This is a genomic window from Nocardioides endophyticus (assembly GCF_039543845.1).
GTDB classification, from domain to species: domain Bacteria; phylum Actinomycetota; class Actinomycetes; order Propionibacteriales; family Nocardioidaceae; genus Nocardioides; species Nocardioides endophyticus.
Map to the genome: position 1 here is coordinate 1 of NZ_BAABKN010000006.1, position 56,625 is coordinate 56,625.

The 56,625-nt window shown below is 65.0% G+C and carries 51 protein-coding genes and 5 pseudogenes (1 of these 56 only partly in view); 32 read left to right on the top strand and 24 right to left on the bottom strand.

Features of this window, described 5'->3' with window-relative positions:
• The 4 genes and pseudogenes from ABEA33_RS04655 to ABEA33_RS04670 form a co-directional block, all read left to right on the top strand.
• A pseudogene (locus ABEA33_RS04655) lies at nt 1-146 on the top strand (IS5-like element ISMt1 family transposase); the annotation flags it as partial.
• Nucleotides 147-335: 189 nt separating this feature from the next.
• A complete protein-coding gene (locus ABEA33_RS04660; protein WP_345525444.1) occupies nt 336-1,706 on the top strand; it encodes an SIR2 family protein in 1,371 nt (456 codons plus the stop codon).
• A 692-nt stretch (nt 1,707-2,398) separates the two neighbouring features.
• Entirely contained in the window at nt 2,399-3,094 is a 696-nt protein-coding gene (locus tag ABEA33_RS04665; RefSeq protein ID WP_345525446.1) for a hypothetical protein, read from the top strand.
• Nucleotides 3,095-3,355: 261 nt separating this feature from the next.
• The gene (locus ABEA33_RS04670; RefSeq protein ID WP_345525447.1) at nt 3,356-4,426 is read left to right on the top strand and encodes a TIGR02391 family protein; all 1,071 of its coding nucleotides are present in this window, start codon (nt 3,356-3,358) and stop codon (nt 4,424-4,426) included.
• Between the two features lie 92 nt (nt 4,427-4,518).
• Here the strand turns inward: ABEA33_RS04670 and ABEA33_RS04675 are convergent, their stop codons facing one another.
• The gene (locus tag ABEA33_RS04675) at nt 4,519-4,770 is read right to left on the bottom strand and encodes a hypothetical protein (protein ID WP_345525448.1); all 252 of its coding nucleotides are present in this window, start codon (nt 4,768-4,770) and stop codon (nt 4,519-4,521) included.
• 157 nt (nt 4,771-4,927) lie between these two features.
• On the bottom strand, nt 4,928-5,710 hold the full coding sequence (locus tag ABEA33_RS04680; RefSeq protein WP_345525449.1) for a DUF6308 family protein: 783 nt from the start codon (nt 5,708-5,710) through the stop codon (nt 4,928-4,930).
• 235 nt (nt 5,711-5,945) lie between these two features.
• On the opposite strand from ABEA33_RS04680, the gene ABEA33_RS04685 reads away from it, so the two are divergent.
• Complete coding sequence (locus ABEA33_RS04685) at nt 5,946-6,692, top strand: hypothetical protein (RefSeq protein WP_345525450.1); 747 nt, start codon at nt 5,946-5,948, stop codon at nt 6,690-6,692.
• A gap of 49 nt (nt 6,693-6,741) precedes the next feature.
• On the opposite strand, the gene ABEA33_RS04690 is transcribed toward ABEA33_RS04685, so the two are convergent.
• Nucleotides 6,742-10,329 carry a DUF4020 domain-containing protein gene (locus ABEA33_RS04690; RefSeq protein ID WP_345525451.1) on the bottom strand — a complete coding sequence of 1,196 codons (3,588 nt, stop codon included), beginning with the start codon at nt 10,327-10,329 and terminating at the stop codon, nt 6,742-6,744.
• A gap of 145 nt (nt 10,330-10,474) precedes the next feature.
• Here ABEA33_RS04690 and ABEA33_RS04695 point away from each other — a divergent pair, with 145 nt between their 5' ends.
• Together ABEA33_RS04695 and ABEA33_RS04700 are read left to right on the top strand one after the other, a co-directional pair.
• Nucleotides 10,475-10,996 carry a helix-turn-helix domain-containing protein gene (locus ABEA33_RS04695; RefSeq protein WP_345525452.1) on the top strand — a complete coding sequence of 174 codons (522 nt, stop codon included), beginning with the start codon at nt 10,475-10,477 and terminating at the stop codon, nt 10,994-10,996.
• A complete protein-coding gene (locus tag ABEA33_RS04700) occupies nt 10,996-11,643 on the top strand; it encodes a nucleotidyl transferase AbiEii/AbiGii toxin family protein (RefSeq protein WP_345525453.1) in 648 nt (215 codons plus the stop codon). Before ABEA33_RS04695 ends, ABEA33_RS04700 begins: the two co-directional genes overlap by 1 nt.
• Before the next feature lie 324 nt (nt 11,644-11,967).
• Here the strand turns inward: ABEA33_RS04700 and ABEA33_RS27375 are convergent, their stop codons facing one another.
• The 3 genes and pseudogenes from ABEA33_RS27375 to istA (ABEA33_RS04710) form a co-directional block, all read right to left on the bottom strand.
• A complete protein-coding gene (locus tag ABEA33_RS27375) occupies nt 11,968-12,246 on the bottom strand; it encodes an ATP-binding protein (protein WP_425577321.1) in 279 nt (92 codons plus the stop codon).
• Between the two features lie 88 nt (nt 12,247-12,334).
• A pseudogene (locus tag ABEA33_RS27380) lies at nt 12,335-12,745 on the bottom strand (ATP-binding protein); the annotation flags it as partial.
• 24 nt (nt 12,746-12,769) lie between these two features.
• A complete protein-coding gene (istA, locus tag ABEA33_RS04710) occupies nt 12,770-14,059 on the bottom strand; it encodes an IS21 family transposase (RefSeq protein WP_345525454.1) in 1,290 nt (429 codons plus the stop codon).
• Between the two features lie 519 nt (nt 14,060-14,578).
• Here istA (ABEA33_RS04710) and ABEA33_RS04715 point away from each other — a divergent pair.
• The 5 genes from ABEA33_RS04715 (at nt 14,579) to istB (ending at nt 19,002) form a co-directional block, all read left to right on the top strand.
• Complete coding sequence (locus tag ABEA33_RS04715; protein ID WP_345525456.1) at nt 14,579-15,655, top strand: amidohydrolase family protein; 1,077 nt, start codon at nt 14,579-14,581, stop codon at nt 15,653-15,655.
• Nucleotides 15,633-15,995, top strand: a complete 363-nt coding sequence (locus tag ABEA33_RS04720) for a metal-sulfur cluster assembly factor (RefSeq protein ID WP_345525457.1) — start codon at nt 15,633-15,635, stop codon at nt 15,993-15,995. Before ABEA33_RS04715 ends, ABEA33_RS04720 begins: the two co-directional genes overlap by 23 nt.
• A gap of 209 nt (nt 15,996-16,204) precedes the next feature.
• Nucleotides 16,205-16,942 (top strand): SDR family NAD(P)-dependent oxidoreductase, encoded by a 738-nt coding sequence (locus ABEA33_RS04725; protein WP_345525458.1) that lies wholly within the window; start codon nt 16,205-16,207, stop codon nt 16,940-16,942.
• Nucleotides 16,943-17,244: 302 nt separating this feature from the next.
• Nucleotides 17,245-18,162 carry an IS21 family transposase gene (gene istA, locus ABEA33_RS04730; RefSeq protein WP_345525459.1) on the top strand — a complete coding sequence of 306 codons (918 nt, stop codon included), beginning with the start codon at nt 17,245-17,247 and terminating at the stop codon, nt 18,160-18,162.
• A 15-nt stretch (nt 18,163-18,177) separates the two neighbouring features.
• On the top strand, nt 18,178-19,002 hold the full coding sequence (gene istB / locus ABEA33_RS04735) for an IS21-like element helper ATPase IstB (protein WP_345525460.1): 825 nt from the start codon (nt 18,178-18,180) through the stop codon (nt 19,000-19,002).
• A 113-nt stretch (nt 19,003-19,115) separates the two neighbouring features.
• Here istB and ABEA33_RS04740 read toward each other — a convergent pair whose 3' ends face one another.
• From ABEA33_RS04740 to ABEA33_RS04750, 3 genes are read right to left on the bottom strand one after another with little or no spacing between them, the layout of a single operon-like run.
• Nucleotides 19,116-20,090 (bottom strand): dioxygenase family protein, encoded by a 975-nt coding sequence (locus ABEA33_RS04740; RefSeq protein WP_345525461.1) that lies wholly within the window; start codon nt 20,088-20,090, stop codon nt 19,116-19,118.
• Entirely contained in the window at nt 20,087-21,124 is a 1,038-nt protein-coding gene (locus ABEA33_RS04745) for a maleylacetate reductase (RefSeq protein WP_345525462.1), read from the bottom strand. The genes ABEA33_RS04740 and ABEA33_RS04745 overlap by 4 nt, the downstream gene beginning before the upstream one ends.
• 11 nt (nt 21,125-21,135) lie before the next feature.
• A complete protein-coding gene (locus ABEA33_RS04750; protein WP_345525464.1) occupies nt 21,136-22,347 on the bottom strand; it encodes an FAD-dependent monooxygenase in 1,212 nt (403 codons plus the stop codon).
• Nucleotides 22,348-22,588: 241 nt separating this feature from the next.
• Between ABEA33_RS04750 and ABEA33_RS04755 the strand changes: the two genes are divergently transcribed.
• The 8 genes and pseudogenes from ABEA33_RS04755 (at nt 22,589) to ABEA33_RS04790 (ending at nt 31,567) form a co-directional block, all read left to right on the top strand.
• Nucleotides 22,589-23,332, top strand: coding sequence for an IclR family transcriptional regulator (locus tag ABEA33_RS04755; protein ID WP_345525465.1), 744 nt, complete (start codon nt 22,589-22,591; stop codon nt 23,330-23,332).
• Between the two features lie 531 nt (nt 23,333-23,863).
• Nucleotides 23,864-25,189 (top strand): NtaA/DmoA family FMN-dependent monooxygenase, encoded by a 1,326-nt coding sequence (locus tag ABEA33_RS04760; protein WP_345525466.1) that lies wholly within the window; start codon nt 23,864-23,866, stop codon nt 25,187-25,189.
• An 86-nt stretch (nt 25,190-25,275) separates the two neighbouring features.
• Nucleotides 25,276-25,746 carry a flavin reductase family protein gene (locus ABEA33_RS04765; RefSeq protein WP_345525625.1) on the top strand — a complete coding sequence of 157 codons (471 nt, stop codon included), beginning with the start codon at nt 25,276-25,278 and terminating at the stop codon, nt 25,744-25,746.
• Between the two features lie 188 nt (nt 25,747-25,934).
• The gene (locus ABEA33_RS04770; protein WP_345525467.1) at nt 25,935-26,828 is read left to right on the top strand and encodes an alpha/beta fold hydrolase; all 894 of its coding nucleotides are present in this window, start codon (nt 25,935-25,937) and stop codon (nt 26,826-26,828) included.
• The gene (locus tag ABEA33_RS04775) at nt 26,825-28,345 is read left to right on the top strand and encodes a sugar ABC transporter ATP-binding protein (RefSeq protein WP_345525468.1); all 1,521 of its coding nucleotides are present in this window, start codon (nt 26,825-26,827) and stop codon (nt 28,343-28,345) included. The genes ABEA33_RS04770 and ABEA33_RS04775 overlap by 4 nt, the downstream gene beginning before the upstream one ends.
• Complete coding sequence (locus ABEA33_RS04780; protein WP_345525470.1) at nt 28,342-29,433, top strand: ABC transporter permease; 1,092 nt, start codon at nt 28,342-28,344, stop codon at nt 29,431-29,433. Before ABEA33_RS04775 ends, ABEA33_RS04780 begins: the two co-directional genes overlap by 4 nt.
• Before the next feature lie 104 nt (nt 29,434-29,537).
• Nucleotides 29,538-30,671 (top strand): sugar ABC transporter substrate-binding protein, encoded by a 1,134-nt coding sequence (locus tag ABEA33_RS04785; RefSeq protein ID WP_345525471.1) that lies wholly within the window; start codon nt 29,538-29,540, stop codon nt 30,669-30,671.
• A 498-nt stretch (nt 30,672-31,169) separates the two neighbouring features.
• Nucleotides 31,170-31,567 (top strand): annotated as a pseudogene (locus ABEA33_RS04790) (acyl-CoA dehydrogenase family protein).
• Nucleotides 31,568-31,985: 418 nt separating this feature from the next.
• On the opposite strand, the gene ABEA33_RS04795 reads toward ABEA33_RS04790, so the two are convergent.
• The 3 genes from ABEA33_RS04795 to ABEA33_RS04805 all read right to left on the bottom strand — a co-directional run bounded on the left by ABEA33_RS04795 (nt 31,986) and on the right by ABEA33_RS04805 (nt 34,697).
• On the bottom strand, nt 31,986-32,390 hold the full coding sequence (locus ABEA33_RS04795; RefSeq protein ID WP_425577324.1) for a 3-hydroxyacyl-CoA dehydrogenase family protein: 405 nt from the start codon (nt 32,388-32,390) through the stop codon (nt 31,986-31,988).
• A gap of 83 nt (nt 32,391-32,473) precedes the next feature.
• A complete protein-coding gene (locus ABEA33_RS04800) occupies nt 32,474-33,850 on the bottom strand; it encodes an FAD-binding oxidoreductase (protein ID WP_345525627.1) in 1,377 nt (458 codons plus the stop codon).
• 64 nt (nt 33,851-33,914) lie between these two features.
• Complete coding sequence (locus ABEA33_RS04805; RefSeq protein ID WP_345525472.1) at nt 33,915-34,697, bottom strand: IclR family transcriptional regulator; 783 nt, start codon at nt 34,695-34,697, stop codon at nt 33,915-33,917.
• Nucleotides 34,698-34,763: 66 nt separating this feature from the next.
• Between ABEA33_RS04805 and ABEA33_RS04810 the strand changes: the two genes are divergently transcribed.
• From ABEA33_RS04810 to ABEA33_RS04830, 5 genes and pseudogenes are all read left to right on the top strand, one after another.
• On the top strand, nt 34,764-36,929 hold the full coding sequence (locus ABEA33_RS04810) for a malate synthase G (protein WP_345525474.1): 2,166 nt from the start codon (nt 34,764-34,766) through the stop codon (nt 36,927-36,929).
• Nucleotides 36,926-37,354, top strand: coding sequence for a GlcG/HbpS family heme-binding protein (locus ABEA33_RS04815; RefSeq protein ID WP_345525475.1), 429 nt, complete (start codon nt 36,926-36,928; stop codon nt 37,352-37,354). Before ABEA33_RS04810 ends, ABEA33_RS04815 begins: the two co-directional genes overlap by 4 nt.
• Before the next feature lie 781 nt (nt 37,355-38,135).
• A complete protein-coding gene (locus tag ABEA33_RS04820; RefSeq protein WP_345525476.1) occupies nt 38,136-39,284 on the top strand; it encodes a flavin reductase in 1,149 nt (382 codons plus the stop codon).
• A gap of 154 nt (nt 39,285-39,438) precedes the next feature.
• Nucleotides 39,439-39,750, top strand: coding sequence for a fumarylacetoacetate hydrolase family protein (locus ABEA33_RS04825; protein ID WP_345525477.1), 312 nt, complete (start codon nt 39,439-39,441; stop codon nt 39,748-39,750).
• Between the two features lie 154 nt (nt 39,751-39,904).
• Nucleotides 39,905-40,919: pseudogene (locus ABEA33_RS04830) on the top strand (IS256 family transposase); the annotation flags it as partial.
• Between the two features lie 143 nt (nt 40,920-41,062).
• Here the strand turns inward: ABEA33_RS04830 and ABEA33_RS04835 are convergent.
• Complete coding sequence (locus tag ABEA33_RS04835; RefSeq protein WP_345525478.1) at nt 41,063-41,215, bottom strand: hypothetical protein; 153 nt, start codon at nt 41,213-41,215, stop codon at nt 41,063-41,065.
• On the opposite strand from ABEA33_RS04835, the pseudogene ABEA33_RS04840 reads away from it, so the two are divergent.
• Nucleotides 41,178-41,432, top strand: a pseudogene (locus tag ABEA33_RS04840) (transposase); the annotation flags it as partial. The gene ABEA33_RS04835 and the pseudogene ABEA33_RS04840 overlap by 38 nt on opposite strands.
• Before the next feature lie 329 nt (nt 41,433-41,761).
• Here the strand turns inward: ABEA33_RS04840 and ABEA33_RS04845 are convergent.
• From ABEA33_RS04845 to ABEA33_RS27385, 5 genes are all read right to left on the bottom strand, one after another.
• Entirely contained in the window at nt 41,762-42,358 is a 597-nt protein-coding gene (locus tag ABEA33_RS04845; protein WP_345525479.1) for a maleylpyruvate isomerase family mycothiol-dependent enzyme, read from the bottom strand.
• Between the two features lie 32 nt (nt 42,359-42,390).
• Entirely contained in the window at nt 42,391-43,212 is an 822-nt protein-coding gene (locus ABEA33_RS04850; protein ID WP_345525480.1) for a fumarylacetoacetate hydrolase family protein, read from the bottom strand.
• A gap of 1 nt (nt 43,213) precedes the next feature.
• Nucleotides 43,214-44,350, bottom strand: a complete 1,137-nt coding sequence (locus ABEA33_RS04855; RefSeq protein WP_345525481.1) for a cupin domain-containing protein — start codon at nt 44,348-44,350, stop codon at nt 43,214-43,216.
• Nucleotides 44,351-44,434: 84 nt separating this feature from the next.
• The gene (locus ABEA33_RS04860; RefSeq protein WP_345525482.1) at nt 44,435-45,265 is read right to left on the bottom strand and encodes an alpha/beta fold hydrolase; all 831 of its coding nucleotides are present in this window, start codon (nt 45,263-45,265) and stop codon (nt 44,435-44,437) included.
• 15 nt (nt 45,266-45,280) lie between these two features.
• Nucleotides 45,281-45,604, bottom strand: a complete 324-nt coding sequence (locus ABEA33_RS27385) for a zinc-binding dehydrogenase (protein ID WP_425577326.1) — start codon at nt 45,602-45,604, stop codon at nt 45,281-45,283.
• 560 nt (nt 45,605-46,164) lie between these two features.
• Between ABEA33_RS27385 and ABEA33_RS04865 the strand changes: the two genes are divergently transcribed.
• The 3 genes from ABEA33_RS04865 to ABEA33_RS04875 all read left to right on the top strand — a co-directional run bounded on the left by ABEA33_RS04865 (nt 46,165) and on the right by ABEA33_RS04875 (nt 48,344).
• Complete coding sequence (locus ABEA33_RS04865) at nt 46,165-46,938, top strand: enoyl-CoA hydratase/isomerase family protein (RefSeq protein ID WP_345525483.1); 774 nt, start codon at nt 46,165-46,167, stop codon at nt 46,936-46,938.
• 99 nt (nt 46,939-47,037) lie between these two features.
• Nucleotides 47,038-47,964: a sugar phosphate isomerase/epimerase family protein gene (locus ABEA33_RS04870; RefSeq protein ID WP_345525484.1), complete on the top strand. Its 927-nt coding sequence runs from the start codon at nt 47,038-47,040 to the stop codon at nt 47,962-47,964.
• Between the two features lie 2 nt (nt 47,965-47,966).
• Nucleotides 47,967-48,344, top strand: a complete 378-nt coding sequence (locus ABEA33_RS04875) for an iron-sulfur cluster assembly protein (RefSeq protein WP_345525485.1) — start codon at nt 47,967-47,969, stop codon at nt 48,342-48,344.
• Nucleotides 48,345-48,426: 82 nt separating this feature from the next.
• Here the strand turns inward: ABEA33_RS04875 and ABEA33_RS04880 are convergent, their stop codons facing one another.
• The 6 genes from ABEA33_RS04880 to ABEA33_RS04905 form a co-directional block, all read right to left on the bottom strand.
• A complete protein-coding gene (locus ABEA33_RS04880) occupies nt 48,427-49,638 on the bottom strand; it encodes a cytochrome P450 (RefSeq protein WP_345525486.1) in 1,212 nt (403 codons plus the stop codon).
• Nucleotides 49,639-49,792: 154 nt separating this feature from the next.
• Nucleotides 49,793-50,668 carry an alpha/beta fold hydrolase gene (locus ABEA33_RS04885; RefSeq protein WP_345525487.1) on the bottom strand — a complete coding sequence of 292 codons (876 nt, stop codon included), beginning with the start codon at nt 50,666-50,668 and terminating at the stop codon, nt 49,793-49,795.
• Nucleotides 50,669-50,759: 91 nt separating this feature from the next.
• Nucleotides 50,760-51,842: an amidohydrolase family protein gene (locus ABEA33_RS04890; RefSeq protein WP_345525489.1), complete on the bottom strand. Its 1,083-nt coding sequence runs from the start codon at nt 51,840-51,842 to the stop codon at nt 50,760-50,762.
• An 82-nt stretch (nt 51,843-51,924) separates the two neighbouring features.
• On the bottom strand, nt 51,925-52,686 hold the full coding sequence (locus ABEA33_RS04895; RefSeq protein WP_345525490.1) for an SDR family NAD(P)-dependent oxidoreductase: 762 nt from the start codon (nt 52,684-52,686) through the stop codon (nt 51,925-51,927).
• A 111-nt stretch (nt 52,687-52,797) separates the two neighbouring features.
• Nucleotides 52,798-53,544 carry an SDR family NAD(P)-dependent oxidoreductase gene (locus ABEA33_RS04900; protein ID WP_345525491.1) on the bottom strand — a complete coding sequence of 249 codons (747 nt, stop codon included), beginning with the start codon at nt 53,542-53,544 and terminating at the stop codon, nt 52,798-52,800.
• A 185-nt stretch (nt 53,545-53,729) separates the two neighbouring features.
• The gene (locus tag ABEA33_RS04905; RefSeq protein ID WP_345525492.1) at nt 53,730-54,533 is read right to left on the bottom strand and encodes an IclR family transcriptional regulator; all 804 of its coding nucleotides are present in this window, start codon (nt 54,531-54,533) and stop codon (nt 53,730-53,732) included.
• Between the two features lie 225 nt (nt 54,534-54,758).
• On the opposite strand from ABEA33_RS04905, the gene ABEA33_RS04910 reads away from it, so the two are divergent.
• From ABEA33_RS04910 to ABEA33_RS04920, 3 genes are all read left to right on the top strand, one after another.
• The gene (locus ABEA33_RS04910) at nt 54,759-56,015 is read left to right on the top strand and encodes a flavin-dependent oxidoreductase (protein WP_345525493.1); all 1,257 of its coding nucleotides are present in this window, start codon (nt 54,759-54,761) and stop codon (nt 56,013-56,015) included.
• 10 nt (nt 56,016-56,025) lie between these two features.
• Nucleotides 56,026-56,172 (top strand): DUF1059 domain-containing protein, encoded by a 147-nt coding sequence (locus ABEA33_RS04915; protein ID WP_345525495.1) that lies wholly within the window; start codon nt 56,026-56,028, stop codon nt 56,170-56,172.
• A 165-nt stretch (nt 56,173-56,337) separates the two neighbouring features.
• Nucleotides 56,338-56,625: the 5' portion of a 3-hydroxyacyl-CoA dehydrogenase NAD-binding domain-containing protein gene (locus tag ABEA33_RS04920; protein WP_345525497.1), read on the top strand. The gene runs 78 nt beyond the window's last position; 288 of the gene's 366 nt are visible here — the first part of the coding sequence; the start codon lies at nt 56,338-56,340; the stop codon falls past the right edge of the window.

The following is a 56,625-nucleotide window of genomic DNA, read 5'->3' on the forward strand; positions in this document are numbered from 1 at the left end:
CAAGCGGCGCGGCAGTGCCGGCGGCCGGCCACCGGCCTTCGACGCGGAGACCTACAAGGGACCGCAACGTCGTCGAACGGTCCTTCAACAAGGCCAAGCAGTGGCGCGGCCTAGCCACCCGCTACGACAAGCTCGCCATCACCTATCGGGCCGCAGCCACGATATTCGCGATCATCACCTGGCTACGCACATAAGGGAGACACGGCCTAGCCGTACGGGTGTCGGTGTTCCATCGTCCGCGACCTCCAAGTCCCCGACTCGGCCATGGCGAGCAAATGACGACCCGGCACGAGTGTTGGCGGGGTTATCGTGCTCCCTGAAGGTATGAATCTCGTATGCGCATACCCAACCACCACGGCATCACATTCCTGCTCGGTGCAGGGGCGTCAGCTGAGGCAGGGCTTCCAATGTCTCGTGGCATCACCCAGTTGATGATTGACCGGTTGAGTGACGAACGTTGGGACCGCCAAGCCGGCTACGCCTTGAACTTCGTCGTTTCCGCAATTATCGCTGACGATGGTCGAAGTGGGCACAGGCCAGATGAGTTGCCAGACATTGAACGGGTTGCGAGTGCTATCGAACTGCTCGCCGGTCGTAGCGACCTTGAGATTTCGCCGTTCGTGGCATCGTGGGAGCCGGCCTTGACTGCTCTGGAGGCTGCGCCGCCTCGAGAGCCAATGACTCTCGAACGCAACCTCGTGAGAACGCTTACGGGCCAACGACCCGGTTCGCACGCACCTGCGGCGACCGAGATCAGTGGGCTGCTCCGACAGTGGAGTGATGCGCAGACCCGGCGACGGAGTCTTCCGAGTTCGTGGTCCGCGAACTTCAGGAAGGCGGTTGCACCGCAACCGGACGGGCGTGAATTGGTGAAGTTGCTGAAGCAGCTGATCGCCTCTCAACTTCCGGGACAGCGCTCGCCGGTGTTCTTCAGGCTTCTTGAGCTGCTGATCACGCACCTGGGCGACATCCTTGATATCGACGACGACAGCAAGTTTGACTACCTCACACCGCTGGTTCAACTGGACCTGCCGCCGGGAGTTCCGCTCACGATCGCAACGTTGAACTATGACCTCGGCGTAGAGCTTGTTGCGCGACGCGCGGGGGTCGAGGTGAGTCGTGGGATCGAAGGTTGGGCCTCCTCGGGTCTGTTGAACTTCACTGACGCGCCGGTGAGGCTCTTGAAGCTTCATGGTTCGCTGGATTGGGAACGTGAACGTAGACGGTCTGCGCTGGCACCTCGACAGAGTCTCGTGTCCGACGACAGCAGAACGGATCGACCATTCTTGGTGTTCGGACAGCGTGAAAAGTTGCGGGCGGAAGGGCCGTTTCTCCAGTTGCTCGAAGCTTTTCGAACTGCGCTCTATTCGGCGGAGACGCTCATCGTCCTGGGCTACGCGTTCCGTGACGGCCACATCAACGAGTGCGTGGCTGGATGGCTTGCCGGCGATGCTCGTCGACGCCTAATCGTCGTGGATCCGTACTTCCCGGAGTTCTCTGGGTGGGGTGCAGACGCCGACTTCCGGCGAGATCTGCTTCGGTGGGGTGAGGTCGCGACTGCAGGCGAGCAAGGAATGCGACGACTAGACATTCGCCGGGAATCAGCGAGCCAGTTTCTTGCCGATATCCGCGATGTTGGCCCGCGTGCACTCCTCGAGACCGCGTTCGCCGCCCGAGAGTCTGAGGAGGGCGAGCAGCGCGAATAGAGGTTCGGTGGCGGTGGCTGCAGGACACGACCACCGCTATCGCGTTGTACGGCGCCCATCCTGGGTGGAGCCCAGGGTGCGTGCTCACGCGCCGGCGACGTAGGCCGTGAGGACTACGACCGCGCCCGCTGCAACCTCGACCGGCATGCCGTCCACGTCCCACGCTTCCGCTGGAGCTCAATGGTGGCGTTGTTGGCTATGACGGGCTACCGGTGTTCCTTGCCGGGCCGATCTCGGCGGCGCTCCCGGTCCTGCTGTACCTCACGTGCGCGGGAACCTTCGCGTCTACTGCCGCGCCCCGTGACAGGTGTGTCGCGTCGGTGACCCTGTCGACGCTACGTCAAAGGTCACCGGGCGCCCGGTCGACTGTGAACCCGGCCAAGGCTCGCTGCAGATCGCGCGGTGGAGAGGGCACGCCAATCCGCATGACTGTCACCGGGGACGGCCTCTAACGGCTGCGCTCCCTCGCCTTACCCCTGGCGCGGGCAGGCCGTCACGCCACTTCCGCTCATCGGCTGTGAGCTCGATTGAGGGTCCGACAAGCGGTGGAGCAATGCGCTTGCTCCTTCCCTGGTGCGCCGACCGGTGCCGTGCTCTCGGGATGTGGGCGAGGCCCAGGTCCCCGGTGCCGGCTGCCCTCTACTTGCGCGGTCGGAGGCCAAAGTTCTTCCCGAACCCGCGATGATGACGGTATGCCTGAACGCCGCAAGCCGCGACTGACCGACAATCTGGGCTACTTGCCGCTGGCGCTTGTGGTCGTCTTCCTGCTCTCGGCGGAAGGAGTCTGGCTCACCGGAGGCAGCGCCTCGCGCGACCTTGCCGGATGGGTGGAGGCGACGGCAACCACTCTTGCACTTCTTGCTGCAGTGGTCGCCGTCAGTTACGCGCGGGGTACGTACGACCTTGAGCTTGAGCGTGACGTCGAACGTCTCGAAGTAGAGGAGCGTGCGCAAGCGGTCTTGGTCGCCGCTTGGGCTGGCACCGGCAATGTTGTGTGGGACGACTTGCCCGATGGTGGCGAATTCGGCATGGGCAAATTCGTGGAAGGTAGCCCAGGTGACGACGTTACAGTGCCTGGCGTATGGGTCCGCAACGCGTCTCCACTGCCGATCTTCGCTGGGATGGCGGATATCACCATGACGGCTTACATGCCGGGGAACTACCAAGAGTGGAACCTCGGCGTCATGGAGCTCGCAACTATCCCGCCGGCCTCACGGCCCCGCTTTACGCCGTACCCAGCGCATCTGGAGGGAAGTCGCGTGAAGGATGCAGCGACTTGGCGAGCCGACGGCTACGAGGTCTCGTATGGGGTTGGTCTCCGTTTTCGAGACGCAGCGGGTAGCTACTGGCACCGCACTGTCGACGGCCAGCTCGTCGCAGGACAGTAGAGGCCGAGTTGATTGGGGCCTTGCCTGCTTCGCTCGGATGCACCCGTGGTTTGCAGGTGCTCGCGGTGGACAGACCGCTGCCAGGGCTGCCAGTTTCCGGCAAGTCTGGCACGCCGTGCTAGCTGTGGCCGCTCCTAGACGTGTCTTAGGTCTTGGTTCTCAATAGATTCTCGGAGTCGCTGAGAACGGACGTGCTTGGCGCGGACGTCCTGTAGAACCGTCGACGGGTACACCGATAGCGCGAGATTGGAGGTTGCGAGCATGGGCGAAGAGGTTGCGAGCGAGCGAGCGTTCGAGTTCGACGAGCGTTGGGTGCTCGAGTGCGTCTACAACCGGCTGTCGACTGACAAGCGGTGGCCAACGTTCCAAGACGTTGACTTCGATGCAGACCGCGCCGGCGTGGCGGACCCGCTGTCGACGCTCCAAGCACTGAGTTCACAGTTCGTCCAAGGCGTGGGGCCGATTGGGGAGCCGTCGCCGAGGCAGGAGGTGACGCTGTCGTTGTTGGGCCTGGCCGCGGTCGCGGACTGGAACCACGAGGCAAGAACGGATCTCGACCTTTACCTGCAGTCGGTGAGAGCCGCCGTTGAGCTCGCCGACTCCGTGACGTCTCCGACTGAGGCATGGTTCGACGGACTGAAGTTTTTCGTGGATGTCTTCCCTTCTGGCCCGTATGAGGCCGTCGTCATCCGTATGGGGCTGATCTGGATGGCGGCGGGAAGCCATCTTTACGAGCAATTCAGCGGCGGCGGAACGCACGAGTGGAGAGCCCTACTGCGTTGGCGCAGCTTGCGCGCCTACCGGCGCGTGACGACGATCAGCGACTTGCTTACGAAGGAGCGTCGCCGTGTTCGCGGGAGCGATGCTGCGGCTGCGGAGTGGGACCGGAAAGTTGCCAGGGTCGAGTCGCCGGCGGCAGCCGCTACCGCAGACGGCCTGCCGCAGTGGGTTGGGCTTCTGCCCGATGGATTTCGAGAGGACGTCGCGGCATCGTTGGCTGTGCGTCCAGCCGACGCAATCTCCACCGGCTGGAGGGTGCTAGGGGACCTCATCTTCCAAAAGACTGGACTCGACCTGGACGGGTACGACCTCGTGAACCAGGCATTCGGCGGGAGGACGCCACACGCGCGGCTGGCGCCAGAGACGAAAGCCGGGAACAATTTGCATGAGGGCTACGCCGACCTCATGCGCGGCCTCACGCGAATGAGGAACGTGCAGTCTCATCGCGGCCGGCCTCAGGTCACAGACCTGCACGTGGCCGCGGTCGTTCTAGCGATGGGTGATTGCTATAGCGTGGTCTTGAGCCTGCCCGACGCCGACATGCACGCCTAACCCCAAGCGATGTGCCCCAGGGCTCTGCTTAGAGGACAGATCCAGCGCCCGGCTCGCCGTGGACAGACGCAGCCAGAACCGAGAGGTTTCGCTCAGACCGGTTCAAAGAGCTCGTTGAATTGCTCCATCGTGAGTACCCCAACGTCTCCTCCGAGACCAACCACCCACTGTCCCTGCTCCACCTTGAGATCAGGCCCGTCGTTGTAGATGTGCAAGTACCCACGCATGTTGTTGAAGCTTGGTCGCCGCCCACCTTGCCTAACGAGCTCTACGATCTCCCGCTCATTGCTGTTGAGCTCGTACTGCAACGCTGCCACGGGCTCCCTCAGTATGTACTTGTTCATGGAGCCAGCATGACCGGCGGCGCCGACACTTGATACGTCACGGTCCTTGGCTGCCGTCAACTGCGGCAGGACGAAGCAGCCCCAGAGCCGTTCGCATCGGAGCCCATGGGCCAGCTGGCGAGCCGGTAAGCGGCGATATTGACGCGGTCGCTGGATGTCAGACCTTGGCGTAGCCGGAGGCGATTCCGGCGTTCCAGAGCGCGACGTCGAGCAATCTCAACGGCGTGACGTCATCGACTACCGAGCCGTGCTCAGCATGCAGTTCACTCCACCAGTGCCCGAGCGCATCTCGCACACGCGGGTGTGACATCAGGTAGCCGAATATCTGAAGGTCTATGTCATGCGAGCCGACGGTGGTGTGACTGAGATTTCGCTCTCCGGCGAGGAACTTGCAGACGACATTGTCTCGGACCGGAAGCAGGTTCGGCCGCTTCCGCGCAGCTAGCTTGGAAGCGAAGACCCACCTCGTTGAGCTCGGCTTCGGCGTGGCACGTAGTTCGCGATAGAGGTCGGAGATCGCGCTCAACATCGGTCTAGGATCGAGCCCCCCGCTTCCCAAGTCCTGAACCGGGATGCTGGTGTCGATCTGCCGCAGGGCTCGCAGGACCTGGGTGCGCTTGCTCGAAGGGTCAAGCAGTTGTCTGATCTGGCGCGGATCCAAGGTCATGCTCAAAGTCGTGACAGCCAGGAGATCCGCCGCGGTGATGTCGTCCGCCGAGCTCTGAGACGGACCGATCGTGCTGAAGAGCGCACCGGCGTATTTCCCATCGGGGTCGAAGTACTTGACCAGACTCCTTCTCACCTTGTCTGGTTCTCCGGCGCCTGCGCCGAGAGCAGCAAGAGCCTGCGCTGTGGCGACCTCTAACACGGCCGGTTCCGCTGGCGTCCAATTGGCCGGCAGCTCATAGGTACGACCGTCGGCGTAGACCCCTCGTGACATGGGCGGCAGGCTAGTGCGGTCCACCGACGGGCATCTGTCGATTCGGAGATCTTGCCGGTCGCGCTCTGTGCCGCTCTGTGCCGCGACTAAACGCTGGTGGCCGAAGCGGCGCTATGACGCGACCTGACGGTAGATGCGGATAGCGCATTCCGCAGGTGTGGCCGCTGCGGCTTCATTGAGGTCAAGTCTGCAGCCGTCCGAAGTGCCAGCATTCGTTCTGCGGAACACTGTGCCCATGGATCAGGGGACTTCACGTCACGACCAGCGGATGATCCTGGAGGAGTTGCTTGACCTCTGCGAGGTCAGTCTTGCGACATCGACCGATAGCGCGGTTCTCGCCGTCATCCACTCCTGGTTCGTGCAGACGATCGACACCGTGAGAGGCGCCCTCATCGTGCATGACGCCGGGCTAGCCAGCACGACAAGCCCCCTGGTGCGTGCGGCGATCGAGTACGCAGTTGGGATGCACTGGCTCCGTCAGGTCTGGGACGCGGGCCTTGGTGGGCTACACAACTCACATCAGCGGTGGGCGAAGAATCTCAAGCGAGCACTCGCGACTGCCGAGGAGCAAGATCTGTATCCGGATGATCCAAAGTGGCCCGCTGCGTGGGCTGAGCTCATCGCCGAGATCGAAGCGAGACCTCCTGCGCCGCAAGTGAAGGGGGGCGGGAACATCGCAGAGAGGTTCGAGGTCACCGAGCTAGCCCATGTTTACGTGGCGTGGCTCAGTGAGACCTCCCTGAGCCACGCCACCCAAGCCTCCGCGACCCCGTACCTGGAACAGATCGATGGTGCCTACAAACTCTCCCGAACCCCCCATGCGTCGCGCGGTGAGTCCTTGGAAGGAAGGTGCTTTGTCGCGCTTGATATCGCGCTTCATGCGATCGCAGAAGCCTTGAACTCGGACCCACTGCGGACAACGCTGACGGATATCGAAGACCGCTTCGCGGCCGCTTCCGTGGTCGGCCTGGAAGGGGCATAGTGGGCGCCTGTCGCGGCGCGATGACGCCAGTCTTGCCGACAGAGCGTGACTACCAGTCAGGCGCGTCGGTACACCCGAGTCGCATCGCCTCTTCGATCAGGTCCGAGAGGTCAGGGGGAGGGTCGGCCTTCTTGAGCTCCTTGACGATCAGGGGTAGGTAGTACTGAATCTCCCAGGACGGCTCAGGGGTTCCGCGAAGCAGGTGGGTGATGAATTGCGTCCACGTGGTGCTGTCGTCGGCGAGGTCGGACTCGGCGAGACGATGCAGCGTCGAATCGTGCTCCATGAACCGCGCCGCTGAGCGCTTGACGAGGTCTACGGCGTCGGCGCGCTCGTTAGGGAGTCCGAGGACCCAGTGCGCCATCTTCGACGCCTCCTCGACATTCAGAGGGAGTGGAATGGACCCGACCCGCTCGGTCCAGTACACGCGCAACCAACGGATCCACTGCTGGGAGGACTCGGCGCCGCTCAGCTCGGACAGCCGGGCGGAGATACGGCTGGCCCAGGCCTCCCGCAGGTCCGGTGGCGCCGTCGTGACGAAGTCGGCGAGCCACGATCCGGGCTCGGGGGATGTGAACATCGCGACGACCGCCAGATGGTCGGCGAGCTGGGTTTGTGAACGATCTCGCCCTAGCTGGTCGGTGTGTTCGCAACATTGCAGGTAGAGGTCGAGGAGACCCGCCTCGAGCAGCCCATCGTCGGGCCGGCCTCGGGCTAGGAACCCTTGCCACACTGCGGCCGCGTCGTCCGGGTGAGCGGTCCAATCAAAGAGGTCGAGCAAGTGGGTCCGAGTCCATTCCGGGTCGGCCGCGAAGTAGAAGCGCAGATTTGAGCCGAGGATGGTGCGTGCCAGAAGCCCGTTGCGGTCTTCGGCCTGGGCCATACCGTTTAGGTGGACCGTGAGTTGTTCCGGCAGCCCGGTCCAGCCCTCTTGGTCTGCGCGCCACTCGACTTGAACGACCTTCGTCCAGAACTGGGCGAGGTCCCCGGACGGGTGGTTGATCGCTTCGAAGACGCGATCGTCACTTTCGGTGATATTGCCGGTGACCTGATCCGCCGGCCAGAGTGCTGTCGCGAGTTCGCGTGCCGCCTCGTATTGATGCCAGGCGGTAGGGCGGCCGTCGCGCCCCCCGTTCGCGAGCATCCGTGCGGCAGGGCTCCGGACCTCATCAAGGTCCCAGCCGCCGATCGTCGCTAGCGTGGCTGCGACTTGGTCGTCATCGAGCTCGGCATCTGCCCACGCGTCGATTAGCGCCCAACGTAGGTCACGATCGCCGTCCTCGAGGAGTCCGGCGATGGTCAGGCCGTCTGCGGGGTACTTGGTTCCGCATCCTCTGACTGAACTGACCGCTCCCCGCCACGTGGGTCCGGTAAGTCGGAACTCGTCGACGTCCTGAAAGGCGCGGATCTCTGCCAGCGTCGCTGCAGGGTCCTGTTCGATCTTGGCATGGAGCTCGTCGGCGGTGAATGGCTCGGTGTCCTCGACTACGCCTCCAGTCATGACGGCGTTGAGGTCGGGGTGCTCGCGCGGCTGAAACTCGGGGTGTTCCTGTTGCTCCCTCCCGAACGCTTCGGTGACCGCCGAGACGTCGGGGGCGACTCGGGCAAGCCACGCGAGCAGGTTGTACCGGCGGTAAGGCGACTGCTCCTTGCCGTCGACTTCGGCGGGACCGGCCGCAGTTTGGGCGAGCAGGGCCCGCACATCGTCGGGTGCGGCGTTCGGGACCACCGCCTCGAGCAGCAGAAACACCTCGTGCTGGGTATCGAGGTCGTAGAGCAGGTTCCGCTGGCAGAGCCAACGGACCTTTTCGTCGTCGCTCTGGTCGTTGCGCACCCGCCACCCGTGGACCGCCAGCCTGCGGAACAGAGCCTCGTTCGCGCCAATCCATGTGTCGAGTTGGGTGGCTGCCGTCGGCGGGTCGATGACGAGCAGCCTCTCGTGACAGTCGCGGGCGGCGTCGATGAGCACGTCCATGGCGTCTCGGATCTCGTCCTGCTCATGGGGCTCGATAGCCGACCTGCCGAAGCTGATGGCATCGGTCCGAGCATCGGGGCGCATCGACCGCAGCAACTGGTGCGCGGTCCGGAGATGGCCAGTGACCAGGTCGAGGAGTGCGTACGCGTGGTCGTCGAGGAGCGGGGCGAACACCTCGGTCCAAGCGCGCGTGAGCCAGTACTCCTTGCCGACGAGGTCGATGTCAAAGCCGGGAGGAGTCTTGGAACCTCCCCAGTCGATCCCGGACGCCAGTACAGGGCGGGTGCGGTACTCGAAGAGCAGCAAGGCGAGGTCGGGTCGCTCGCTCCACTTCTCTTTGGTGAGGAGCATGTCGAGTACGTCGTTGCGGCCGAGGGGCGCCTGCTGAAGAGAGAGCAGCAGCCACGGGGTTTGCCAGACGGGTACAACGCCGTCCTGGGCGAACAGTCGGTGCGTGATGGTCCCCAGAGTCGACTGAGACCACTCCCGGTCACGCATGACCCGGAGCGCTGTCGGCGACTCGTCCTCCTGTTGCACGTAGTGATCGGCGATCCACCTGGTGAGGGTCTGGGTGACGGACCAGGTCCTCTCGTCGTGCGGTTCCGCGTTCGCGAAGAGCCGACTGAACTCGGGTCGGGTCGCGACCCATGAGAGCCACTCCGGGCCTCGCGCGTTCTCGACGAAGTATTGGACGCGCTCGGGATCGCCGAGGCTCTCCTCGAGGTACGAACTCTGCTCAGGTGTGAGCACTCGCTCGGGCGGCAGGGCGTCGTCGCCGGTCGGCGTCTCCCCGCCAAACGTGGCGGCGTCGTCGGGATCGACTGGTGGCCCGGCGCTGACGAGGTCGGCGATCTGTCGGCGGTGTTCGGTCCGCCCCCGGGTTGCCAGCTCTGCCCACCGCTCCAGTGTCTCGGACAGTGCGACGTGCGAGTCGTCAGGCGCCTGGTAAACAACCGGGGTAAGGCCGTAGGACTTCCATTCGGGTAGGTCCTCGAGGTGGGTGAGAACGAACCGCGTCCCGCCCCGCCCGAGGGACCGACCCAGGTACTGCATGACCAGGTCGCCGTAGCTGTAGCCGATGAAGAGGACCGTGAAGGCCGAGAACATCCGGTCGAGGAATCGAGCGGCCCATGCCTCGCGGATATACGCATGCCCGAAGTCGCTGTCAGTGACCACGAGCCGACGGGGCGGCTGGTCGAGTGAACCGTGGAGGTGGACGACTCCGACGAAGTCATCGCCTACGGGGAGGGCGGGCCCGCGGAAGACCTCGACGCGCAGACCGGCGGCCTCCGCGGCACTCGTCAGGTGCCGGTCGTAGTTGGTTGTAACGATTCGGACGGGGGGATGGGCCTGAGCGAGGTCAACGATGGCCTGGTGCAGCCGGTTCGGCTGTGAGTCTGGGTGATCGATTGCTTTAGCGACGAGGTCGTGGACCTCGATGCCGCGGTCGTCGAGTCCTCCGAGGAATTTGTCGAGTCGCTGAAGGTCTGTCTCGGTCGGCGGGGTGCGTGCAGCGTTGCCCACTTCCCTCACGAGATTCTTGAAGTCGGGCAGGTTGGCGGGCGGGTCCATAGACGCGCCCGCGCCGACGAACAGGACGAGCCGGCCGGTCCGAGCCGCTTCAACGAGATCGGCGGGGACGTCCACGTCGCGGATCCACACGACCGAAAACCTAGCGCCCGGTGGCGTGCCCTTGATAGGAGTGCGTCCTTCTGGGCGCTTCGACGCAGTGTGAATGGTGCAGTTCCGCGGAGCCGCAGTTCCGCGTTATATGGTCGCTGGGTATCCGATCAGATACTCTCTTGTCGTGGAGACCTCCATGATTCTCGAGCAGGCTCGCCAGGCGGCGGGTCTGTCGCAAGCTGCACTCGCCGCGGCCGCCGGTACGTCGCGGCCGACGCTGTCTGCCTACGAGCGCGGGCGAAAGTCACCGACACTGGAGACGGCGGCGAGGATCCTCGAGGCGGCGGGGTTCGAGTTGGCGGCCGTGCCGCGAGTCGAGTTCCGTGAGGTGGCTGTGGACCGCGGGCGTCCGATCCGGATAGCGACTTCTCTGCCGCGGCTGACTGTGGAGCGGGCGCTTGCCGTGGTGGCGCTACCGCTGCACCTGAACTGGTCCGACCGCGGACGGCTCTTTGACTTGAGTGACCGCCGACAGCGGGCGCGGGTGTACGAGATCGTGCTTCGCGAGGGTGGGCCGAACGACGTTCTCACCTACATCGACGGAGTGCTGCTGGTGGATCTGTGGGATGAACTCGTACTGCCGCAGCAGATCCGGGCTGCTTGGCAGGAAGTCGTGACTGGCGCGGTCGAGACGCAGGTGGCTTGATGGCTGGACCCGGGAGGCTGTCGGCGCTCCAAGTCGCCGTAGCCGAGCTCTTCTTCAGCCTCGACGAGGCGGACGGATTCTTGGTGGCGGGTGGTGCGGCGCTCGTCGCTTCAGACCTGATCGCGCGGCCTACTGAGGACATCGACCTCTTCACCGCGGCGCCGACGACATCGGTGTCGGCGGCATCGCAGGCGTTGCAAGTTGCGCTGGGGGAGCAGGACTACGAAGTCCAGGTCGTCCAGGACGCGGCGACGTTTTGCCGGCTGATCGTCTCCCGGGCGGGGGAGGAGACGCTGGTCGACCTGGCCGTCGACTCCCCGCCGCATGGTCGGCCGATGGTGACGGTGCTCGGGCCGACGCTGGGGCCCATCGAGCTGGCTGGCCGCAAGCTGCTGGCACTCTTCGGTCGTGCGGAATCGCGCGACTTCGCCGATGTCTATGTGCTGGCGGCGCGCTTCGGCAAGCAGGCGCTCATCGCGGAGGCGCAGGCGCTGGATGCAGGCTTCGACCTTGCGGTGCTGGCGCAGATGATGGGCACGATGGACCGCTTCGACGACGACGAGATCCCGCTTGCTGACGACCTGCGTCCACTCGCGCGAGCGTTCTTCGCGGAGTGGGCCTCCGAGATTCGAAATGCGTCCATTTAGTGTCCACAAACGATCGTGATTTCTCGGATCCAGTCAGTTACACTCGCAGAGCGGGTGAACGTCAGACCCGCTCTAAATAAGGAGATTCCGTCCTTCACCGTGCTTGTCGGTAGTCGTTGAAAACGGCCCAAAATCCTCCAAGGGGTCGCAGGTTCAAATCCTGTCAGCCCGACCGAACAAAACCGGCGCCTGACCTGCGAAAACGTGGGCTAGGCGCCGGTTTTTGGGTTGCTTGTGCCACGCTCGTGCCACAACCACTGTCGGCAACGCTCGAAAATGAGGCCGATCCGACGCTCGAAAACGAGGCCACCGGTTCGTCGGGTTCTAGTCTGGCGCGTCTTGGGTCTTGATGCTGGGCAGGGTGTCGATCCCGCGGTTGCGTAGCCGGTAGCTGGCGCCCTTCAGGGTGAGGACGTCGGCGTGGTGGACGACGCGGTCGATCATCGCTGCGGCGACGGCTTGGTCGCCGAACACACCGCCCCAGCCGCTGAACGGCAGGTTCGATGTGAGGATCAGCGAGGCGTGCTCGTAGCGGCTGCTGACGAGCTGGAAGAAGAGGTTCGCGGCGTCTTGCTCGAAGGGCAGGTAACCGACCTCGTCCACGATGATCAGCCCATAGCGCCGCAGCCGTGCAAGCTCTTGAGGCAGCCGTCCCTGCCGGTGGGCGTCGGTGGAGTCGGGTGACCCATTCGGTCGCGGTCGCGAACAGCACTCGGTGGCCGTGGTTCGCGGCCGCGATGCCCAGGCCGGTGGCCAGGTGGGTCTTGCCGGTGCCGGGCGGTCCGAGCAGGACGACGTTGCGGGCTTCGGTGAGGGACCCGCCTGATGCCAGCGACGCGATCTGCTGGCGCACCGCGGGCTGGGCGTCCCAGTCGAACTCCTCGATCGTCTTGCGGGCAGCGAACCCGGCGGAGCCGATCCGCATCTGAGCCCCCGATGCGTTCCGTGCTGCGACCTCGCGGTCCAGAACCGCAGCGAGGTACTCCTCATGGGTCCAGCTGGCATCACGGGCGTGATCAGCAAGCCGGCCAGCCGACTCGGTGATCCGTGGCGCCTTCAACGCCGACGCCAGGTAGGTCAGCTGCTTGCACCTCACCGGCATCACTGTTCGACTTCGCGGTCGCCATCAGGCCACCTCCCCATCCGCTGCCCCATCCGCTGCCCCATCCGCTGCGCCGTCCGCTGCGCCGTCAGCCAGGCCCCCGTCGATGAGGCCGAATGCACGGTCGTAGTCGGTCAGGTCCCGCACCAGACCCTCGTCCGGATCCGGCGTCGGGCGGGGGCACTGGAACTGCTCGCGCAAGACCTTCGCCGCCGCGACGTGGGCGGGGTCGGTGATCGTCATGCCGCGTGCCCAGACCCGGTCATGCGCCGCGACGAGTCGGCCTTCGTGGCGGACCTCGACGCGGGCCTCGACGCGGGCCAGGTCGGCGGTGACATCGACGAACCGGCCGATCACCGCCGGGTCCACGGAGTAGTCGTTGGAGTCGATGCGGACGTAGTAGTCACGTCCCAGCCGGACCCGGTTGACCCATCCGACCGTTGGCGGGACCGGTGGCAGCGGCAGCATCGCCGCCCGATCCGCGTCGAGCAGATCCACCGGCCTGGCCTTGATCGTGCGCACGATCCGGCCGTTGGCGATCGTGAGCCAGTCGCCGAACTGGGTGTCGAAGTCGGCCGGCGATGCGAAGTCGCGGCCGGGCATGAAGGAGGTCTCGAAGTAGCCGTTCCTGCGTTCGACCACGCCCTTCGATTCAGGGTCGTTCGGCTTGAGTCGCTGCAGCGTCGTGGCGAGCGTGCCGGTGAACGCGCCGACTCCTTCGGCATGCCGCCTGCCGCGACCGATGCCGGACTCGTTGTCCCAGATCAGCCGGCGCGGGACCCGACCGAGCAGCTGGATCAGCAGCCACATCCCCAGCAGCAGATCCGCGGTGTGCCGGGTCGGGAGCATCCGCCCGACCATGAAGCGGGAGTGCGCCGCGGTGATCACCAGGACCGGCAGCAGCACCTTCGAGCCGTCCTCGAGCGGGATCTTCTTCGGCGGGAACCACAAATCGCACTGCGCAGCGTCACCCGGCAGCCAGGTCAGCCGATCCGAGGGATCGACGGGCCGATGCTCAGGCCGCAGCCGGCGGACGTTGTCACGGAACCAGCTGATCGACCCGGTCCACCCGACCCGCTCGGCGATCACCGTCGCCGGCATGTCCGGCGTGCCCTTCAACAGCTGTCGCACCGCCGGTTCGAACGGCGTGAACGCCGTCGGCACCGCCGGCCGCTCGTACTTCGGCGGACCGTCCGAGGCCACCGCCCGCGCCACCGTCGACCGCCCGACGCCCAAGTCCCGCGCGACCTGACGCTGCGGAACACCGTCCGCCACCAGCCGCCGGATCAGAGCCCAATCCTCCACAGAGATCACCCATCCAATCTGTCTGGGTGGCCTCGTTTTCGACCGTCGCTATGGCCTCATTTTCAAGCGTCGTCGACACCGCCTCTTGGGGAGACCTCCTCCTTCAACAGATCGACCTCCCGGCGGCTGACAGCCCAGTTCGGCTTCCAGGTCGGCGATCCGCTTCTTCGCCGCCGTCAGCCCGGAACCAGCCCACGGTCGATCCGATCCTGACGACGCCACGTGTAGATGGCTGCTCCCGATCTCCAAGTCATGCGCAACGTCGGCGATGCTGCGGTCGGACTCGACGAGATCGAGAACCTTCGAGCGCGCCACCAGGCGTCGATCCAGAGTCGCTCGTTCCTTTGTCAGCTGCAGACCGTGTTCGTTGAATGGAAGCTGGCTTGCAGGGATCTCGCATCCCGGACAGTGTGGGACGTGGTCGTCATCACAGAGATGCACAGCCTCGGGCCGATGCTGGTGCTCTTAGCAGGTCGGCAAGATATTAGGCGCCTGGTCGTGCGACCGGCAAACTAGAAGGGAAATCGTATGATTGACGGCTTGCCGGTGATTGACGCGGTGATCCACCCGTACAACCTGCTGGAATCCAATAAAGTAACGCCGGATGCCGACGTGCTTGGACGGCTGGTCTACGCCGGACTGCAAGCCACAGCGCCGGCGGGTTACGTGCCGACACCCGAGGCCTACTTCACGGACTGGACGATCGAAGACACCGCCGGGATGGTTTTCGCAGAGTCCAACACCGACATCGGGATCATGCATGTGCTGCCCATTTATGCGTTCAAGGATGGTCTGTGCTCTTTCGAGAAAGCTCTTGAGGCACAGTCGCGGTGGCCTGATCGGATAGCGACATATTGCGCAGTGGATCCCATGAAGGGTGAGTCTGAGCTTGAGGAGATGGAGAGGCAGGTCGAAGCGCTCAACCCCCTCGGCCTCAAGCTGTACCCGAACAGCTGGGCAGGCTCTGAGATCCGCGGGTGGATGATGGACGACCCCGAAATCGCATTCCCCTTCTTCGAGCGTGCTCAGCAGCTCGGGCTCAAGGTGGTAGCAATCCACAAGGCGGTGCCTCTGGGGCCCGTGCCGATGGAGCACTACAAGATGGACGACATCGATCGCGCTGCAATCGCGTTCCCGGACCTCAACTTCGAAGTTGTGCACGGCGGCATGGCCTTCTTGGAAGAGAGCGCGTGGCAACTCGCGCGATTCGACAACGTCTACATCAATCTCGAGATCACTACGTCGCTTCTCAACCGTCGTCCGTCGGCGTTCCGAGAGGCGATGGCCACCTTGATGATGCACGGTGGTGCGCACGCGCTCGACAAGATCTGCTGGGGTACCGGCGCGATGGCGAATCACCCACAGCCGCCGCTCGAGCGGTTCGTCCGGGACTTCCAGTTCACCCAGGAGCAGATCGACGGAGGCGTGCCGGAGATGAACGATGTCACTCGGGGCAAGGTGCTGGCCGGCAACTATGCGGAAATGACCGGTCTCGACCTGGAACGACGTCTCAAGGCGATCGAGAACGACGAATTCGCGCAGCAGACTGAAGGTGGAGTCATGCCCCCCTATTCCACGACTCATGCTGCTGGCCATGTCGTCTGAGGCCGACAGCGACCGCGTGGCTGGGATTCGTCGCGCTCTGCAGCTGGTCGTGGATCCCTGTTCGATCGCTACTGGCGTGCCGATCTCAATCGTCGACATGGGCCTCGTCCTCGATGTTTCCGTTGACGGGGAAGCCGCGCAGATCAAGTTGTGCATGACCAGTCCGATCTGCATGCAGATCACCAACATCTTGAACGAGATCCGCAAGCACGTGCTTGCCATTCCCGGAATCAACGAGGTGGAGGTGCCTGTCGACGCTCAATTCGAGTGGTTGCCCGACATGATGTCTACACGGTCCCGAGAGCGCCTGCGGGCAGTACGTCCGGTCGCGACCGGCTGACAACCGGTCGCCCCGGACGCGCCCAGAGTCTTGCTCCTGCCGGTGGGAGGCGCCGAGGAGGCCGCAAGTGCGCCAGCACTGCTGGCAGGAGCACCGTCCCGCGCCTGACAGTCGCGCTCGACGGTGCTCAGGAAGCGATCCGACTGCAGAGGGCCGAGGCTGAAACCGCCTACACTTCCGCGACCGCGTTAGATTGCAGGAGAATTTCATTGGAAACGACGAAGGTGGCAGTTGTCACCGGGGCCGCGCGCGGCCTCGGTCAGGCGATAAGCACTCGGCTTGCGAAGGCAGGATTTTGTGTTGTCGCTGTCGATCAGGTCGATTCACTCGAGACTGTCGCAGCCATAGTTCGATTTGGTGGAGTGGCCGTGAGTAGGTCCACCGATGTCGCCAGCCCACGCTCTGTAGATGAGCTCGAGGCCTTCTTGACGAGCGAATATGGCCGTGTGGACGTCCTAGTGAACAACGCTGGTGTCTTCCCCAAGCGGCCGTTTGAGTCCATGGATCTGGAATTTTGGCGGAAGGTTCTTGCCGTCAATCTTGACTCGCAATTCCTGATGACTCAGGCAGTGCTTCCCCTCATGAAAGCAAGTGGTTCCGGTCGGATCATCAACATTTCCTCAAACTCCGTCGGGCTGCCAGTGCCAGACTTCGTTCCTTATGTGACGAGCAAGATGGGCGTCATCGGTTTTACGCGCGCTCTCTCTGTCGACCTTGCCAAGTATGGGATTACCGTCAATGCCGTCGCCCCCGGACTGACGAAAACCCCGGGCGCCATGGCCAACTACGACGAAGTGGCACTGGAGAAGATGACCGAACGACAGCCAGTGAAGCGCGCCGGGACATCGGAGGACGCAGCTTCGGCGGTGCTTTTCCTTGCCAGCGACGACAGTGAATTCATCACCGGACAGACCGTGGTGGTGGACGGTGGCCTAGTCCGTTTGTGAGTCTTGGCGCGGATGGAACCGCACGACGGCGGCTTTTCACGATTCCGGGTTTCCCGGCACCTTGGTCCAGTCGGCCGGGCGGGCTCTCTGCCCGGAGCGGATGAAGGCACGGAGATTCGCGTTGCGGCCGGGTATGGAAGGCGGTCCCGAAGCACGGTCTGGCGACTGGAGGCGTCCGCACCGAGGATCGACGGGCGTCAACGACGTGGTCGCGATTCGACCGTTAGCCGTGCCCTGTCGACGACGCTCGAAGACTGAACAGTTGTGACGCTTGAAAAGTGAACACTCACCACGATCGGAGAGTGATCACTTTGGAGGACTGGGCGTTGATCCGTCGGTTTGCCGGCGGGGGCGTTTCGAAGGTGCAGATCGCCAGGAGGCTGCGGATCTCACGCATGACCGTGATCAAGGCGGTGGCGTCCGATGCGCCACCGAAGTACGAGCGAGCGTCGGCACCGACGTCGTTCACACCGGTCGAGCCGCTGGTGCGGCAGTTGTTGAAGGACACTCCGGACTTGCCGGCAATGGTGATCGCCGAGCGGGTTGGCTGGACCGGGTCGATCACGTGGTTCCGCGACAACGTCCGCCGGCTGCGGTCTGAGCAGCGGCTGGTCGACCCGGCCGATCGGCTCGCGTGGCTGCCGGGGGATGCGGCGCAGTGCGATTTGTGGTTCCCGCCGAAGAAGATCCCGCTCGAGGATGGGACGAAGACGCTGTTGCCGGTCATGGTGATCACCGCCGCGCACTCGCGCTTCATGGTCGGTCGGATGGTCCCCACGCGGCATACCGAGGACCTCGTCTTGGCGATGTGGGAGCTGATCCTGGAGTTGGGCGCGGTGCCGCGCCGGCTGATCTGGGACAACGAGTCTGGCATCGGCCGCGGCAAGCGGCACGCTGACGGCGTTGCTGGGTTCGCGGGCGTCCTGGCCACGACCGTGCAGCGGCTGAAGCCCTACGACCCCGAGTCAAAGGGTGTGGTCGAACGCCGCAACGGCTACTACGAGACCTCCTTCATGGCCGGCCGGTCCTTCGCGTCACCGGCTGACTTCAACGCCCAGTTCGCCGACTGGCTGAGGATCGCGAACAGTCGGGTGGTGCGCACCATCACGTCGCGACCGCGAAGGTGCTGCGTGAGAAGTTCCAGCGTTCCCGCCCCGTCACCGATCCGGACGCGGGGTTGGTACGAGGCCTGGCCGACTACGACCGCGCCTTCGGCCTGACCGACACCCGCACCGGTGAGGTGGCGTGATGACAGCAGCAGGGGCAAGAAGAGCGACACGACCGAGGCGCTCAAGCAGCTGACGTACCTGGCATCGGCGATGAAAGCACCACGGATCACCGAGTCCGCTGCCCGCCTTGCTGACCACGCACGTGACGCCGGCTGGAGCCACGAGGAATACCTCGCCGCAGTGCCGGATCGTGAGGTCGCAGCCCGCAACGCATCGGGTGCCCAGCTGCGGATCCGGGCCGCAGGGTTCCCGGCCCGCAAGACGATCGAGGAGTTCGACTGGGACGCCCAACCTGGCGTGCGGCAGCAGGTCGCCGTACTCGCATCCGGCGGGTTCCTGACCGAGGCACGCAACATCGTGCTGCTGGGACCGCCCGGCACCGGCAAGACGCACCTGGCCACCGGCCTGGGGATCGCGGCAGCGAACCACGGCCACCGAGTGCTGTTCGCGACCGCGACCGAGTGGGTCACCCGGCTCACCGAAGCGCACCGCGCCGGCAAGCTCCCGAACGAGCTGGCACGGTTGCGGCGCTACGGGCTGATCATCGTCGACGAGGTCGGCTACCTGCCGTTCGAGCAAGACGCCGCGAGCCTCTTCTTCCAACTGGTCAGCAGCCGCTATGAGCACGCCTCGTTGATCCTGACCAGCAACCTGCCGTTCAGCGGCTGGGGAGGCGTCTTCGGCGACCACGTCGTCGCAGCCGCGATGATCGACCGCGTCGTGCACCACGCCGACGTCCTCACCCTGAAAGGCGCCTCGTACCGGCTACGCAACCGCGGCATCGACACCCTGCCCAGCATCCGCGAGACCGCCGACCACCAGCCGAACTAGGCTGGCCACTCCGTTCACTTTTCGAGCGTCGGAACCGACCAGAATTCGAGCGTCGTCGACACTCAGCTCAGGTGCCATATCCGTCAACGCATGCCCTGAGCTCCACGAGCCGATCAGCCTCGGCGAACTCCGGACGCGGAGTCCGCTGGGGCGAGGACGATGTCGAAGCTAACCTTGCTCCACTCGCCGTCGATGTGTCGGCCATCTGGCGTTGGGGTCTCGGCTGGCTGCTGCTGGAACCTCTTGATGAGTGACTGCTTGACACCGAAGACGGAGTCCTTCCAGCCGATGGGATCGCCCTCGGGGAAGATGTGAGTGACCAGCGTGCGGAACCCCTCATGGCTGACCATGAAGTGCAGGTGTGCCGCACGCAGGGGGGAGCGGCCGACTGCGGCGAGCAATTGACCTACCGGGCCATCGTCGGGAATCGGGTAGGGCGTGGGGGTAAGGCCCCAGAACCGGTAGCTGCCATCGGTATCCGTGAACATGTGGCCTCGGGCCGCGCGCTTCCCGGCGTCGTACTGCACGTCGTAGAAGCCGTCCTCGTCGGCCTCCCACACCTCGATGCGGGCCCCGGCAAGGGGCCTTCCGTCAGTGTCAGTGACGCTCCCTTCGACCCAGCACGGCTCGCCAACTGCTCCGAAGCTCAGATCGCCACCGAGTTCGATCTCTGGGCTGTCGCCGACGAAGAACGGGCCGAAGACGGTGGCCTCGGTGGCATCTTTGTACGCCACGTTGTTCATGTTGATGACCTGCATCGAGGCGGCGAGGGTGTCGGAGAGCAGAATGAACTCCTGACGGACCTCGTCGGTGATGTGGCCGGCCCGGGTGAGGAATTCGATGGCCGCGTTCCATTCCCGCTCGGTTAGTCGCACGTCCCTCAAGAAGGCATGCAAGTGCTTGACCAGTGACTGCATGACGCTTTTCAAGCGTGCGTCTCCGCACTCTTCGAAGGACGCAATCACAGTCGCGACGAGCTCGGCCTCGACGGCCTCCTGTTCCGCGCTAATGGCAGGCGCGTCGGCAGCGGGCGTGTCTGTTGTGGTGACGCCGGTCGCACCGGAGTCGCGGGCAGGCAAGGTGGTCATGACGGGGCTCCCTCCCAGGCCGCGTGCAGCAGCGCGGTGATGTTCTCCTCGGTGATGGGTGTCGGGTTGTTGTCGGGGATGGCGGCGCGGATTGCCGGCACGGCCTCGGCGATACCGTCTTCAGGCATGCCGTACTCCTTCAGTGCTTTGGGAGCGTCCAGGACGGCATATAGCTCAGCCAGGCCGGCATCGGCGCGGTTGGCCCCCAAGGCGGTGGCAATCCGCGTCGCAGCATTGGGGGCGTTGGGCAAGTTGAATTTCAGCACGTGCGGCAAGACCACGGCATGGGTCTGGGCATGGGGAAGGTTGAACATGCCGCCCAGTACGTGGCAGATCTTGTGGTGCATCCCGGATTGGGCGGAGGCGAACGCGACTGCGCCCAGGTAGGCGCCGTACAGCGTCTGCTCGATCCCGTCGATGCTGCTGCCCTCGCAGGAGACCGCGCGAAGACCCGCGGCTAGTGCCCGAATTCCTTCGGTTGCCAGGGCTTGATCGATTGGATCGGTCTGCGGACCCCACATCGAGTCGACACAGTGCGCCAAAGCGTTGAGCCCACTAGCGACAGACATAGCGGCGGGCAGAGAGGTCAGCAAGGCGGCGTCATATACGACGGAGCGAGGTAACGCTCTCTCGTCGGCCCCTGTGTTCTTGGTCCGACCGTCCGTCAAGCCCCAGACGTTGGTCGCCTCTGAACCGGCATAGGTCGTGGGTACCGCAATGATCGGAAGGCCGGTGGTCAGCGCGACCGCCTTACCCAACCCCGTAGTGGAACCGCCACCGACAGTCACCAGGACGTCTGCCCGGCTCTGGGCGGCTGCCAGTCGAGCCCGCTCGGCTACCTCGGCAGGGACATGCATCACGACCTCGTCATGGCGCAGCGCCATCGGCAGCTCCGCGGCGATGGGATCGGCCAGCGTCGCCTCACGCTCTGAGGCGATCAGCATGACGCGATTCGCGCCCAGAGCCGAGACCTGCTCTGCGACTGCCTGTGGTGAGGCGTCCGGCGCGAACACGACCCGTTGCGGCAGGGTCACATGAACGAATCTCAAGGCAGGTCCGCCGTCGCAGCGAGTGGCGCTTCGGGGTCGTAGCCGTAGATCCAGCCATTCGCCAGCAGTGGATCCTCGTCTGCATAGGCTCGATCCCGCATTTGCTGTTCGGGACCGTCGGGGAGGTGGTTGAGTTCCGCCCTGCCGTGACTGACGCGCTGTAGCTTGGTTGTCCGGGGGATACGGATGCCTTCATAGCGACGCAGTGCCGCCGCCGGGTCATCGAGACCGTCCGCTAGGCATCGGGCCAGCACCGCAGCATCCTCGATGGCCTGGGCCGCCCCCTGGGCGAAGAACGGGAACATCGGATGGGCCGCGTCGCCCAGCAGGGTTGCCCCTTCGTCAGACCACCGGGTCAGAGGTTCGCGATCCAGCAGTGCCCAGCGACCGGGGACCCCAGCGGAGCGGATGAGCTCGGTCAGGCGCGGGTCCCAGCCCTTGAACTCCTGAAGGAACTCCTCCACCGTCGCCGTCGCAGTCCATGATTCGGTGGTGTAATCGCCTGCTGGCGCGAAGGCGACCAAGTTGATGTAGTCACCACCTGAGACCGGGTAGTGGACCAAGTGATGGCCGGGCCCGAGCCAGAGAGTCTGCGCAGGACGTCGAGCGAACGCAGGCGCCTGGTCAGCCGGCACCAAAGCCCTGAAGGCGCAGATCCCCGAGTAGGTCGCCGGCGACACCCCGAAAAGCGTGTTGCGCACGATGGAATGCACGCCATCGGCGCCGATCAGGACATCGGTCTCGACGGATTCTCGGTCGGCGAACTCCAGGCGCAGCTTGTCGCCCGTACGTTCGAGCTGAACACACTTGTGGCCGAGGACGACGGCCGCTGCGGGGACTTGCGCCCTTATTGCGGCCAACAGGTCCGCCCGGTGTGCGGTGTAGGTGTGTTCGCCATAGAGACCTTCGCAGGAGGAGACCAGGTTCTCAGCGGAGAGAACACGACCGTCCTGCCACCGCCTGAATTCCCAACCGATCTCGAGGCGTACGGCGCGCTTGGTGAGGTCACCGAGCACCCCGAGGCGGCGCAACTGACGTGCCGCGTTCGGCGCCACCACCAAGCCCGCGCCGACCTCGACGATCTGATGTGCCTGCTCATAGACCGTGGCATCCAGTCCCTCTCTCCGGAGGAAAGCCGCAGCAGCCAACCCACCGATGCCCCCGCCCAAAATGACAACCCTTGGTGTGTCGGCGATGCGCGTTGTCATCGGAGCTCCTCGATATCAGAGACGTCTCTGGCGGACCGCTTGGACCCGCTCGACGGGCCGGCCGCACCGATGAGGTGGAGACGTTGGCTTCCCGCGTCCGCATACTGCCTCGATGAGTACGATGGTGAGCACTAGCGCGCCATTCAACGAACATTGATGGGGTGCGAGCTCGATACAGGGTGAAGGGGGAGTAACCATGTCTAGGACTAGCGAACCGGGTCGCACCGTCAGCTCGCGCCTCATGGAGCTGCTCTTCTCGTTCGCGCCCGACAGCCCCGATCTCAGTCTCGCTGACCTGGCGCGCAGAACCGGCTTGCCCCATTCCACGGCGCGCCGATTGGTGTTGGAGCTGGTGGATGCGGGTGCCCTCGACCAGCGCCCCGACGGCCGGTTCTCGGTTGGGCTGCGACTCTGGCAGCTCGGGACCCTCGCACCCTTGACGGAGTCGCTTCGAACGATGGCCAAGCCCTTCATGGAAGATCTGTACACAGCTCTTGACCAGCATGTGCAGCTTGCGGTCCTGGAGGGTCAAGAGGCAGTGATCCTGGAACGTCTATCGGCTCCACATGCTGTGGGGCTCGTGTCCCAGGTCGGCGGACGGCTTCCGCTGCACTGCTCAGGCGTAGGCAAAGTGCTGCTTAGTCATGCTGGCCGGCAAATGATTGACGATGTGCTCAGCCGTAAGTTGCGGCGGCACACCGACAACACCGTCACCGACGCCCAGCTGCTGCGTCGGCAACTAGAAGAGAGCCGGCGCACAGGCTTCGCACTCGTCCGTGGGGAGCTCACTGACGGTGCGGACTCGATTGCCACCCGGATCATGAACCACGAAGGACGGGTGGTGGCGGCCCTGTCCGTGGTCGTTCGCGCTGGCTCTGTGCAGCCTCACGGAGTTCTGCCCTCGGTCATCACCAGTGGGCTCGGTCTGTCACGCAGGCTGGGCTGGCGCCCGGGCGTGCCGATTCGCGACTCGAGCGGCTCGTAGTGCCCTCCTTGATCAACGGGTCGAACGACGCGTGAAAACGGGCACGGCGCGATGAGCATCGCGGACATGACTGACCAGCGGCGCCGCCCAGCTAGGAAATGGACAGGGACACGACTGCCCAGGAGGGCTTGAACGCGGGCGCCGCTCCTCGGCGGCTTGACTAGCGTCGAAGGGCCAGCGTCGTGATTCCCGAGCTGGTCGCCGCACGTCCGAATGGCCACCACGGTGGGCGCGCTCCGGATTGCACCGGCTGATCCACGGGCGACCGCGCCCTTGGATGCGACCGGCACCCCGGTCCAGGCGGCTTAACCATTCAATGAACCAGTGACTGGCCTCACAGGGTGGGTCCGTGGAGACTTCCTGTCTGCGGTCGCCAGCGGCTTTGAAGGCCAGGCATCCACCAAGTGCGGATCACTTTGACAAGAGCTCCAGGTCGCTGCGCTGCTGGGATCACTGGCGTGGAGTAGTGAAGGGGATCCTGTTCAGCAGCCTGAATGTGCGTCGTTGAGGTCGACCGTTCACTACGCAGACATGACGAGGAGCAAGACCTTGAACAGCGATAAGAAGTTCCATCTCAACCTAATCGCCAACTCCATCACCCTCCACGCCGGACTCAAAGAAGTCGAACGCGCGGCGGGCGTTGCTCCGAGCGAGAGTCGGCCGGTCGCGCTGTACTCGGAGTACGCGGCAATCGCCGAGGAAGGCAACTTCACCTCGATGTTTCTGGCCGACACTCTGGTGGCAGTCGGCTCGCCCTTGGCTGGTGGTGGTTCGCCCGAGCCTTTCACCGCGTTGGCCGCCGTCGCGGCCAGGACCCGAAACATCGGCCTGATCGCCACGGGTACGACCAGCTTCTACGAGCCGTACAATCTCGCCCGCCTCATGGCGTCGCTCGACTTGATCTCGGACGGCAGAGCGGGATGGAACTGCGTGACCGGTGCGCTCGCTACGGCAGCACCAAATTTTGGTAGCGACCCACTTCCGCCTCGTGAAGAGCGCTACGCGCGGGCTGACGAGTTCCTCGACGTCGTTTCAGGCCTGTGGGACCGGAGAACTCTTCGACCGAACGAGCGTGGAGGCACGGATCTCTTCGCCGAGGCGGTCAACCACCACGGGAAGTACTTCGACGTCGAGGGGCCACTCAACGTTGCGCCTAGCCGTCAAGGCAGGCCTCTTGTGGGTCTGGCCGGGGGATCGGGATCTCAGATCTCCACAGCGATCAAGCACGCCGACGTCGTGTTCACCAACGCCGTCTCACGAGAGGTGGCGGCCGAATATCGGTCTGAGATGAATCAATCCCTGGTCGCCGCGGGCAGGAAGCCCGACAGCATTCCGATCATGCCAATGATCGTGCCATTCCTTGGAGCGACCCGAGCGGAGGCCGAGGAGAGGAAGCGCTCGTTGGACATGCATCTGGAAGTGGACGCGATGGCGCCCAACGCGCTGGCCAACTTCGGCATCAGCTACAGCTACGACGACGTTGACGATCCCTTCCCTGTCGACGTTCTTCCCCACCCTCAGACCGTCAAAAGCACCATTGGGGGGGCTTGGGGAAGTTACCGAGGACTCTACAACTGGATTCAGGAGCGACCAGGAGTGACCGTGCGAGAAGTCACGCTCCAGGCGAGTCTCGGTCAGTCGCACCAGAAGTTTGTGGGCTCATACGACGACTTCTGTGACGACATCGAGCTCTGGTTCAGGGAGGGTCTCGCTGCCGGATTCCTTCTCATGTGCCCGGAGGGCCTCGAGTCCGCGAACGGGTTCGTGGAGCACTTGGTTCCCCGACTCATCGACCGCGGAATCTACCGGACTACCCCTGACGAGCGTCCGCTGAGGGAGCGGTTCACGTGCACGTGACCCCTGCTCAGCTCGACGTCGCTGGGAAGAACCCGGCGAGCGAGGCCGGACGAGCTCAGTCCGTCGACGTAGATGCCTGCAAGGCCGTGTTTCGCAGGCACCCTGCGGGAGCTGCGCTACTGACCGCAGAGGCCGACGGTCGCCGCGTTGCGATGACCTTGACGTCCCTCATCTCCGTCAGCGCAACACCGTTCTTGGTCGCGTTCTCAGTATCCGAGTCATCGTCTAGTGCGCCCGTGATGGCCAACGCGTCTCGCGTCGTTGCGCACCTCCTCGGCGCCAAGGACATCGGGTTGGCGGTCCTCGGCGCGACGAGCGGGATCGACCGCTTCCGTGATCAGGAGCTGTGGACACGCAATCCCTCGGGCGCACCAGTCTTTTTGACCGAGTCCCCTCGCCTGGAGGCACAGATCTTGAACCGCGTTCGCGCCGGCGCGGCAACGCTCTATGTCGCTGAGGTCGTCGCGGTCTCGCTGGGCCAGCCCGGCGGCGACCCGTTGGTTTACCACGAGGGGACGTGGCGAGGACTAGGTGCGCGTGTGACCGAGCCCGCCTGACCGTCCGCAAGTCTACGCAGCCTGGCGCGGTGCGCAGCGCCTTGCTCCGACCAACTCGATTCAAGCCCGATTTGACGATGGCAAGAAGTATGCCGATCAGCCCTCGACTGGCGTCGGCGTACCTGATCGATCCTTCAAGGGGATTCGGCCGAGGCCATCAGACGCCCTCTAGGGGACGAGGAGACGAAGTGAACCCGGAGATCGACGAGCCCATCTCTGCTCGTTCTCACTACGTGGAGGTCAGCGGTCTGCGGACCCACTACCTCGAGGGGGGAGAGGGACCCACCCTGATTCTTCTTCACGATGGCGGCTTCGGCGGATCTGGCGCTGCGACCTGGTATCGAAACTTCGACGCGTTCGCCTCCCGTTTCCATGTCATCGCGCCGGACTGGTTGGGTTTCGGCCGGACGGCAAAGGTGCACGACTTCGAGGGCGGTCGAGCCCGTCGGTTATGGCACATGACCCGGTTCTTGGAGGAGATCGGCGTCGACGCCGCGGCTTTCGCTGGTGTCTCGATGGGCGCAACCCTGTTGTTGCAGGTTCTGGCCAGCAAAGAACAGGACTGGCCGGTGCAGGCAGCAGTCGCCATCTCCGGGGGCGGCTTCATGCCCAACAACGCCGCCAGACAGAGCATGGTCGGATTCGACGGCACCCGGGAGAGCATGCGGGCGCTCGTGCGGGCGATGACTCTCGACCCGCGCTGGGAAAACGATCCGAATCTCCTTGATCGCCGACTGCACGATGCAACACAACCAGGCGCATGGGAGGCGGTTGCTGCTGCCCGGTTCAAGTCGCCGGTGGCCGCGGAGCCTGAGGGGTTCGGTGGCCAAGACCGCACACCATACGAGGACATCAGCGTCCCCACGCTGCTGATCGCCGGCGCCGACGATGCCCTGCGTGAGCCCGGCTATGCGGACGACGTAGCTAGGAGAGTGCCGCATTGTGAGCTTCATGTCCTCTCGAGGTGCGGTCACATGGCGAACATCGAACAGGCCGAGCAGGTCAACGACCTCGTGCTGGAGTTCTTGGTCCGCACACTCAACCCGGGCAACGAAGTTCTAACGCGGGGGGCGACCACGTGAGCGCTCCGTTGCTTCGAGTCCGAAACCTCTCGATGACCTTTCCAGGCGTCAAGGCATTGAACGAGGTCGACCTCGACGTCTCCGCAGGAGAGGTTGTCGCGCTTCTTGGGCACAACGGAAGCGGGAAGAGCACGCTCGTGAAGGTCTTGGCCGGGCTCTACCGGCCCGATCCAGGTTCGGTTGTCGAAGTGCAAAGTGATCTCCACTTCATTCACCAGGACCTGGGCCTCGTCTCTTCTCTGACCACTGTTGAGAACTTGGGCCTGGGGAATCAGCCGGGCTGGCGAGACCTGTTGCCGTTTCCACCGACAGAGGCCACCCGGGCGGAAAAGATGATCGCCAAGTTCGGTGCACAATTCGACGTCACCATCCCGGTCTCACGTATCAGTCCCGCGGAGCGGGCAATCGTGGCAATCACACGCGCTACGTCGAGCTGGCACGGCACGCGCAACATCCTTGTTCTAGATGAGCCGACTGCAAACCTTCACGGCAACGAGGCTGAAAGGCTGCGAACTGTCGTGAAGGACTTCGCGGCACGCGGCGCGGCCATTCTGTTCATATCTCACCATCTCGGCGAGGCGGTCGAGCTAGCAGATCGAGCCGTAGTCTTGCGCGACGGCGTCAAGATCATGAATGAACGTCGGGGTCACTTCGATGAAGAGGCTCTGGTCACTGCAATCAGCGGTCTGCCGCAAGAAGCGCCGTCTCGTCGCGAGCAGATCGCGATCGCGACACCGGACTCCGCTGCGTCGCAGCGACCGTCGACTGGGACTCGGCTCCGCGTGCAGAATCTCCAGGCTGAGCACATCCAGTCCTTCGACATTGAGGTCCGTATAGGCGAGATCGTCGGGATCAGCGGGATCGTCGGTTCTGGCCGCGACGAAGTTCTCGGTTGCATCTTCGGAGCACGGCCTGTTCAGACAGGCGCCGTCTCAGTCGACGACGTGGCCGTAGCACCTGGCTCGATCCCTGCATCAATTCGCGCCGGGATCGGATATGTGCCTAGTGATCGCCGGGGCTTGGCCAGTGTCCTCACGTTCAACGCTCGCGAGAATCTCACTCTCACCAGCATGAATGGGCTCTTACGCAATCAGGGCGTTTCCATCAGGAGCGAGCGCCGAGTCGCGCAACGTGAGCTTGCCCAGGTCGGAGTGCTTCCCAACGACCCGGAGCGTCCCTTCACGCTGTTCAGCGGTGGCAACCAGCAAAAGGTCGTCATCGCGAAGTGGTTGCGCATACAGCCGACGGTGTTGCTGCTGGACGAGCCAACGCAAGGGGTCGATGTGGGCGCCTGCCAAAGCATTTACACACTCGTGCGCGAGGTAGCGGAACGCGGCGCCGCGGTGCTGGTGTCTTCCTCGGATGAGAACGAACTCGTCTCGTTGTGCGACCGGGTAATCGTGATGCGGGACGGATGTGTCGCTGCTGAGCTCATCGCCGGCGACGTGACCGAGCACAACATTCTACGTGCAGCTTTGGCATCTAGTCCGAACAGCCAGCCTGGAGGAGAATTGTGAACACCGACGTAGCGCCTCTCGACCGTGATGCCCACGCCGACGACGCGGGCCCGAGCCCGGCGTCGCGTAGCCGTCGGCACCGCTTCCTGGCATCTCTGTCGCCAGCAAATATCAGCGTTCTGTACCTGGCTGTGGCGATCGTGATCCTGTTCAGCCTGTGGATTCCTGATCTCTTCTTGACATCAATAACGCTGAAGACACTGCTCAACAACAACGCGATTCCGGCATTCGCGGCTCTCGCGCTCCTACTTCCGCTCGCTGCCGGATTGATAAACCTGGCTGTTGGCGCTCAGGTGGGCGCAGCGTCAATGCTCACAGGCTGGCTTCTGGTGAACCAGGGTTACGGCATTTGGATTACTGTCGCGATATGCCTCGGAATGGGAATTGCTGTCGGCATCATTTCAGGGTATCTGATCGTGTATTGGCGGATCGATTCCTTCATCGCAACGTTGGGCATAAGCTCTCTTCTGGCGGCTTTTACGAGTGGGTTGTCTGGCGGTAGGCAAATCTTAGGGATGCCCGAGAGGTTTGCTGAGCTCGGCTCGAGCACGTTGTTCGGGCTGACTTATCCCGTGTGGATCCTGCTGGTTGTCGCGCTCGTCTTGTGGTATTTCCTCGAGAAGACTCCTGCTGGGCGTCGAATCTACGCCGTCGGCGGCAACATCGATGCCGCGAAGCTGTCGGGTGTGCGCACGAGTCGTGTCATCATCTTGTCCTTGGTGATCGGCGGGGCCATCTCCGCCGGCGCGGGAGTGCTGCTCACCGCCCAGTTGGCGAATGCCGACCCGACGCTCGGACCCGGATATCTGCTGATCGCATTCACGGCCACATTTTTCGGCGCCACTCAATTCGGCGGGCGGTTCAACGTGTGGGGCACCGTGTTGGCTGTGTACGTGATCGCTGCCGGTGTCAAAGGGCTTCAACTAGCTGGAGCCCCGGTCTGGATCCCAGACGCATTCAACGGCGCGGCGCTGCTCGTCGCGGTAGCGATGGCCACCTTCAAGCGGTCTGGGCGGTCCAGTTTCTGGGATCCCATCAGTCGGCTGCTGCCGTGGCGACGGTCCAAGAGAACCGCCTTCTCAACTTGACGCAGGCAAGGACTCCGTAGCAAGGAACGGTCGAAGCCAGCGAGACCGTCACGTTCCCCGCGGCACACCGCCGCGGTGGAAACTTCAATGAACAAGGAGAAGCAATGAGGCGAGTAATCACGTCGGCGGCTGTGCTGGCAGTAATTGGGTCGGCCCTGGTCGGCTGTGGTTCGTCTGACGACTCGGGTAGTTCGGGCGATGGGGAGGCCGCGTCGACATCCCAAGTCGCCGTGGCGGCGCAGGACGTGGTGAAGCCGTACCTGGCGGCGCCGTCCGAATTTCCGATCACGGAGCCTCTCAAGGGTTCGGCGGCGGGTAAGAAGATCGCCTACCTGGATTCAGGAACCCCTGTTTCAGCTCTGGAACTGACTTTTGCGCAAGAGGCTGCTAAGAAGCTCGGTATGACAGTGGACCGTATTGACGCTGGATTCCAAGCGGACTCGATCCAGAACGCTTTCGACACCGTATTGGCAAAGGGCTATGACGGCGTCATCGATGCAGGACTGCCGATGCCGTTGGCTGAGCGAGGTCTACAAGACTTGGCCGATGCAGGCACGCCGGCGGTAGGGTTCGGCCTCGGCAAGGGGGACAAGAGTCTGGTGCCGGTGTCGCAATCGAGCGATGTCGCAAACCGTAAGGCGGGAGCCGTTCTTGCTGACTACGTCGTCGCTACCTACGGCGAGGACGTTGACACTGTCTACTACTACGTTCCCGAAATCGAGTCAACCCGCTTCTCATACGAAGCCTTCAGCGAAGAAGTTGAGAAATTGTGCTCGACGTGCAAGGTGCGGTCGGCTGAGATCCCCATCGCCGACCTAGGCACGAAGGCACCGAGCGACGTGATCGCGGACCTGCAGGCGCACCCCGATACCAAGCAGGCTGCATTCGCAGTTGGCGAGATGGCCATCGGGTTGCCCGCCGCGATGAAGACCTCGGGACTGGAGGTGGACACCGTCACCGTGGCGCCGGGGCAGGACTCGCTCCAGCAGATCAAGGACGGCGACATGAGAGCTGGCGTTGGGTTTGACTTCACCTTCATCGGCTGGGCGCAGGTGGACTCACTCGCGCGGCTGGTCCAGGGGCAAGCCCCGTCGCAGGCCGTCTTGGACGACGTCATTCCGATGCAGGTGATCACCCAGGACTCGGTAACGGACGATATGGTCAAGGACGGTTGGAGCGGTTTCCCTGACATCGCGGATCGATTCGACGAGCTCTGGTCGAAGGCTCTTGCCAGCTGAGCTCTGATGTCGCGCGGTAGATCAGCATCGCCCGAACCCACCCAGGTGGGTTCGGGCGATTGCCTCTGGCCGCAGCGGGGACGTTTGGTCTTGGTGCGAGCGCCCGCGATCACCGAGGGGCAGCTGCTCTGGATGCGGCGTCCGAGATGAGCCCGCGGATGCTCCCTACGGTCCGTGGCAGGTGCGGATCGGCACGGTCGGCGCGGTGCGCGACCGCCAGTTTGACGGTTACGGTCGGCCGGCCCAGGGCCGATAGACGACGCCGTCCAGCGCCAGCCCGGTGACCGGCTCCGGGACCAAAGCATGCTTAGGCCGCCAGCGACGAGCGTGATCAGCGTGGAGGTCTCGCCGACCGCGTGGCGGATCACTGCTGCGCCCGTCGATCGCCGACGCCTCCCTGACACTGTTCCCGCTGCGGCGGGGATCGGCTGGTCGTCGCTCTCCCCACAGACCTGCTGGCGGGCGGCGAGCCGGTGCTCCCCGCGGAAGGCGAAGTCGATGCCGGGCAGCTCGGCAGACAGGTTTCGCGAGAGAACGCAAGCAGGTCGGGAAACGCCTGGCCGATTTCAAGGGCTTCAGTTCATGCTTGCCGACATGGCGATGCAGCTTGAAGCGTCACGTCACATGGTCTACGTGGCGGCTGCCAAGTCGGAGCGCGACGACGGCGATCTGGCCTTCTTCGGCGCGGCCGCCAATTGCTTTGCATCTGATGTCGCGATGAAGATCACGACCGACGCAGTCCAACTTCTCGGCGGATATGGCTACACCCAGGACTTTCCGGTCGACGGATGATGCGGGACGCCAAGATCACTCAGATCTACGAGGGCACCAACCAGATCCAGCGGATTGTCATGGCGCGTCAGTTGCTGGGTCCCGGGGCGACGCTCATCCGCTGAAGGCTTCTGGTCGCTCCTCGCGTCGAGCGCGGACGTAGCCTCAGACCGAGCACCTCGAGTTCGCCGATTGTCGTGTCCGCAGCCCCTGTCCTCGCCTGGGTGCCGACTTCTTGGTCGAGATCCGTGTTGGTAGGTCGCTACCGCGCGCAACGCCTGGTCGACACGACGCTGCCGCCCGAGCAGGGCCCGGGAAGGGTGCCCGACCGTCGCAGGTCTCACGAAGCGTTGCGCGGTCGAATCACCGGTACCGCGACGTCTACGCTGGTGACTACCAATAGGCGGCTGCGCGGCCGGCCGCCTCTCTGACAGACGACTCGGTCGCCGAGGTCGGCGTCCGGACTCCTTGCCGATCCGTGCTCGCGACGGAGTTCCCATGGATCAGGTGCGTCGTCGCGGTCGACTCCGCCGTCCGCGTAGCTCAGTAGGTGTGGAACCCGCGCCCCGTCTTGCGACCGAGCAGGCCAGCGTCCACCATTCGCTGGAGGAGCGGGGGAGCGGCGTAGAGTGGTTCCTTGAACTCTTGATGCAGGGATTCTGCGACCGCTTGGGTCGTGTCCAGGCCGATCAGGTCCGCCAGCGCTAATGGGCCCTGTGGATGGGCCGCCCCTAGAACCAGGCCGCGGTCGATGTCCTCCGCCGATGCAAATCCCGACTCGAACATCCTGATCGCACTGAGGATGAACGGGATCAGCAGGGCATTGACGACGAACCCGGCTCTGTCCTGGCAGTCGATCGGTCGCTTGTCGAGGCCTCCGACCCACGAGCGGCAACGCTTGAGCGTGTCTGTCGACGTCAGCAGCGGATGGTGGGGCCGTCCTACCAACTGCTATCGGCCTGGATGGGCGTGTTTCAGTTCCTTCCGGCTTGCTGGAGGCCGGCGAGGAGCGTGCCAGGCCTGAAAGCGTCTCACAACACGCATCCCGGGTTGAGGATCCCGTCCGGGTCGAGCGCGTTCTTGATCCGCCTGTTCAGAGCCATGACGTCGTCGCCGAGATACAGACCGAGCCAGGGCTTCTTTAGGCGCCCGACGCCATGCTCGCCGGTGATCGTGCCCCCCAGACCCACGGCCAGTTCCATCACCTCGCCGTACGCGGCCTGCGCCCGCGACTTCTGCTCGGCGTCCATAGGATCGAAGACGATCAAGGGATGAGTGTTGCCGTCTGCGGCGTGCGCGATGACCGCGATCTCAACGTCGTGGGCGCGTGAGATGGTGGCGATGCCCATGACGAGATCGCCGAGCCGGGGGACTGGAACTCCTACGTCTTCGAGCAACAACGAACCACGGCGCTCGATTGCCGGTATCGCAATCCGGCGCGCAGTCACGAATGCCTCACCTTCGTCGGGATCGTCGGTCGAGAACACCTCGGTTGCGCCGCTCGCCTCGCAGAACTTCGCCATGGCCGCGATTTCGACAGCTGCAAATCCCGTCGGCTCGTCGGACTGCATGACCAACAGAGCTTCGGCGTCGCGGTCTAGCCCCATCCGCGTCATGTCCTCCACCGCGTTGATCGACGCCTTGTCCATGAACTCGAGCATCGACGGCCGCATGCGACGGGTGATGGCCAAGACGGCTGTGCATGCGGCCTCAAGGGTGCCGAACGTCGCCACCAGCGTCGCCGGGATCCGCGGCGCCGGGAGCAGTCGAAGCACTACGCGCGTGATGATTCCGAGCGTCCCCTCGCTGCCGACGAAGAGCTTGGTGAGGGACAGGCCGGCGACGTCCTTGAGACGCGGTCCGCCGAGCTCGACCGCAGTCCCGTCGGCAAGGACGACCGTCATGCCCAGGACGTAGTCGGTCGTCACCCCGTACTTCGCGCAGCACAACCCGCCGGCGTTGGTCGCGACGTTCCCGCCGATGGAGCAGATCTCGAACGACGATGGATCAGGGGGGTACCACAGCCCATGCTCCGCGACGGCAGCTTTCACTTCGCCATTCATCAGACCGGGCCCCACCGTTGCCGTCCGGGTGTTCGGGTCGACCTCGATGGCCCTCATGCGCTCCGTCGAGACCACGATGCATCCATCGACGGCGGACGATCCGCCCGAAAGTCCGGTGCCGGCTCCGCGAGTGACCACGGGGATGCCATGGGCGGACGCGAATCTGACCGCGGCCTGGACGTCCTCCGTGCATGTGGCTCTTACCACCGCCAGGGGCATCCCGGCGTCGGGGTCGTGGGCCCGGTCCCACCGATAGTTGGCCATGCGATCGGGCTCGACAACAAGCGAATCATCGGGCAGAGACTGCATGAGGGCGTCCAGATCGGGGACGACACCAGTTGGCATGTCACTCACGTCATTTCAATCCACGGAATTGTGATTCCACAGTGTGACTTCCCCCCACTGGCTGTCAAGCACTCGGCTCAGACTCTGACATCCGGTCGACCAATCGCGATGCCGCCGTTTGCAGGAGCGGCACGGCCCGCTCCACAACGTCGTTGGTCATCCTGGTCACCGGCCCCGACACCGAGACCGCCATCCAGGACCCGGCGCCGACAGCGAGCGGGACGGCCACGCAGCGCACTCCGACTTCTTGCTCCTGCTCGTCCAGAGCGAACCCTTGCTCACGAATGCGGCCGAGCTCGGCGGCCAACGCCGTCTCGGTCACGATCGTGTGGGGGGTGTAGCGCGAAAGGCCGCGCGCTCGAACGACCCGACTGATGGCGGCGTCATCCATCTGGGCCATCAACGCCTTGCCGACGCCTGTCGCGTGCAACTCGACTCGACGCCCGACCTCGGTGAACATCCGCATCGAGAAGTTTGCCGGGACCTGGGCAACGTACTCGGCCTGAGCGCCCACGAGCAGCGCCAGGTTCGCAGTTTCGCCCAGATCCTCGACCAGATCGGTCAGGACTTGCTGCGCATCGATCCCGACCAGCCGATGCGCGGCGCTGCCGAGCGGCACCAAGCGAAATCCGAGCGAATACGAACGATCCGGCAGTTGGCGCAGGTAGCCCCGATCAACCAGTGTGCGCGCCAGCCGGTAGGCGGTTGGTGCCGGAAGGGCAACCTCGGCGGCCATCTCAGCCAACGTCATCGCCTGACGGTGAGCGACGCATTCCAGTAGGTCAAGAGCTCGGTTGACGGACTGCACCCCGCCCGGGTTGGACGTCGCAGGCTTCTTTGACATCATGCTAAGGCTCCTATAGTTTCGTAATGCAGTATTTGTATTTCACCATACGAAATCGAAGGCGGGAAGATGGAACGGATCCAGACTGGCCGACTGCAGGTGTCCGCTGACCTCCACGCCTTCATCAGGAACGAGGCGATCCCGGGCGCAGGTTTGGACGAAGCAACGTTTTGGCGCAGGACCGAGGAGATCTTGGAAGACCTGGCTCCCCGGCTCCATGATCTTCTTCATCGACGCGAAGTCTTCCAGAACGCACTCGACGAGGTCGGTTCGGCCCGCGGCGCCGTGGGCGAGGAGGACTACTTGCGGTCACTCGGCTACCTGGTCGAAGAACCAGCTGACTTCCAGATAACCACGAGCGGCGTCGACACCGAGATCTCCGAGCAGCCGGGACCGCAGCTGGTCGTCCCGCTTCTGAATGCGCGGTTCGCCATCAACGCCGCCAACGCGAGATGGGGCTCGCTGTACGACGCGCTGTACGGATCGGACGTCATCGCCGAATCAATGGGCCTGGAGCGCACGAACGGCTACAACACCGCCCGAGGTGATGCGGTCGTCAGCTACGCCCGAAGCTTCCTTGATGAGCACTTCGCGCTGACCAATGGCTCGCATGCCAACGTCACCAGCTACTCGGTGGTCGACGGCAACCTCAGGGTCGCCCTGCAGGATGGCCAGGCCGCGCTGGCCCAGCCCGACCAGCTGGCCGGATACGTCGGTTCGTCAACGGCCCCGTCGAGCATCCTTCTCCGGAGGCACGGTCTACACGTCGAGATTCAGGTCGACCGCGAGCATCCGGTCGGCGCACGCGACCAGGCGGGCGTCCAGGACGTGGTCCTGGAGTCAGCAGTCACCGCGATCATGGATCTCGAGGACTCGGTCGCCGCCGTTGACTCCGCGGACAAGGTGGCGGGCTACCGCAACTGGCTCGGGCTGATGCAGCGCTCTCTGCAAGCCGAGGTGGTCAAGGGCGATCACACCTTCACCCGGGTGATGAACGGTGACCGCACCTACACCGCGCCGTCCGGCGGAACGCTTACGCTCCCTGGGACGTCCCTCCTGTTCATCCGCCAGGTCGGGCACCACATGTTCACCGATGCAGTGCTCGACGCAGACGGCCGTCCCATCCCAGAGGGCATCCTGGATGCGCTGGTGACCGGATTGTGCAGCAAGCACGACGTGGAGGGTCCGAGCGCCGGGAAGAACTCGCGCAAGGGCGCGATCTACGTCGTGAAGCCCAAGATGCACGGTCCGGCCGAGGTTGCCTTCGCGTGCGAGATGTTCCGGCTCGTCGAGCGGGCCCTCGGCCTGATGCCGCTGACGATCAAGATCGGCATCATGGATGAGGAGCGTAGGACCTCAGCCAACCTCAAGGCATGCATCTGGGCGGCCCGGGATCGCGTTGCCTTCATCAACACCGGCTTTCTCGACCGGACCGGCGACGAGATCCGAACCTCCACTTTCGCCGGCGCGATGGTCCGCAAGGCGGCCATGAAGAACCAGCCGTGGATCCGGGCGTACGAGGAGCAGAACGTCGACATTGCCCTGGAGTGTGGGTTCCTCGGACGCGCTCAGATCGGCAAGGGCATGTGGGCCGCGCCCGACAACCTCGCAGACATGCTGCGTGACAAGGTTGCTCATCCCCAGGCGGGGGCAAGCTGCGCCTGGGTGCCCTCTCCGACGGCAGCTACCCTTCACGCGCTGCACTACCATCAGGTCGATGTCCACGAGCGGCAGCGCGAGCTGCTCGCGAAGCCGCGACGACGGGCTCTGGCCGACCTCCTGACCATTCCACTGGGCACCGCGGCGGACTGGTCGGACAAGGACCGACGCGACGAGCTCGACAACAACGTGCAGAGTACGTTGGGTTACGTCGTTCGCTGGGTAGACGCCGGCATCGGGTGCTCCAAGGTCCCGGACCGTTCTGGAACGCCTCTGATGGAGGATCGGGCTACCTGTCGAATCAGCGCGCAATTGGTGTCCAACTGGCTTCTCCACGGCGTCGTCACCCGCTCCGAGGTTGAGGCGTCCCTCCGACGTATGGCTCTCATCGTGGACGAGCAGAACGCGGCTGAAGTCGGCTACGAACCGATGGCCCCCGACTTCGATGGAGAGGCGTTCCTTGCAGCGCGCGAACTCCTCCTCGAGGGGGTTCAGCAGCCGGCCGGTTACACCGAGCCCATTCTCCACAGCCACCGCCTCTCCAAGAAGGCTGAGCAGACCAGGAGTCACGCGTGAGCATCACCCTCGATAATGCCCGTAAGCTCATCTCCGCTATCGAGGCGTTCGCCGCGACGCACAGCCTCAAGCCGCTGACCAGCGTGGTGCTCGATCCTGGCGGGCACGTCATCGCTGCCGAACGCCAGGACGGTGCTTCCAACAAGCGGTTCGAGATCGCGTTCGGAAAGGCCAACGGAGCGCTGTCGCTGGGTGTTGGGTCCCGGGCGCTGATGGCTCGCGCCGAGCAGCAACCCTACTTCATCGCCGCCGCCACTTCCGCTATCGGAGGAGCCCTTGTGCCGGTGCCCGGCGGCGTACTCGTACACGACTCCACTGGCGTGCTCCAGGGCGCGGTTGGCGTGTCGGGGGACACCTCCGACAACGACGAGGCTGCCGCCGTCGCAGGAATTCGCGCCGTCGGCCTCGTGCCGACCGTCGACTGACCACATGACGACCTCGGCGGATCGGGTTGGGGGTTGCCGTTGAAGCGACGAAGTGCGGATTCACTACAGACGAAGGTCTTCGCTGGGTGTCGTGCGGGTCGCCCACCGTCTACGAAGAACACTGCCGCCCGCCGGTCGATCGTCGGGACATGTGCCTGGCCGAGGCGGAGAGGCACTCACTCGCGCCGTTGGCGCGCATCCGTGCAACAGGTCCAGGACCGCGCAGGGATGAGCTGGAGCAGGCAGGCATCTGTGATGCGAAAGTCGCAGCGGTCGAGGGTCTGCGGTGGCCGGTGGTGTCGAGCTCGTCCTCGTCTGCAACCTGGTGGTCGCGGCCGCAGTGCGAGACTGTGAGTGCCCTAGGTGAAGCGGGCACTAGTCGCAAGGGGAGGTGCGCCATGCTGCTGGCACAGCGGATTGCTCGCGGCGCGGCTCTCGAGATGCCAGCACAGGGGATTCGGGTCGTGGGGCTCAAGTGGGCCTAAACCGCGTGTACGGCCAGGCACTGGCGGTAGTTCTGCAGCTGGCAGAGGCGGTCGCAGCCAGCTAGCCGCCCGCTGCCATGACGACGACCACATTCTGCGGCGGTCTCGAGGCAAGGCGATGGAGGAGCGATGAGGCCGGGAACCGAGTTGGTTGCTCCACTGATGGCTTCATGCGATGCGACGGAGGGCGCCCCGGTCTTCATCGAATCCTCCGCGCATGAGCGGACGGGGGCGACGATGCGCCAGCAGGAAAGCAATGTTGAATGCGCTGTCGTAGTGGAGGGGAGATGACTCGCATGACGTTCGACTCGAACCAATTTCGCCAGGTACTTGGCCAGTATCCGACCGGCGTCTGTATCATCGCCGCGCTCGGAACAGACGGGAAGCCCGTCGGGATGACTGTGGGCTCGTTCAGCTCGGTCTCCCTTGATCCGCCCCTGGTGGGATTCATGCCCGCCAAGTCCTCCACGACGTGGCCGAAGCTGAGGGACTCGCCGACCTTCTGTGTGAACGTGCTTTCCGTCGACCAGGTCGAGGTGTGCCGGACCTTCGCCTCGAAAGCGGCCGACAAGTTCCAAGAAGTTCCATGGCGTCCGGCGTCATCGGGCTCGCCGGTGATCGAGGGGGTCGCAGCCTACATAGACTGCGACCTCGCCGAGGTACTTGATGCGGGCGACCACGAGATCGTTATCGGACGAGTGCGTGAGCTCGAGTTCGCAGCCAGCGCGATGCCCCTGCTGTTTTTCCGCGGGGGCTACGGAGGGTTCGCGACCTCGGCCATGACGGCGAGCGACGTCGATCTCTTCGACCATCTGCGCATCGCCGACGCAGCCCGCTCCGAGATGGACGCGCTTGCGTCGCGCTTCGACTGCCAGGTCGTGGCGTCGAGCGTCGTCGGCGAGGCGGTGGTGCTTTTGGCCAGTGCCGGAGAGTTCGCTGACGGGACGTCCTGGTCGACCGTGGGACAGCGCTTCCCGCTCGTGCCGCCGATGGGCGCCCCTCTGATGGCATGGCAGCCGCCGCCGACCGTCGAGGCGTGGCTTGCCCGAGTGAAGACGGACGACGAACGTCGGGTGTGGAGGGAGCGCATCCGCGAGGACCGCGACCGCGGCTATTCGGTCATGGTGGAAAGCACCCACCTCGCATGGTTCACGGAGCAGATCAACAGGCGCGAGCTCTCGGCGATGATCAGTGCCCTGACCGCGGAGCAACGTCGAGCCCTCGCTGAGTTGCCAGTGAAGCACGGCGACTCCACCGCTGCGCCCGCGGGCTCGATCCGGCGCATCTTCGTTCCTGTCACTACGTCTGATGGCGCCTTGGCTGTCGCTATCGGCCTTCGACTCGCTCGGCCGATGGCGGGTCCAGAGCAGCTTGAGAGCTGCGTGACCGCCCTCAAGGAGGCCGCGTTGCGGGTAGCAATCACGCTTGATCCAGCAGATCTCTGACCAGAATCAGAGTCAACCACGGGAACAGTGCATCTGCTCAGGCGCTGACATGGCTTGACACTCGGCGAGACTTCGACTCCAGCCGCAAGGAAGGCCTGTCGACTAGCGAGCGTGAGGAGCTCGTCCGCTGCGTTGGGAGAGCCGTCGCCAGCAGATGGAGATCGAGATCCGCAAGCCTGCTGGGCTCCGCGCCGATGTCCCTCGACGACGTGAACCTGTCGACGTCACCATGACCATGCGAGTGAACGACACGGAGGTGTCGTCAGGGATCGGGACAGCGTGTCTGGGCGACCCTCTCCTCGCCCTCTCGTGGTTAGCTCGGACGAGTCTGGAACTGGGTCAGCCGTTGCGAGCCGGAGACGTCGTCCTATCAGGTGCCCTGGGTCCGGTGGCTCCGGTCGTCGAGGGCGACTTGGTTGTCGCGGAGATCGAAGGCCTCGGAGTCGTCCGCTGCGCGTTCGCCTGAGACGCGACGCCTCAACTAGGGGCGTGCAGTCCTGAGTTGCGTCCAGCAGAGTGGTCTACGACGCGGTGACCCTCAGCTACTTGTAGACGTGGGTGCGGTCACCGCGTGATTCTTCGAGAGATCTTCTACAACCCACTCGAAGAAGGGCACCACGATGACCGCGAAATCCAGTATCGACCCTGCCGAGTTCCTGCACGAGCACTTGTCCCAGGCCAGCCCAGATCTGCTGCGTGAGTTGATGCAGGGGTTCGTCAACACGCTGCTCTCCGCCGATGCCGACAGCGTCTGCGGCGCCTATGGCGTCCGGGATGCGGCGAGGACCAACAGTCGCAACGGTTACCGCCACCGCGACCTCGACACCCGGGTCGGCACCCTCGACGTCGCGGTCCCCAAGCTGGGCGAGGGATCGTACTTCCCCGAGTGGTTGCGCGAGCGCCGCCGCCGGGCAGAGGCAGCGCTGACCAGCGTGGTCGCGACCTGCTACCTGCTCGGGATCTCGACCCGGGGTCTCGACCCGGCGTCTCGACTCGACGGATGGACCGGCTGGTGCGAAGCGTCGGGATCACCGGTCTGTCGAAGTCGCAGGTCTCGGTGATGGCCCGCGAGCTCGACGAGCTCGTTCGTGACTTCCGGGAACGCCCGCTGGACGAGAGGCCGTACACGTTCGTCGCAGCCGACGCACTCACGATGAAGGTCCGCGAAGGCGGGCGGGTCATCAAGATCGCGGTCATGGTCGCCACCGGCGTCAACGCCGACGGGTTCCGCGAGATCCTCGGCGTCGCCACCTCCACGAGTGAGTCCGGGGCGGGCTGGAACACCAACTTCTGCGGACCTGGTCGCCCGCGGCCTGAACGGTGTCACGCTGGTGACCTCCGATGCCCATGCCGGCCTGGTCGACGCGATCGGGGCGAACCTGCTCGGTGCCAGCTGGCAACGCTGCCGCACCCCACTACACGTTCAACCTGATGTCGCTGTGTCCCAGGCACGCCTGGGGCGGCGTCAAAGCGATGCTGCACAGCGTCTTCGACCAGATCGACGCCGACGCGGTGCACGCCCAGTACGACAAGCTGCTGGACCGAATCGAGACCTCCCTGCCCGAAGTCCATGACCACCTCGACGCGGCCCGCGCAGACGTCCTCGCGTTCACCGCGTTCCCCAAAGCGGTCTGGCGCCCGCCGCGGACGACGCTGTTGCCTCGCCTTCATCCCTTGATGAAACCGCGCTTCCCAGCCCGAGCACGCCCGGGGAAGCGCGGGTTCGCCTTCATCCCTTGATGAAGCCCCCCGCAGAGCAAGCCGATCCAGCTCTCCCCTCAGGCGCCGTACACCGGCTCCGGAGCAGGGCCGGCGGCGAGCAGCTCCCGCAGGGCCGGCCCGACCTCGGCCGCCTCCCACCGCCGGCCGAGGTCGAGCGCGGGTCCGTGGCGCCAGCCGATCTGGTCGAACAACCCCAACGAACGCCTCAACCGCGAGATCCGCCGGCGCACCGACGTTGTTGGAATCTTCCCCGACCGCGGCTCGATCATCCGGCTCGTCGGCGCCGTCCTGGCCGAGCAACACGACGAATGGGCCGACGGACGCCGCTACCTCGGTCTCGACGTCCTCGCCAAGAGCCGCCTGACCCTGATCACCACCGAGACCGACCAGGAGGCCAACACCGACATCGGCGCGATCAGCGCCTAACCAGACCACGACGAATCACGATGACGTCGTACACCACCTGCTGAGACTTGACCGGGCGCTCAGAGCACGAGGGCACGGTCATCGCTCGGCGCCAGAGCCGGATACGAGCCGCTCTTTACCCCGGCACACGAACGTGCGGTCGACGTACTGCCGCTCGGTGACCGTCCTGGAGGTACGCCGAGGCACTGCATGGCGGCTTCGGCCTCGTAGACCTCGTTATCTCGGTGGCCACCGTCCGACGGAAGGAGCGGGGCGAGGCACTCTGGAGGGCGGCGATGTCCGCGTAGGTGGCTAGGTAGCGCGGGGGTCTCCCGGTCGTGTGGGCCTCTTCAGAGCCAGGGACCGAGCGAGGGCGTCCCAGTCAGGCCATGCGGGCGTCCGGCGAGCCAAGCGGCGACATCAGGCAGCGGTCCGTCGGGAAGGGCGGACGACTCCAGACCCCGCTTCGCGCAAATGTCCTCGACCAGGGCGGCAAGGAGATCGGGCGGCAGGTCGGCGAAGGTGATTCCTAGGTCGAGGTCGACGGCGTGGATCCAGACCTCTCGGGTGCGCATCCAGGGGATCTCCGTCGCGAGCACGGTGCGCCCCTGCGCTGTTAGCACCTTGGCCTGCCGCTGTTCTTTGGTCAGGGCTGCGGCGGCGTCCGCGAGCTCGTGGGCCGACCTGGTCAGCCACTGTGACAGCTCGGCAGCATTCATCTGGGGGCCGCGGAGGATCCCTGCTGCACGTTCCTCGGGCGAGGCATACATCGGGGTCACCTGGCCGGTCGCTGCCCACTCGACCAGGTTGCCAAGCGCGTCGGCGTTGGCGGCCACGTGAGCAATCAGATTCTTCCGGGTCCAGCCAGGCAGGAGCGTCGGGGCGTCGTAGTCCTCGTCCGCGAGTCCCTCGATGGTCTTGAGGAGGAGTCGGGTTCCCTGCTCCATCCAGTCTCGTGAATCGCCTGGAGTGCGCGACATCACGCCTCCTTCACCACCTGGTTCGTGCACGCGCCGAGGCCCTCGATCTCGGTCACGACGGCCTCGCCGCCAACGAGGTAGACCTTCGGGTCGCGGGCGTGGCCAACGCCAGCAGGTGTGCCGGTGGCGATCAGGTCGCCGGGCCGGAGGGTGATCATCGTGGAGATGTACTCGACCAGGAACACCGGATCGAAGAGCAGCGTCCCGGTGTTGTCCTGCTGCATCACCTGTCCATCGACGGTTGTCTTCACCTCGAGCGCCGGACGGACGCCGCCGACATCCTCGGGGGTCGTCACGAACGGGCCGACCGGGGTAGAGGAGTCCCAGATCTTCCCCTGCGTCCACTCGATCGTCCGGAACTGCCAGTCGCGCACCGAGACGTCGTTCATGACGGTGAACCCCGCGATGGCCGCCTCGGCGTCGGCGCCCCGCGCGTGCCGTACCTCCTTGCCGATCACGATGACCAGCTCGACCTCCCAGTCCAGGGCGTCGGTCTCGGCCGGCTTGACGATCGGGTCGTTCGCGCCGAGGAGAGTATCGGCGAACTTCGGGAACAGCGTCGGGTACGACGGCAGCTCCCGGCCCATCTCCTGAATGTGGTTCTTGTAGTTGTGGCCGACGCAGATTATCTTCGACGGGTTCGGCACGACCGGAGCGAAGTCCGCGGCCTCCAGCGCATAAGTCCCTGCGTCGGCCGGGGCGGTGGGGGAGCCGGCGGCGAGCCAGGCGCGGAGGTCGTCGTACCCGAGGTCGACGAGGGTGTCGCCGTCCAGCTTCACGGCGCGCGTGGTGCCGTCGATGCGGATGGTGGCGAGCTTCATGTCAGGCGTCCTTCTGGGTGCGGTCGAGGCGGAGCGCCTCGAAGACAGGGGAGTCGGAGAAGCGGAAGAGGTCGAGTGCGCCGGAGTCGGAGTCGGACATCCCTGCCTCGGACCTGGCTGAGAACGGCTGCCACGACGGGACGACGAACAGGTCGCCGCGCGTCACCGACCAGGTCTCGTCACCGACGGTGACGGTGCCGGCGCCGTCGAAGACCTGGTAGACCGAAGAGCCGGTCTCGCGGACCGGGGTGGTCTCCGCGCCGCGGGCGATGCGGTGGAACTCCGCGCGGACCGTCGGGAGAACGTCGGAGCCGTCGACCGGGTTCGAGAAGCGGACGGCGGCGTGGCCTGGCTCGACGGTGCCGGGGTGGCCCGCCCTCTCGAGCTCGAGCTGGTCGGTCAGGGCGCGGTCGGTGTACTCCCACTTGTAGGCGAGCAGTGGCGAACCGGGGGCGGTGTGCGCGACGCCGACAGGGCGCAGGCCCGGGTGTGCCCAGAGCTGCTCGGAGCGGGACCGCTCGGGCGTGATCCGCTCGGCGTCGCTGATCTCCTCGCGACCGAACTCAAAGAACTGCGCCTCGTTCGCGTACTGGAACGGGATGTCCAGGCCGTCAATCCATGCCATCGGCTCCGAGGTCGCGTTGTGGTGCGCGTGCCAGTTCCAGCCCGCCTGGGGGAGGAAGTCGCCGCGGTTCATCGGTACGGCGTCACCGCCGACGACCGTCCACACGCCCGAACCCTCGACGACGAAGCGGAAGGCATGCTGGGTATGCCGGTGCTCGGGCGCGTCCTCGCCGGGCATCAGGTATTGGATGGCCGCCCACAGCGTCGGGGTGGCAAAGGGCCGGCCGACGAGTGTGGGGTTGGCGAGCGCGATCGCACGGCGCTCGCCACCGCGTCCTACCGGGACGAGGTCACCTGCCTGCTCGGCAAGGCGCAGGAGATTCTCCCAACGCCAGATGTGGGGCACGGCGCGTGACCGCGGCTGGGCGGGCATGAGGTCGCCGATCTCGGTCCACAGGGGGACCAAGAGCTCCTGCTCGAAGCCGCGGTAGAGCTCCTGAAGGGCTGGCGTCACGTCCGGCTGGTCGGCTGCGCTGACCGCCTTCAACTGGATCGGGGAGTCGTGTGTGGTCATGGTTACCAACCATGCCGCGCTGGGGCGCTCACGTTCATGCTGCGGTCATGCATTCCCCGATGCAGAACACGCGACCGCGGTTCGCTACCTCAGAAAGTCGAGGACGAGGCTGTTGAACTCGCTGGCGCGTTCGATGTTCAGCAGGTGGCCGGCCCCTTGGAGTACGACGACCTCAGAGGTCGGGATGCGGTTGAGCACCTCGTGGTAGCCGGGTTCGCGCAGCTTGTCTTCACTGCCTGCCATGGCCAGCGTGGGGTAGGGGATCTTCTCGTAGGCGATCGTATCGGGTTGTCCGAACTGCTCACGTGGGGGGAGCACCGGGGACTTGAATCGGGCCGCGGCAACCGCCTCCCAAGCCCCGGGGGCGTTGCTTGCAGCAACGCGGCGAGCAATGTAGTCCTCGTCGTCGTACCACCGTGCGTCGGAGAAGTTGGCCTCAAGGATCTCCCGCATTGCGTTCGGCGTGCCGTCATAGGTCAGGCCCTTGCGCCGCTCCTCGTTGTCGGGGACGAATCCGCCACCGCTGGCTATTGCCATGCGCCGAACAGGGAAACGGCACCTGCCGGAGGCGGCCTCGCGGAGGAGTGTCGTCGCGCCCATGGACACGCCGACGAAGTCGGCCTCGTCGATGGCGATCGTGTCGAGGAACGCTGCCATGTGACGGACCATGCGATCCGAGCCGGAAACGAAGTCGCGTAGCTTGTCGGTCTGGCCGAAACCGAGCCAGTCGGGTGCGATGACGCGGTGCTTGGTCGCGAGCGCCGCGGTGTTGTGCTCCCAGCAGATCTCGGCGCAGCCTCCGAACTCGCCCGAGTGCAGCAGCACGATCGGGGGGCCGTCGCCGGCGTCCAGGTAGTGGGTGCGGATTCCGCCCACGTTGACGAACCGGCTGTAGACGGGCACGGGGTTGGGCATTGGGGTCTCCTTGCCTCAGTGGGGGGCGATAGGTTCGCGGGGCGTTGGGTGAGAAGGGACGTTGGGGTCGGGCGCTCCGGTGTCGCCGACCGTGAGGACGGCCTTGCCCACAAGGGATCCCGACTGCATTGCGGCGAATGCCTCACGGGCCTGGGAGATCGGTACCTGGCGATCAACGTGCGGTCTCAGGCCAGTGGCGTCGAGGAGTCGCAGGAGCTCTTGGAGCTCTGTATGCGGTTGAGAATGGCAGTCGGATTCGCCCCCGAGGTTGCGCCAGAGATGACGATCGTGCCACCTGGTCGCAGCGAGCGCACGGAGTGGGCCAGGTCGCCTCGCCAACCGTCTCGATCACGAGGTCGACCGGCTCGGGGAGGCGTTGACCGGGGAGAAATGAGGCATGGGCACCGAATTCCAGCGCGGACGGGCCTTGGCCTCGGTTCTCGCGGCGGCCCAGACACGACAACCGGTAGCACGGGCGAGCGCGATGGATGCTGATGCGCCCTCCCGTTGCGCCCTGGATGAGCACGGTCTGGCCGGGCTTGGCACGGCCATTGACGAAGAGCATGCGGTACGCGGTCAGCCACGCGGTGGGGAGCATGCAGCCTCCGCGAACGACAGGCCGTCCGGCTTCGGGACCAGATTGCGTTGGGGAGCGACCCGCTGAGTGGATCGTTGGGGTCGATGGACACCGCGGAGACTGCCTGCACCGATTCCCACCTCCTGAGTGGCTGCGGTTGGGACTCTAGGGGCGCGGGCGAGTGGCCGACCCGGACGGAGCACATGTTCCGCAGGGAGAAACCTCCACGACACCACTACCGGGTTCGGTGCGTCGCGTCCTAGCCTCGCGAGGACCGCTGAGGCCGGAGGACGGAGCATTGATGTCGCAGTCAAGGATCACGGTGGCGGACGATGAGTTCGCCGGAGCGCGGCGGGTTGCGGTGCTCACCCTCGATCGTCCCCCTGTCAATGCGATCGATGGACCCACCAAAGACCAGCTGATCGCGGTTGCCCGTGATCTGGCGGTGCAGCCTGATCTCGGTGCCGTGGTGATCACCGGTGCGCGGCATTTCGCGGCCGGCGACGACATCCGGGAGATGGCTGGAACTGACCGGGGCTTCGCTGTGCGCGGGCTGGAGCGAATCTCCGAGGCAGTCAGTGCGATCGCGTCGATCCCGGTGCCGGTCGTGGCTGCGGTGACTGGCTACGCACTGGGAGGTGGGTGCGAGTTGGCGCTGGCGGCGGACTTTCGCGTGAGCGCGATCGACGCGACCTGGGGCCTGCCCGAGATTCACCTCGGGCTCATCCCGGGGGGCGGCGGGACCCAGCGTCTGCCGCGGTTGATCGGCACGTCGCGTGCGAAGCGCATGATCTACTTCGGCGACACGCTCACCGGGCAGCAGGCAGTTGAGTGGGGGTTGGTCGATGAGGCGGTCCCGACCGCGGAGGTCGTGGACACGGCGCTGACGCTCGCGAGGGCGCTGGCTGCGAGAGCACCGATTGCGTTGCGCGCCGCCAAGCAGGCTGTCGATGTCGGGCTCGAAGGTCCTCTAGAGGCCGGCCTGCGACTGGAGGATGCGCTGTTCGCGTCGGTGTTCTCGACAGAGGACGCCGAGGCGGGGCTGACTTCGTTCGTGACCGACGGCCCGCGGCGGGCGGTCTTCGGTGGCCGCTGACGTGACCCGATGATTCCGTACGGAGGAATCGGGGTGTCGGGCAGCGCTGGTCCTCGACCAGGTGGATAGCGTCAGTGTCTAGCCAGATCGGAGGATCCAATGACGCCGCTTCAGCCACGAGTGTTCCCGGACGTCGATGCGCCGCAGTTTGCCATGTGCTCGTACTCCACCCCCCACAATTCGATCTACGAGGACGTCGAGCAGTCCGCGACAGTCGGAGCGGCAGCCGTGGGCCTGTGGGAAGGCAAGTTCGTCGAGGGGGAGGACGAGAAGCTCCTCGAGTGGATGGCGTCGCACAACATCGCGACCAGCACCGCCGTCCCGGAGCGCCACTCGATCCTCGGCATTCCGTTCGACCTGCCGGGTACGCCGAAGGATCCCGCACAGCGCACCGACCTCATCTGCCGCAGCGTTGAACGCCTCGCGAAGTTCAAGCCTGCGGTCATCGCCGTCGCGCCAGGCACTTCTGGCAGTGCGGAGAATCCCGCTGGCCCGGTCGAGGCTCTGGTTCCGAATCTCCGCAGGATTGCCGATGTCGCCGAGGCCAACGACGTGCTCATCGGATTCGAACTTCTCGCCCAGCGACGCGGCAATCCCGTCTATGAATTGCCGATGATCGTCGAGGTGATCGACCAGGTCGGCAGCCCCAATGTCGGCGTCATGTTCGACGTCTTTCACAGCTGGCCCGAGCCTGACCTGCTGGAGCGGATCCACACGTACGCGTCCTACATCAACAGCGTGCAGGTGTGCGACGCCCGGGTCGAGGAGCGCAGCGGGTTCGATCGCGAGCTGCCCGGCCGGGGCCGCGCGACGGCGGGCCCCATCATCGAGGCGCTCCTGGACGCCGGCTATCGCAGCTACTGGGAGATGGAGGTTTTCTCCGACGACGGGTCCTACGGCAACGACTACCCCGACTCCTACTGGAAGATGCCGCACGTGGACTTCATCCGGGAGACGAAGGCAGAGTTCGAGCGCGTGTACTTCGATGCACTCGGTCGGCTCCGCGCCCAGGGAAAGCTGGCTTGAGCATGATGTTCGAGTTGGATCCCGCCGGCCCGCCCGAGACGAGTGCCTTCGACCCTGAGATCGCCGGTGCCCTGCGGCGCATCGTCGATCCCTGCAGCATCGCCACCGGTGTCCCGATCAACCTCATTGACATGGGGCTTGTCCTGGACGCCTCCCGTGATGGCCGTACGGCGCGGATCAAGTTGCAACTGACCAGCAACCTCTGCATGCAGCTGGGGAACATCGAGGCCAAGATCTACGAGGAGGTCGGAGCGCTGACCGAGATCGACGATGTCGCGGTCGCGGTCGACTATGAAGCGGAATGGCTCCCCTCCATGGTCGCGCGAGGAGCCGATGCAGCGCTCCGCGAGCGCCGGCCGTTTCCTCTCACCGTTCTGTGAGGAAGAGGTCGACACAGGGCCCGTCCAAGGTGGACGGGCCCTCTTCGCATCTCCGGTATGCGCGCAGAGCGCGCTGCCAGGCTCAGGCGGGGGTGATCCGGATCGGGATCGAGTTCCAGCCGCGCAGCGTGTTGTTGATGTACGGCTCGGATGGGCCGAGGCGCTCGAGAGACTTGACTCGGCGGGCGAACGTGCTTAGCAGGACGTCGGCCTCGAGCCGCGCGATCGGCGCACCGACGCACGCGTGAATGCCGCGACCGAGGGCCAGATGACCGCTAGCGTCGCGATTGATGTCGTAGTCGTCAGCGGTCGGACCCCAGCGGTCGGGGTCGTGGTTGGCCGCGCCGAGGACGAGCATGATCTTCTGCTCTTCCCGTACCGGGATTCCCTCGATCTCGAGATCACGCGCCGGCGTGCGCCAGATCTGGCGGACCGGGGCTCCGCAACGCATCCCTTCCTCGAAGGCGAACTTCCCCAGCTGGGGCGTCTCGTGGAGCAGGGCGTATTGGACGGGGTTGTCGAGGAGGAGGTTGAAAGTGAGACCGAGGGCGTAGATGGTGGTGTCGACGCCGGCGCCGACCAGCGACCGGGTCATCAGTCCCGCCTCTTCCTCGCTGAGGAGGCCCTGATCGACGCCCTCCCATAGCTTCGCACCGAAGCTTCCAGGGGCGACGTTCTCTCGCTGGGTGCTCTCGGTGACCCAGGCGAGTGCTCCTTGGACGTTGTCAACGCTGTCGATCACCTGCTGGGCCCGCGGCGTCTTGGGGCCCATGGACTCGAACAGCCAGATGCTGTACCGCAGAAGGTTCTCTCGGCCGCCGGGCCGGACTCCCATGATGGCATCCGGGATCACGTACATCGGGTATGCCTCGGCAAGGTCGGTGTGTGCGTCGAACTCGCGCATGTCGAGGAGGTTGTCGACAAGCTCATCCGCCTTCCGCTGGAAGTCCTGGCGGAGCCCGCGCAAGTGGCGGGGAGAGATGATGTCGGTCATCACCTTCCGTACCCGGTCGTGGTAGGGCGGGTCGGTCTCCTGCAGGACCCCCGGCTTGCGGAAGGGCTCGTCGCGGGCGAGATCGAGGATTCCGCCGCCGCGGCTGTTGAGGAAGTCGGTGTGATTCTCGAAGATCGCGCGCACCACGGCGTCGCGACCTACCCCGACGATGTCATGTCCCTCGCTCTGCTGGAGCTTCACCACCGGGGCGGCCGCAAGCAGCTGCTGGTGGAAGTCGGTCCCGTCGGAAAGGACCTCCTCGGTGAACGGATCGACGTCGATAGCCGGGATGGCTTGCATGAGATGGTCCTTTCCATGGATCAGGAGACCGGTGTGCTCCACGTCACCTATTTCCTCATTGTTGGCGAGGGTTCGACGGGTGGGACGTGGCGGTTTCCGCAGTCCGGAACACTTGGCCAACTTGGCCAACGAGGAATTCCGGACTGCGGAGGCGTCAGGCGTCGAGCTTCGCGAGGAGGTTGAGGAGCAGGTCGTTGACTTCCTCCGGGCGCTCCTGTGCGATCCAGTGGCCGACTCCTTCCAGCACACGCATGTCGAGGAGGAGCGGAACCCGCTCAGGCTGGCTGTCGATGACACCGTTGTTCTTGAACAGCGCCCATGCGACATCGTCGGTTCCGATGATGAAGGCCGCCGGGACGCGGACTTGCTGGCTGGCCCACGGCGCGAAGGTCTGCCAGTTCGTGTCGATGTTGCGATACCAGTTGAGCGGCCCGCGGAAGCCGGTGCGTTCGAACGTGCTGATGTACGTCGCGAGCTCGTCGTCACCGAGCCAGGCCGGCGCGGCCTTCGGTGGGGTGAAGAGGTCACTGAAGTGCATGCCCTCAGGCACGATGAGGCTCGGTGGTGCACCGAGTTCGGAGCTCCCGCTGAGCCGGTCGAAGATGCCGGGAAGGAAGGTGTGCACCTTCTGGTGCAGGTCGATCTCTTCGGGCTCGGTCTGGAACAGCTTCTGGTAGAACCGCGGCGGTGCCGCGGCCACCGGCGGCGCGGCGCCGCGAGGCTTGTGGGGGATGCTGAGAACGGCCACCCCCCTTACGCGCTCGGGGACGAAGGTAGCCATCGCCCACGCGAGATTGGCGCCCATGTCGTGTCCGACCAGGACCGCCTGCCGTTCTCCGAGCTGGTCCATGAGCGCGGTGATGTCGCCGGCGATGTGGAACTGGCTGTACATGCCGGGGTCTGCGGGGGCATCGGTGTCGCCGTAGCCCCGCATATCCGGTGCGATGGCCCGGTATCCCGCCTCAGAGACAACTGCCATCTGGTGGCGCCACGAGAAGGCGAGGTCGGGAAATCCGTGCATGAAGATCACCAGGGGACCGCTGCCCTGGCTCAGGTAGCTGAGCTTGATTCCGTTGACCTCGGCGGTGGTGCGCTCATGGGGTGCACTCATCGCTTCCTCCTCAGTAGACGAAGTCGCTGAGCGACGTCTGCGAGTACGGGGCTGGGGTCTCGGTGAACTCGGCTCGCATCTGGTCGATCTCGTCGCCCTTGATCGCTTCGAGGCGGGCCTGAAGGTCGATCCCGTGCATGGCAGCGTAGTTCTCCGCAAGGATCTTCTTCTTGGCTTCGCGGTCCAGTGCGGGCACGCCCCATCCGGTCATCCGCTCCTCGGCGAACTCGAACTTCGCGAACCGCTCGAGGTGAGGACGGGGGTGAGTGACCATGCATCCGGTTCCCCACAGGATTCGGTCGTACGCCTTGCGGGTGCGGCCGGCCAAAGTGGCGAGCGCCAACTCGAACGAGCGCGGCTTCGTGGTCAGCATGGTGGCGGTGCTCTCGAGGTTGAGCCACACGTTGCTGAAGCGCGCGATCTGCCAGGCAGACTCGTCGAGGAAGCCCATTCCACCGTGCACGACCTCGAACTGGAGGTCGGGGAAGGCCATGGCGGCGCTATCGATGTCGTCCATCTTGTAGTAGGTGAGCTCAACCGGACCGAGCGGCAAGGCCTTGTGGATGGCGACCACCTTGATCCCCAGACTCTGAGCTTTCTCGAAGAGGGGGAAGGCGATCTCGGGGTCATCCATCTGCCAGCCGAGCATCTGATTGCCGAGCCAGCTGTTGGGATAGAGCTTCAGGCCGGACGGGCCGTCGAGGCGCTCGTACTGCTCGTCCAGTTCGTCCATGGCCTTCTGACCCTGCATCGGGTCGACGCCGGCATAAAGGAAGAACCGCTGCGGCCACCGCTTCTTGATCTCCACGGCCTTGTCGATTCCGCACACTCCGTCGTGGAACGCGCCGATGGGGAGGACGTGGTAGGCGGCGAGGTCGGCGTGGCTCTCGAGGAAGGTCATGGCGACGACGTCCTCCATCGGCCAGTCGCGCTCGTACTTCTCCTGCGGAATGCTGTATCTCGGGCCGAGCGCCTGGTGGTTCGCGCCCGACAGCATTCGCGTGATGTAGCGCGCGTGGGGAGTCTTCTCGTTCTCTGGGGAGAGGTTGTATGGGTGGACGATCGCGTCCACGACCGGCATGCCATCGATCATGGGACCAACCTAGGTCGGCGTGACGGTGGCCACCTGGGAGCCCCTTGCGGATTCCGCAGGGCGAAACCGTGCCCGAATTCTGTCAACTGAACGCTGCGCCGCCGTTGACCATGAGCGTCTGGCCCGTGATGAACCCCGCCTCAGGACTGGCGATGTAGTTCACTGCGTTGGCGATGTCGACCGGCTCGCCCGACCGCTTCACGCCCTGCTTGCCGATCGTCATCTCGAGAAACTCGGGGGTCAGGCTGCCTTGGACCATCGGGGTGGCAGTGACGCCGGGGCTGACGACGTTGGCTGTGATGCCGTCGGGGCCCAGATCGATGGCCACTGCCCGGGTCATTCCGATGAGTCCCATCTTGGAGGCCCGGTAGGCGATAAAGCCCGGCATCGGGTTGACGACCGAACCGGATGCGATGTTGACGATGCGGCCGTACTGGTTGCGGCGCATTAGCGGAACGAGAGCCTTGATGAGTCGGAACGGTCCGTCGAGATTGACGGCGAGAACCTGGTGCCACCGCTCGGGAGTGAGCTCGTCGAATCTGATTGCGTCGTCGATCCCGGCATTGTTCACCAGGATGTCGAGGCGGCCGCACTCGGATTCGATCGCTGCTGCGAGCCGGTCGATGTCAGAGCCGTGGGAGACGTCCAACCTGTGCGACAACCACCGCACGCCTGCCTGGGCGACGAGCGCACCCGTCTGGTCGTCCTCGACCAGGTCCGCGCCGACGACGTCGGCTCCGGCTTGGGCAAGACGCACCGCGATCGCCTGACCGATTCCCTGCGCGCTTCCGGTCACCACCGCGACCTGGCCCGCGAGCGGGCGATGCGCTGGCTCTTGTGCCATCACTGCTCTCCTTCGCTGCTGGTGGGGAAACGTCGCGGCGCGTTGCGCGCTGCGTTGGGAACCCGCGCCGATGTCCCCATCGCCTCGGATCGGCGAGGTCGTGGTCGCTTGTCAGAAGATGCGTGGCGTCGTCTGCGCATTGGTAAGACCTCCGTCAACCGTCAGGACCTGTCCGGTGATGAAGGATGCGAGGGGGGAGACGAGGAATGCGAGCGGACCCGCGACCTCGGAGGGGTCGGCAGCAAAACCGCGGGGGATCTCGGAGTCGACGATGCGCCACTTCTCCTCGCCCAGCGCCTCGACCAGTCGGGGGGTCTTGGTCCAACCCGGGGCGATCGCGTTGACCCGGACGCCTCTCGGGCCCAGCTCCTCGGCCATCGCGTGAACCAGCTGGTGCAGTGCCGCCTTGACGACCCCGTAGGCGCCCTGCCTTGGCACGTGCCTGACGCCGGAGATCGATCCGACGAACGCAACCGCTGAAGGCAGCTGGTCAAACTCCTGGATGATCCTGCAGACGTTGATGGCGTGCCGCAGGTTGACGTCGAGTTGGAACTCCCAGTCGGCGGCAGTCATCTCGGCAAGGGTGCCGATCCAAGCCGTACCGACGATGTCCACGACAGCGGTCGGCGAGCCGCCCAATGCGGCGGTGGCATCGGCGAAGCATCGACGCAGGGCTTCCTCGTCGACCACGTCGCATGCCAGCGCGACGGTGCCGGACTCGCTGGCAACGACATCCGCGATGTGCTGGTCCCGGTCCACGCAGGCCACGGCCGCCCCAAGTTGTGCCAAGGCGTGCACCGTTTGCCTCCCCATGCCGGCGCCACCGCCCAGGACAACGACGCGCTGCCCGTCGAGCATCGCGCGGGCGCGGTAGTCGGGAACGTCCTTCGGTCGAGTCGATGGCACGGTCACGGACGAGGTCACAGTGGCTCCTGAAGACGGGTCGACTGGCAAGTGCGGACGCTAGCCGGGCTCGTCGTCGGCGCCCGGCCAGTCGCGGTGAATTCGCTATCGCGGAATCCGGATGTCGATCATGACCGGAGCTACGAGGCCACGGCCGGCCCGGTGGTCTCGGCGTCACCACCAGGGAGAGGAGCCGGGTCGTCTGACCTCTCTGACATCTCTGCGCGCACGTCGGCAGCGGTGGTGGACAGGGCCTCGACCAGGTCGTTCAGTGAGTATCGGTCGAAACGCGGCGTCGGTACCGCGACGGCGATACCGGCGAATGCCCGATCGAAGGGATCGCGCAGGCACAGTGCCACTGCTGAGATGCCTGCGTCGCTCTCGCCGTGGTTGGTGGCGTAACCGGCTCGGCGGACGGCTCGAACCTTTCGCTCCAATGTCGGAAGTGTCTGCTTGGCCTCCCGAGCGTCCCCGGTGAGCCCCCGTGGGTAGATCGACCGGAGGCTGCTGAGCGGCAACTCAGCCAGGAGTGCGACGCCAATGGCGGTCTTGTGAGCTGGCAGGAGCATGCCGGTGCGGGTGCCGACCCGCAGGACGTGCTGCGACTCGACGCTGTCGATGAACCGTGTTCCGTTCCCTTCGAGGACGGCAATGTGGCAGGTCTCGCCAACGGTGCTGGCCAGGCGCTCGAGATGGGGATGGATGAGGTCCTTGGAGACGCGTGCACCAGTGCGGGGCTGGTTCTTGAACTGCTCGATGGCCGGCCCCACCCGGTAGATCTTCCGCGCGTCCTGGACGACGAATCCACGGGCAAGGAGTGCGGCCAGGATGCGATGGGCAGTGGATCGGGCTACTCCGAGGTGCTCTGCTACCTCGACGACCCTCAAGGTAGGGCGTGAACTCAACAGTTCCAGCACACGCAACGTGTTGTCGACCGACGACATGGTGGTGGGGCCATCGTTCCTCATAATGGAATCAACTATCGCACATCAGTGGCGACGGTCACACTCTGGCTCCTAGTTCGCCCTGTGTCATTCAACGCTGTAGCGCAGGACGGAATTCGAGACGCGTGGGCAGCGCCGGCTGCGGGTCGTGGGCGAAGGTCGGGGACGTGCCCGGTATGGGTTCACCTAGGCAGTGCGTCCAATCGTAGAAGCGGGAGACGGAGAATGGCCCCCAGCAACGAGGTGCTCATCATCGGTGGCGGCATCGGTGGACTCACGCTGGCGCTCCAGCTCGAGCGCGCAGGAATCCCGGCCAGGGTGCTGGAGGCAGTGCCCGATCTCAAGCCCCTAGGTGTGGGGATCAATCTTCTTCCGCACGCGAGCAAGGAACTGTGGGAGCTCGGGCTGCAGGATGCGCTCGCCCCCGTTTCGGTCGAGACTTCCCAGTCGGTCTTCTACAACCGCTTCGGCCAGTTCGTCCATGCGGATCCCGCGGGGCGCAACGCCGGCTTTCCGTGGCCGCAGTACTCCGTCCACCGTGGCGAGCTGCAACTGGCACTCGCGCAGGCCGTGCGAGACCGCCTGGGCGCAGGCAGTCTGGTGCTCGACGCGAAGGTTGTCAGCTATACCGACCATGGAGACCGCGTCAGCGTCCACACGATCGACAGCGCGGGGCACGAGACCACTTATGACGGGGTCGTCGCGATCGCCTGCGACGGCGTTCACTCGACCATCCGCAAGATCCTGCACCCTGATGAGGGTGCCTTGCGCTACTCCGGCTACACGATGTGGCGCGGAACCACGCGGATGAAGCCCTTCCTCGACGGAGCCAGCATGGCACGCGTGGGGTGGCTCGAGACCGGGAAGCTCGTCATCTACCCGATCATCGACTATCCCGACGGCACTCAGTTGATCAACTGGGTCGCCGAGCTCGCGGTCCCTCAGCGCACGGATCGCGACTGGAGCCAGGTGAGCTCCGACGGGGAGTTCCTCGAGCCGTTCCAGGATTGGGCATGGGATTGGCTGGACGTCCCGGCCATGCTGAAGGCCAGCAGTCACGTGTTCGAGTACCCGATGGTCGACCAGGACCCGCTGCCGTTCTGGACCAAGGGCGGCGTGACCCTTCTCGGCGACGCCGCCCATCCGATGGTCCCGCGTGGTTCGAACGGTGCCGGGCAGGCGATCCTGGACACGCGCGCGCTCACCGCCGCGTTGCTCGAGGAGTCCGACCCTCGCGCAGCCCTCGTCCGTTACGAGCGTGGGCGTCTGCCACGCACGGCTGAGGTCGTTGAGCTCAACCGGGTCAATCCCCCCGACGCGCTGCTTCGCGAAGTCTTTGAGCGCACGGGCGACCGCCCGTTCGACGACATCGCCGACGTGATCACAGCCGAAGAGATGCACCGCATGCTGGAGAACTACCGGACCGTGACCGGCGCCACCCTTGGCGCACTCACGGCCGACGCCAGTTCGGCCGGCGCATAGGGGCCATGTCATGAAGACAGTCCTGACTTGTCCGTGCGGCGTCGTGATCAGAGCGGAAGACGACGACGTTCTGGTGGAAGCGGTCCATGAGCACCTGAACGAAGCCCACCCAGGCCGTACCTACACCCGCGACGAGATTCTGTTCATGGCCCTGTAGGGCGCCCTCTCTCGCCTCGCGCCGGGCCGGGCCGCACGTGCCCGTCGATGCGACGGCGGTCTTGACATCAACCCTTCCATCCAGGAGCAAGAACGTGAAGAACATTGGCGTAATCGGTGGCGGCCTGATGGGGCGGGCATCAGCGAGGCGAGCGCCCGGGCCGGGTTGAGCGTCGTTGTCGTCGAGATCACCGACGCCGCGGCCGGCGCGGCCAAGGACAGGACCCGCCAGAGTCTGGACAAGGCGGCGAGCCGCGGGAAGATCACCGAAGAGACGGCGGTGGCGACGCTCCAGCGTATCTCGTTCGCCACTGACCTCGGCATGCTCAAAGACCGCGACTTGGTGGTGGAGGCCGCCTCCGAGCGCGAGGACGTGAAGCTCGACCCCTTCTGGCAGGTCGGAAGGCTGCTGGAGAACGATGAAGCAATCCTTGCCTGTAACACCTCCAGCATC

What these genes read in the sequence shown, in the direction of transcription:
- ABEA33_RS04740 (WP_345525461.1), bottom strand. Translation starts at nt 20,090, where the DNA reads ATGACCACCTTGCCTGCCCGCGACTCCGGTGCGACCGGCGTCACCACA.
- ABEA33_RS04855 (WP_345525481.1), bottom strand. Translation starts at nt 44,350, where the DNA reads ATGACCACACACGACTCCCCGATCCAGTTGAAGGCGGTCAGCGCAGCC.
- ABEA33_RS04915 (WP_345525495.1), top strand. Translation starts at nt 56,026, where the DNA reads ATGAAGACAGTCCTGACTTGTCCGTGCGGCGTCGTGATCAGAGCGGAA.
- ABEA33_RS04810 (WP_345525474.1), top strand. Translation starts at nt 34,764, where the DNA reads ATGGAACGGATCCAGACTGGCCGACTGCAGGTGTCCGCTGACCTCCAC.
- ABEA33_RS04685 (WP_345525450.1), top strand. Translation starts at nt 5,946, where the DNA reads ATGGATCAGGGGACTTCACGTCACGACCAGCGGATGATCCTGGAGGAG.
- ABEA33_RS04895 (WP_345525490.1), bottom strand. Translation starts at nt 52,686, where the DNA reads ATGGCACAAGAGCCAGCGCATCGCCCGCTCGCGGGCCAGGTCGCGGTG.
- ABEA33_RS04715 (WP_345525456.1), top strand. Translation starts at nt 14,579, where the DNA reads ATGATTGACGGCTTGCCGGTGATTGACGCGGTGATCCACCCGTACAAC.
- ABEA33_RS04845 (WP_345525479.1), bottom strand. Translation starts at nt 42,358, where the DNA reads ATGGAGCAGGGAACCCGACTCCTCCTCAAGACCATCGAGGGACTCGCG.
- ABEA33_RS04870 (WP_345525484.1), top strand. Translation starts at nt 47,038, where the DNA reads ATGACGCCGCTTCAGCCACGAGTGTTCCCGGACGTCGATGCGCCGCAG.
- ABEA33_RS04785 (WP_345525471.1), top strand. Translation starts at nt 29,538, where the DNA reads ATGAGGCGAGTAATCACGTCGGCGGCTGTGCTGGCAGTAATTGGGTCG.
- ABEA33_RS04910 (WP_345525493.1), top strand. Translation starts at nt 54,759, where the DNA reads ATGGCCCCCAGCAACGAGGTGCTCATCATCGGTGGCGGCATCGGTGGA.
- ABEA33_RS04800 (WP_345525627.1), bottom strand. Translation starts at nt 33,850, where the DNA reads ATGCCAACTGGTGTCGTCCCCGATCTGGACGCCCTCATGCAGTCTCTG.
- ABEA33_RS04665 (WP_345525446.1), top strand. Translation starts at nt 2,399, where the DNA reads ATGCCTGAACGCCGCAAGCCGCGACTGACCGACAATCTGGGCTACTTG.
- ABEA33_RS04900 (WP_345525491.1), bottom strand. Translation starts at nt 53,544, where the DNA reads ATGCTCGACGGGCAGCGCGTCGTTGTCCTGGGCGGTGGCGCCGGCATG.
- ABEA33_RS04760 (WP_345525466.1), top strand. Translation starts at nt 23,864, where the DNA reads ATGACGAGGAGCAAGACCTTGAACAGCGATAAGAAGTTCCATCTCAAC.
- ABEA33_RS04850 (WP_345525480.1), bottom strand. Translation starts at nt 43,212, where the DNA reads ATGAAGCTCGCCACCATCCGCATCGACGGCACCACGCGCGCCGTGAAG.
- ABEA33_RS04860 (WP_345525482.1), bottom strand. Translation starts at nt 45,265, where the DNA reads ATGCCCAACCCCGTGCCCGTCTACAGCCGGTTCGTCAACGTGGGCGGA.
- ABEA33_RS04820 (WP_345525476.1), top strand. Translation starts at nt 38,136, where the DNA reads ATGACGTTCGACTCGAACCAATTTCGCCAGGTACTTGGCCAGTATCCG.
- ABEA33_RS04720 (WP_345525457.1), top strand. Translation starts at nt 15,633, where the DNA reads ATGCTGCTGGCCATGTCGTCTGAGGCCGACAGCGACCGCGTGGCTGGG.
- ABEA33_RS04905 (WP_345525492.1), bottom strand. Translation starts at nt 54,533, where the DNA reads ATGTCGTCGGTCGACAACACGTTGCGTGTGCTGGAACTGTTGAGTTCA.
- ABEA33_RS04670 (WP_345525447.1), top strand. Translation starts at nt 3,356, where the DNA reads ATGGGCGAAGAGGTTGCGAGCGAGCGAGCGTTCGAGTTCGACGAGCGT.
- ABEA33_RS04805 (WP_345525472.1), bottom strand. Translation starts at nt 34,697, where the DNA reads ATGATGTCAAAGAAGCCTGCGACGTCCAACCCGGGCGGGGTGCAGTCC.
- ABEA33_RS04700 (WP_345525453.1), top strand. Translation starts at nt 10,996, where the DNA reads ATGGCTGGACCCGGGAGGCTGTCGGCGCTCCAAGTCGCCGTAGCCGAG.
- ABEA33_RS04660 (WP_345525444.1), top strand. Translation starts at nt 336, where the DNA reads ATGCGCATACCCAACCACCACGGCATCACATTCCTGCTCGGTGCAGGG.
- ABEA33_RS04755 (WP_345525465.1), top strand. Translation starts at nt 22,589, where the DNA reads ATGGAGCTGCTCTTCTCGTTCGCGCCCGACAGCCCCGATCTCAGTCTC.
- ABEA33_RS04675 (WP_345525448.1), bottom strand. Translation starts at nt 4,770, where the DNA reads ATGAACAAGTACATACTGAGGGAGCCCGTGGCAGCGTTGCAGTACGAG.
- ABEA33_RS04680 (WP_345525449.1), bottom strand. Translation starts at nt 5,710, where the DNA reads ATGTCACGAGGGGTCTACGCCGACGGTCGTACCTATGAGCTGCCGGCC.
- ABEA33_RS04875 (WP_345525485.1), top strand. Translation starts at nt 47,967, where the DNA reads ATGATGTTCGAGTTGGATCCCGCCGGCCCGCCCGAGACGAGTGCCTTC.
- ABEA33_RS04880 (WP_345525486.1), bottom strand. Translation starts at nt 49,638, where the DNA reads ATGCAAGCCATCCCGGCTATCGACGTCGATCCGTTCACCGAGGAGGTC.
- ABEA33_RS04825 (WP_345525477.1), top strand. Translation starts at nt 39,439, where the DNA reads ATGGAGATCGAGATCCGCAAGCCTGCTGGGCTCCGCGCCGATGTCCCT.
- ABEA33_RS04750 (WP_345525464.1), bottom strand. Translation starts at nt 22,347, where the DNA reads ATGACAACGCGCATCGCCGACACACCAAGGGTTGTCATTTTGGGCGGG.
- ABEA33_RS04890 (WP_345525489.1), bottom strand. Translation starts at nt 51,842, where the DNA reads ATGATCGATGGCATGCCGGTCGTGGACGCGATCGTCCACCCATACAAC.